This window comes from Paraburkholderia sediminicola, from assembly GCF_046030555.1.
GTDB classification, from domain to species: Bacteria; Pseudomonadota; Gammaproteobacteria; order Burkholderiales; family Burkholderiaceae; genus Paraburkholderia; species Paraburkholderia sediminicola_E.
Genome location: NZ_JAQQCH010000011.1, coordinates 114,323 through 171,522, shown reverse-complemented (window position 1 = coordinate 171,522; position 57,200 = coordinate 114,323). Strand labels below are relative to the sequence as shown.

At 62.8% G+C, this 57,200-nt stretch carries 47 protein-coding genes (2 of these 47 running past the window's edge); 25 read left to right on the top strand and 22 right to left on the bottom strand.

The genetic code is table 11. The annotated features are described in order from the left end of the window. The 4 genes from PQQ52_RS17730 to PQQ52_RS17715 all read left to right on the top strand — a co-directional run. A protein-coding gene (locus PQQ52_RS17730; protein WP_408213760.1) for a class I SAM-dependent methyltransferase crosses the window boundary here: on the top strand, positions 1–794 show its 3' portion. The gene continues 127 nt to the left of window position 1, outside the view; the window shows 794 of its 921 coding nt (coding positions 128–921); its start codon lies beyond the left edge, outside the window; its stop codon occupies positions 792–794. Positions 795–1,182: 388 nt separating this feature from the next. Next, a complete protein-coding gene (locus PQQ52_RS17725; protein ID WP_408213757.1) occupies positions 1,183–1,431 on the top strand; it encodes a DUF3311 domain-containing protein in 249 nt (82 codons plus the stop codon). Continuing rightward, entirely contained in the window at positions 1,431–2,981 is a 1,551-nt protein-coding gene (gene mctP / locus PQQ52_RS17720) for a monocarboxylate uptake permease MctP (RefSeq protein WP_408213754.1), read from the top strand. Before PQQ52_RS17725 ends, mctP begins: the two co-directional genes overlap by 1 nt. A gap of 124 nt (positions 2,982–3,105) precedes the next feature. Then, entirely contained in the window at positions 3,106–4,230 is a 1,125-nt protein-coding gene (locus tag PQQ52_RS17715) for an FUSC family protein (protein WP_408213751.1), read from the top strand. Positions 4,231–4,369: 139 nt separating this feature from the next. On the opposite strand, the gene PQQ52_RS17710 is transcribed toward PQQ52_RS17715, so the two are convergent. The 5 genes from PQQ52_RS17710 to PQQ52_RS17690 form a co-directional block, all read right to left on the bottom strand. Next, positions 4,370–4,789, bottom strand: a complete 420-nt coding sequence (locus tag PQQ52_RS17710) for a VOC family protein (protein WP_408213748.1) — start codon at positions 4,787–4,789, stop codon at positions 4,370–4,372. Positions 4,790–5,054: 265 nt separating this feature from the next. After that, positions 5,055–6,008, bottom strand: coding sequence for a transaldolase (gene tal / locus PQQ52_RS17705; RefSeq protein ID WP_408213746.1), 954 nt, complete (start codon positions 6,006–6,008; stop codon positions 5,055–5,057). Positions 6,009–6,338: 330 nt separating this feature from the next. Then, complete coding sequence (locus PQQ52_RS17700; protein ID WP_408213743.1) at positions 6,339–7,559, bottom strand: benzoate/H(+) symporter BenE family transporter; 1,221 nt, start codon at positions 7,557–7,559, stop codon at positions 6,339–6,341. Between the two features lie 44 nt (positions 7,560–7,603). Next, complete coding sequence (locus tag PQQ52_RS17695; protein ID WP_408213741.1) at positions 7,604–8,779, bottom strand: vWA domain-containing protein; 1,176 nt, start codon at positions 8,777–8,779, stop codon at positions 7,604–7,606. Between the two features lie 72 nt (positions 8,780–8,851). Continuing rightward, positions 8,852–9,694 carry an AAA family ATPase gene (locus PQQ52_RS17690; protein WP_370710504.1) on the bottom strand — a complete coding sequence of 281 codons (843 nt, stop codon included), beginning with the start codon at positions 9,692–9,694 and terminating at the stop codon, positions 8,852–8,854. A 428-nt stretch (positions 9,695–10,122) separates the two neighbouring features. Between PQQ52_RS17690 and PQQ52_RS17685 the strand changes: the two genes are divergently transcribed. Together PQQ52_RS17685 and PQQ52_RS17680 are read left to right on the top strand one after the other, a co-directional pair. Further along, the gene (locus tag PQQ52_RS17685; RefSeq protein ID WP_408213738.1) at positions 10,123–10,491 is read left to right on the top strand and encodes a c-type cytochrome; all 369 of its coding nucleotides are present in this window, start codon (positions 10,123–10,125) and stop codon (positions 10,489–10,491) included. 59 nt (positions 10,492–10,550) lie between these two features. Beyond that, positions 10,551–10,934, top strand: a complete 384-nt coding sequence (locus PQQ52_RS17680; protein ID WP_408213735.1) for a c-type cytochrome — start codon at positions 10,551–10,553, stop codon at positions 10,932–10,934. A 75-nt stretch (positions 10,935–11,009) separates the two neighbouring features. Here PQQ52_RS17680 and PQQ52_RS17675 read toward each other — a convergent pair whose 3' ends face one another. The 3 genes from PQQ52_RS17675 to rsxB all read right to left on the bottom strand — a co-directional run bounded on the left by PQQ52_RS17675 (position 11,010) and on the right by rsxB (position 13,127). Further along, a complete protein-coding gene (locus PQQ52_RS17675; protein ID WP_408213732.1) occupies positions 11,010–11,444 on the bottom strand; it encodes a DUF1841 family protein in 435 nt (144 codons plus the stop codon). 187 nt (positions 11,445–11,631) lie between these two features. Beyond that, entirely contained in the window at positions 11,632–12,276 is a 645-nt protein-coding gene (gene nth, locus PQQ52_RS17670) for an endonuclease III (protein ID WP_097391796.1), read from the bottom strand. Between the two features lie 20 nt (positions 12,277–12,296). Beyond that, complete coding sequence (rsxB, locus tag PQQ52_RS17665; RefSeq protein WP_408213730.1) at positions 12,297–13,127, bottom strand: electron transport complex subunit RsxB; 831 nt, start codon at positions 13,125–13,127, stop codon at positions 12,297–12,299. Positions 13,128–13,351: 224 nt separating this feature from the next. On the opposite strand from rsxB, the gene PQQ52_RS17660 reads away from it, so the two are divergent. After that, entirely contained in the window at positions 13,352–13,984 is a 633-nt protein-coding gene (locus tag PQQ52_RS17660) for a TetR/AcrR family transcriptional regulator (RefSeq protein WP_408213728.1), read from the top strand. 96 nt (positions 13,985–14,080) lie between these two features. Here the strand turns inward: PQQ52_RS17660 and PQQ52_RS17655 are convergent, their stop codons facing one another. Continuing rightward, positions 14,081–15,358, bottom strand: coding sequence for a polyhydroxyalkanoate depolymerase (locus tag PQQ52_RS17655; protein WP_408213727.1), 1,278 nt, complete (start codon positions 15,356–15,358; stop codon positions 14,081–14,083). A 179-nt stretch (positions 15,359–15,537) separates the two neighbouring features. Beyond that, complete coding sequence (locus PQQ52_RS17650; RefSeq protein WP_408213724.1) at positions 15,538–17,418, bottom strand: glycoside hydrolase family 15 protein; 1,881 nt, start codon at positions 17,416–17,418, stop codon at positions 15,538–15,540. 230 nt (positions 17,419–17,648) lie between these two features. On the opposite strand from PQQ52_RS17650, the gene PQQ52_RS17645 reads away from it, so the two are divergent. After that, positions 17,649–17,894 carry a hypothetical protein gene (locus PQQ52_RS17645; protein ID WP_408213721.1) on the top strand — a complete coding sequence of 82 codons (246 nt, stop codon included), beginning with the start codon at positions 17,649–17,651 and terminating at the stop codon, positions 17,892–17,894. A gap of 285 nt (positions 17,895–18,179) precedes the next feature. Here the strand turns inward: PQQ52_RS17645 and PQQ52_RS17640 are convergent, their stop codons facing one another. Beyond that, complete coding sequence (locus PQQ52_RS17640) at positions 18,180–18,332, bottom strand: DUF3096 domain-containing protein (protein ID WP_007175701.1); 153 nt, start codon at positions 18,330–18,332, stop codon at positions 18,180–18,182. A gap of 282 nt (positions 18,333–18,614) precedes the next feature. Here PQQ52_RS17640 and PQQ52_RS17635 point away from each other — a divergent pair, with 282 nt between their 5' ends. Continuing rightward, positions 18,615–19,910 (top strand): lactonase family protein, encoded by a 1,296-nt coding sequence (locus tag PQQ52_RS17635; protein ID WP_459252556.1) that lies wholly within the window; start codon positions 18,615–18,617, stop codon positions 19,908–19,910. Positions 19,911–20,017: 107 nt separating this feature from the next. On the opposite strand, the gene PQQ52_RS17630 is transcribed toward PQQ52_RS17635, so the two are convergent. Next, the gene (locus PQQ52_RS17630) at positions 20,018–23,746 is read right to left on the bottom strand and encodes a DNA translocase FtsK (protein WP_408213715.1); all 3,729 of its coding nucleotides are present in this window, start codon (positions 23,744–23,746) and stop codon (positions 20,018–20,020) included. A gap of 240 nt (positions 23,747–23,986) precedes the next feature. Then, positions 23,987–24,526 (bottom strand): META domain-containing protein, encoded by a 540-nt coding sequence (locus PQQ52_RS17625; protein ID WP_408213712.1) that lies wholly within the window; start codon positions 24,524–24,526, stop codon positions 23,987–23,989. A gap of 276 nt (positions 24,527–24,802) precedes the next feature. Here PQQ52_RS17625 and purT point away from each other — a divergent pair, with 276 nt between their 5' ends. The 6 genes from purT to PQQ52_RS17595 all read left to right on the top strand — a co-directional run bounded on the left by purT (position 24,803) and on the right by PQQ52_RS17595 (position 32,244). Continuing rightward, positions 24,803–26,017, top strand: a complete 1,215-nt coding sequence (purT, locus tag PQQ52_RS17620; protein ID WP_408213709.1) for a formate-dependent phosphoribosylglycinamide formyltransferase — start codon at positions 24,803–24,805, stop codon at positions 26,015–26,017. Between the two features lie 125 nt (positions 26,018–26,142). Further along, positions 26,143–26,355 (top strand): DUF6726 family protein, encoded by a 213-nt coding sequence (locus PQQ52_RS17615; RefSeq protein ID WP_325043618.1) that lies wholly within the window; start codon positions 26,143–26,145, stop codon positions 26,353–26,355. A gap of 136 nt (positions 26,356–26,491) precedes the next feature. Next, positions 26,492–26,860 (top strand): MliC family protein, encoded by a 369-nt coding sequence (locus PQQ52_RS17610; RefSeq protein ID WP_408213707.1) that lies wholly within the window; start codon positions 26,492–26,494, stop codon positions 26,858–26,860. A gap of 283 nt (positions 26,861–27,143) precedes the next feature. Then, positions 27,144–28,796 (top strand): acetolactate synthase large subunit, encoded by a 1,653-nt coding sequence (locus PQQ52_RS17605; RefSeq protein ID WP_408213704.1) that lies wholly within the window; start codon positions 27,144–27,146, stop codon positions 28,794–28,796. A gap of 179 nt (positions 28,797–28,975) precedes the next feature. Beyond that, positions 28,976–30,412 (top strand): aldehyde dehydrogenase family protein, encoded by a 1,437-nt coding sequence (locus PQQ52_RS17600; protein ID WP_408213702.1) that lies wholly within the window; start codon positions 28,976–28,978, stop codon positions 30,410–30,412. Positions 30,413–30,756: 344 nt separating this feature from the next. Further along, positions 30,757–32,244, top strand: coding sequence for a DEAD/DEAH box helicase (locus PQQ52_RS17595; RefSeq protein WP_408213700.1), 1,488 nt, complete (start codon positions 30,757–30,759; stop codon positions 32,242–32,244). 379 nt (positions 32,245–32,623) lie between these two features. On the opposite strand, the gene gluQRS is transcribed toward PQQ52_RS17595, so the two are convergent. Both gluQRS and PQQ52_RS17585 read right to left on the bottom strand, forming a co-directional pair. Beyond that, positions 32,624–33,517, bottom strand: a complete 894-nt coding sequence (gene gluQRS, locus PQQ52_RS17590; protein ID WP_408213698.1) for a tRNA glutamyl-Q(34) synthetase GluQRS — start codon at positions 33,515–33,517, stop codon at positions 32,624–32,626. Between the two features lie 239 nt (positions 33,518–33,756). Continuing rightward, positions 33,757–34,620: a sulfurtransferase gene (locus tag PQQ52_RS17585; RefSeq protein ID WP_408213696.1), complete on the bottom strand. Its 864-nt coding sequence runs from the start codon at positions 34,618–34,620 to the stop codon at positions 33,757–33,759. A 478-nt stretch (positions 34,621–35,098) separates the two neighbouring features. On the opposite strand from PQQ52_RS17585, the gene dnaE reads away from it, so the two are divergent. Continuing rightward, on the top strand, positions 35,099–38,677 hold the full coding sequence (gene dnaE, locus PQQ52_RS17580) for a DNA polymerase III subunit alpha (protein ID WP_408213693.1): 3,579 nt from the start codon (positions 35,099–35,101) through the stop codon (positions 38,675–38,677). Between the two features lie 36 nt (positions 38,678–38,713). Here the strand turns inward: dnaE and PQQ52_RS17575 are convergent, their stop codons facing one another. Continuing rightward, positions 38,714–39,475, bottom strand: a complete 762-nt coding sequence (locus PQQ52_RS17575; protein ID WP_408213690.1) for a glycosyltransferase family 2 protein — start codon at positions 39,473–39,475, stop codon at positions 38,714–38,716. Positions 39,476–39,661: 186 nt separating this feature from the next. On the opposite strand from PQQ52_RS17575, the gene msbA reads away from it, so the two are divergent. Continuing rightward, complete coding sequence (msbA, locus tag PQQ52_RS17570) at positions 39,662–41,455, top strand: lipid A export permease/ATP-binding protein MsbA (RefSeq protein WP_408213688.1); 1,794 nt, start codon at positions 39,662–39,664, stop codon at positions 41,453–41,455. Between the two features lie 152 nt (positions 41,456–41,607). After that, on the top strand, positions 41,608–41,829 hold the full coding sequence (locus PQQ52_RS17565) for a hypothetical protein (RefSeq protein ID WP_408213685.1): 222 nt from the start codon (positions 41,608–41,610) through the stop codon (positions 41,827–41,829). Between the two features lie 30 nt (positions 41,830–41,859). Here the strand turns inward: PQQ52_RS17565 and PQQ52_RS17560 are convergent, their stop codons facing one another. Beyond that, positions 41,860–42,885, bottom strand: coding sequence for a glycosyltransferase (locus PQQ52_RS17560; protein WP_408213683.1), 1,026 nt, complete (start codon positions 42,883–42,885; stop codon positions 41,860–41,862). Positions 42,886–43,288: 403 nt separating this feature from the next. Next, positions 43,289–44,134: a glycosyltransferase family 2 protein gene (locus PQQ52_RS17555; RefSeq protein ID WP_408213681.1), complete on the bottom strand. Its 846-nt coding sequence runs from the start codon at positions 44,132–44,134 to the stop codon at positions 43,289–43,291. A gap of 332 nt (positions 44,135–44,466) precedes the next feature. Here PQQ52_RS17555 and PQQ52_RS17550 point away from each other — a divergent pair, with 332 nt between their 5' ends. Next, the gene (locus tag PQQ52_RS17550) at positions 44,467–45,546 is read left to right on the top strand and encodes a glycosyltransferase family 4 protein (RefSeq protein WP_408213678.1); all 1,080 of its coding nucleotides are present in this window, start codon (positions 44,467–44,469) and stop codon (positions 45,544–45,546) included. 75 nt (positions 45,547–45,621) lie between these two features. On the opposite strand, the gene PQQ52_RS17545 is transcribed toward PQQ52_RS17550, so the two are convergent. Beyond that, positions 45,622–46,920 (bottom strand): O-antigen ligase family protein, encoded by a 1,299-nt coding sequence (locus PQQ52_RS17545; RefSeq protein ID WP_408213676.1) that lies wholly within the window; start codon positions 46,918–46,920, stop codon positions 45,622–45,624. A gap of 483 nt (positions 46,921–47,403) precedes the next feature. On the opposite strand from PQQ52_RS17545, the gene PQQ52_RS17540 reads away from it, so the two are divergent. Then, positions 47,404–48,249, top strand: a complete 846-nt coding sequence (locus tag PQQ52_RS17540; RefSeq protein WP_408213674.1) for a glycosyltransferase family 2 protein — start codon at positions 47,404–47,406, stop codon at positions 48,247–48,249. Between the two features lie 99 nt (positions 48,250–48,348). On the opposite strand, the gene PQQ52_RS17535 is transcribed toward PQQ52_RS17540, so the two are convergent. Beyond that, positions 48,349–48,669: a hypothetical protein gene (locus PQQ52_RS17535; protein WP_408213671.1), complete on the bottom strand. Its 321-nt coding sequence runs from the start codon at positions 48,667–48,669 to the stop codon at positions 48,349–48,351. Between the two features lie 201 nt (positions 48,670–48,870). Between PQQ52_RS17535 and PQQ52_RS17530 the strand changes: the two genes are divergently transcribed. The 5 genes from PQQ52_RS17530 to PQQ52_RS17510 all read left to right on the top strand — a co-directional run bounded on the left by PQQ52_RS17530 (position 48,871) and on the right by PQQ52_RS17510 (position 54,008). Beyond that, positions 48,871–49,794, top strand: coding sequence for a recombination-associated protein RdgC (locus tag PQQ52_RS17530; RefSeq protein WP_408213668.1), 924 nt, complete (start codon positions 48,871–48,873; stop codon positions 49,792–49,794). Positions 49,795–49,906: 112 nt separating this feature from the next. After that, on the top strand, positions 49,907–51,328 hold the full coding sequence (locus tag PQQ52_RS17525; RefSeq protein WP_408213665.1) for an HdeD family acid-resistance protein: 1,422 nt from the start codon (positions 49,907–49,909) through the stop codon (positions 51,326–51,328). Between the two features lie 451 nt (positions 51,329–51,779). Beyond that, positions 51,780–52,679: a transglutaminase family protein gene (locus tag PQQ52_RS17520; protein ID WP_408213662.1), complete on the top strand. Its 900-nt coding sequence runs from the start codon at positions 51,780–51,782 to the stop codon at positions 52,677–52,679. 116 nt (positions 52,680–52,795) lie between these two features. Next, a complete protein-coding gene (locus PQQ52_RS17515; protein ID WP_408213659.1) occupies positions 52,796–53,599 on the top strand; it encodes a transglutaminase-like domain-containing protein in 804 nt (267 codons plus the stop codon). A 91-nt stretch (positions 53,600–53,690) separates the two neighbouring features. Continuing rightward, positions 53,691–54,008, top strand: a complete 318-nt coding sequence (locus PQQ52_RS17510; RefSeq protein WP_408213656.1) for a hypothetical protein — start codon at positions 53,691–53,693, stop codon at positions 54,006–54,008. Between the two features lie 62 nt (positions 54,009–54,070). On the opposite strand, the gene PQQ52_RS17505 is transcribed toward PQQ52_RS17510, so the two are convergent. After that, entirely contained in the window at positions 54,071–55,027 is a 957-nt protein-coding gene (locus PQQ52_RS17505; RefSeq protein ID WP_408213653.1) for a Csu type fimbrial protein, read from the bottom strand. After that, on the bottom strand, positions 55,024–57,200 hold the 3' portion of the coding sequence (locus PQQ52_RS17500) for a fimbria/pilus outer membrane usher protein (protein ID WP_408213651.1). The gene runs 274 nt beyond the window's last position; the window shows 2,177 of its 2,451 coding nt (coding positions 275–2,451); its start codon lies off the right edge, out of view — the gene reads right to left on this strand; its stop codon occupies positions 55,024–55,026. The genes PQQ52_RS17505 and PQQ52_RS17500 overlap by 4 nt, the downstream gene beginning before the upstream one ends.

Here is a 57,200-nt window from a genome sequence, read left to right as displayed (position 1 = left end):
ACTTGCACGACGCGCCGCAAATCGAAGCGCCGCGCAAGCCGCGTTTCGCACCGGTCACGTTCTCGGAAGAGGGCGGCGTGCGCTTCCTGCACTTCGGCACGGAATGGGTGCAAGGTGCGATGCGTCTGCGCAAGCCAGACCACATCGAACTCGAATACGCGCAGCAGATGATGGCCTGGCTGCTGTTTATCGAAACGCCCAAGCGTGTCGTCCAGCTCGGTCTCGGCGCCGCCGCACTGACCAAGTTTGCATACCGTTTCCTGAAGCGCGCGAAAGTCGAAGCGGTCGAGCTGAATCCGGCGGTCGTGGTGGCTGCGCGCACGATGTTCGAACTGCCGCACGACGACGCACGTCTGACCGTGCACGAAATGGACGCATGGGACTTCGTCAACGACCGCGCCAACCACGGCACGATCGGCGCGTTGCAGATCGACGTCTACGATGCCACCGCGCGTGGCCCGGTGCTCGACAGCGTTGGCTTCTATCGTGCGGTGCGCGCGTGTCTGACCGACGCGGGCGTGGTGACGGTGAACCTGTTCGGGGACCATCCGAGCTTCGTGCGCAACATGAAGCGTCTGAACGAAGCCTTCGACGGTCGCGTAGTCGCGCTGCCGGAAGTGCATGACGGCAACCGCATCGCGATCGCGTTCTCGGGCCCCGCGCTCGACGTGCCGTTCACGACGCTGCAAGCGCGTGCGAAGCTGATCGAAGCGGAGCTTGGCTTGCCGGCGCGCAAGTGGATCAAGGGGCTGCAGGAGTCGACCGGGCAGAACGGCAGCGCGTTCTCGGTCTGATGTGAGAATGGGTCGGTCCGCTTGAGGTCACTTAAGGCTGGTCCGACCCAGGCTTCCCCGTTGCGCTCATGCGACGGTTTCCCCACCGCTTCCCTGGTGCATCGCACAGCTGGTTCGATGTCCCCGGATACCCAGCACGCATGTCGCCTATCGGCGGCCCAGCTCCCGCGTCCAGCCGCCTCGCGGCCACCCCTCATCTCTGCTAAACCGCCGCCCCGCGCGCCCCAGCAGCGCATTTGCGCCTCGGGTCGTCCCTGCTTGACCGGACGTTCTCGGCTCCTATACTCTTTCGAAGCTTTCGGGGTACCCGTGGCCTACCTGCGACGGGGCATTCACCACCCGTCCACACACGGGGCCAACATTTCAATAATAGGGAAGAGGAGACGTCATGGCTCACGACGCCGACGCGAACAAAGCCAGCAAGCACTGGCTCTGGTTGCTGCTGTTGCCCTGGATCGCAATGATCTGGGTGCCGTCATATAACAAGGTCGAACCTCAGTTGTTCGACTTCCCGTTCTTCTACTGGTATCAGCTCCTCTGGGTGCTGATCAGCGCGATCATCACGGCGCTCGTGTACTTCAAGACCAAGACCCGCTCAGTCGGCAAATCGGGCAGCTCGCAAGGGGGCGCAAAATAATGAACGCCACCGCAACTTTCGTCTTCGTCCTGTTTTTCATCGGCGTCACTATTCTTGGTTTTATCGCGGCCCACTGGCGCAAGGGCGATCTGGCCCACCTGGAAGAGTGGGGCCTCGGCGGCCGGCGCTTCGGTACCGTCGTCACGTGGTTCCTGCTGGGCGGCGACCTGTACACCGCCTACACGTTCATCGCCGTGCCGGCGCTGGTGTTCGGTGCGGGCGCAACGGGTTTCTTCGCGCTGCCCTACACGATCCTGATCTATCCGTTCGCGTTCGTCGTGTTCCCGAAACTGTGGAGCATCGCCAAACGTCAGGGCTACGTGACCTCGGCCGACTTCGTCTCGGCTCGCTATGGCAGCCGCATGCTGGCACTGGCGATCGCCGTGACCGGCATCGTTGCGACGATGCCGTACATCGCGCTGCAACTGGTCGGTATCGAAGTGGTGATCGGCGCGTTGGGTTTCGACACCAAGGGCTTCGTCGGCGATCTGCCGCTGATCATCGCGTTCGCGATTCTGGCGGCGTACACGTATACGTCGGGCCTGCGCGCGCCGGCGATGATCGCGGTCGTCAAGGACGTGCTGATCTATATCGTGATCTTTGCCGCGATCATCGTGATCCCGCCGCAACTGGGCGGCTTCGGCCATATCTTCAGCGTGGTGCCGCCTGCCAAGCTGTTGCTGAAGGCGCCGGACGTGTCGAGCCTGAACGGTTACAGCGCGTACGCGACGCTGGCGGTCGGCTCGGCGCTCGCGCTGTTCCTGTACCCGCACTCGATTACCGCGGTGCTGTCGTCGAAGTCGGGTAACACGATCCGCCGCAACATGGCGATGCTGCCGGCTTACTCGCTGGTGCTCGGCCTGCTCGCGCTGCTGGGCTTCATGGCGCTGGCGTCGGGCGTGAAGGACATGCCGGAATTCGCGCCGTACTTCAAGGCGTTCGGCCCGAACTTCGCGGTGCCGGCGCTGTTCCTGCACTTCTTCCCGTCGTGGTTCGTCGGCGTGGCGTTCGCGGCGATCGGCATCGGCGCGCTGGTGCCGGCGGCGATCATGTCGATTGCGGCCGCGAACCTGTACACGCGCAACATCCACAAGGAGTTCGTCAATCGCAACATGACGAACGAGCAGGAGACCAACGTCGCGAAGCTGGTGTCGCTGATCGTCAAGGTCGGCGCGGTCGCGTTCATTCTCGGTCTGCCGTTGACGTATGCGATCCAGCTGCAACTGCTGGGCGGCATCTGGATCATCCAGACGCTGCCGGCCATCGTGCTGGGTCTGTACACGCGTGTGCTCGACTACCGTGGCCTGCTGATCGGCTGGGCGGTCGGCATCGCCACCGGCACGTGGATGGCGATTTCGCTGAAGCTGGCGGGCTCGATCTTCACCATCCACCTGTTTGGCCTGGCCATTCCGGGCTATGCGGCAGTATGGTCGCTGATCGTCAACCTGGTGGTGTCGGTGGTAGTCAGCCTGCTGGTGCGGATGTTCGGCATGCAGCGCGCTGAGGACCGTACCCGTCCGGAAGACTATCTGGACGTGGTCGAAGGCTAAGCCAGCCGTTCCATCTCGCCTGAAAAAGCAACGCCCGCAGACAAAAGTTTGCGGGCGTTTGTGTTTCTGGGGTACTCCAGGGCACGATAGCGGAACCGTCCTTCGGAGCGTCCGTCGCGCAGCCATGGCACCCGCCGATTCCCATACTGTGATTGCCCGCCGCTCGGCCATTAGCCGCATGGTGCGCACGATCACGTCGCCGTACTACCGCTATCGCCACGCAAAGATGCTGCATAGCCTGCGCGTCGGCGTCGCGATGCTGGTGTCGATTCTCGCGACCACCGGTATCAACATTCCTCACGGCATCTGGTCGTCGGTGACCCTGCTGGTGGTGATCGGCGGCTTGCAGCATCACGGCAATATCCGCAAGAAGGCCGCGGACCGGGCGGCGGGAACGCTGCTCGGCGCGTCGATCGGGCTCCTCCTGATCCTGCAGCAGAATCTGCTTGGCTCGCTGCCGCTCACCTATGTGCTGATGTCAATCGTCGCCGCGATCTGTGCATGGTTCGCGATCGGTTCGTCGGGGTATATCGGTCTGCTGACGGCGATCACGATGTGCATCGTCGCGGGTCATGGCGACAATCTGATCGACGTCGGTCTATGGCGTACGCTGAACGTGCTGATCGGCATTGTGATCGCGCTGGCGTTTTCGTTCGCATTGCCGCTGCACGCGACTTACTCATGGCGTTACGGGCTCGCCGCCAATCTGCGCGCCTGCGCGCAGATCTACACCCGTTTGCTGGAAGGCGAAACGATCAGCGAGGACGAACAGGTCAAACGCTTCCTTGCGATCAACAAGCGGCTGGTTCAGTTGCGCTCGCTGATGCCATCGGTGGCGAAGGAGATCGATGTGCCGCAGGCCACGCTCGACGAGATCCAGCGGCTGCATCGCTCGGTGCTTAGTTCACTGGAGTTGCTGGCGACCGGCCCGCTGATGCGCGCCGATGCCGCGGCGCGCGCTGCGTATGCGCGGGAGTGCGGTGTCGAGGTGCACGCCGTGCGCGGCATGCTGCTGGCGATGGCGCGCGGCCTGCGCTTTGGCCGCGCGACGCACTTTGGCATTCCGGCCGCGTCGCCGCTCGCACCGGCGTGTAGCGACGCGGCGCTTAACTTGCCGCCCGATTTGCAAGGGCCGTATTGGCTCGGGCAGCGGCTTGCTGAACAGGTGGACCGGCTACGCACTTTGCTGCTGGAGACTGAGCCAAACTGGAATATCGAGCGGCATTCACGCGTTTTGCTGAAGGCTTAGTTCGACACGCCGGCCGGGACTGCAGGGTTGGCGGCCCGCGTGGCTACGAACTGCCGAGCGACCAGGTATACGGCTCCAGCTTCAGCTCCAGCGACCGCTTCGGCGAAGGTGAGCGCCGAAGCCGCCATGCGTAACGCGCTCAGGCGTCCGGCATGGTCACCATCCACGCGAGACCGAAGCGGTCCACCACCATCCCGAAGCCCTTGCTCCAGAAGGTGGCTTGCCACGGCATCGTCACCGAACCGCCGTCGGCCAGCGCGTTGAAATATTTCTCGCCCGACTCGGCGTCGTCAGCCGTCAGCGAGAGGCTGAAGCCGCTGAACGTGGCCTGGGGGTCGCAGTGCCCGTCGGAGGCCATCCAGTTGGTCGAGCCGAGCTTGATCGTGGCGTGCATGATCTTTTCTTCCAGACCGGGCCGCGGCTGGTTCTCCGGGTCGGGGCTGGGCGGCGCGTCCTTGTAGCGCATCAGTAGCAACACCTCGGCGCCGAGTTTCTCGGTGTAATACTTGAGCGCTTCTTCACAGCGGCCGTTGAAAAATACGTAAGGCTGAACGTACATGATCGTCTCCCGAGATAGGGTTAGCGGCGCCGCGTTCCTTCGGCAAATGGCAGGGAGGAGCGGGCGTGCAGACGATTGTAGTCGTCTGTTTGAGCGACGATTGTGACATTGTGTTGGCGGCGGGCGGCGGGCGGCGGGCGGCGGGCGGCGGGCGCTGCGGCGCCGGGCACTTCCAACTTTCCTGGGTAAACGCCATGCGGCCCTGAACCGGAAAGGCTCAGGGCCGCATGCTTGACCGTGTGCTTAAGCTATACGACAGCGGGCTTTAACGCAGTGCTTCGATCAGCTTTTCCAGCTTGACGGCGTCCGCGGCGAACGCGCGGATACCTTCAGCGAGCTTTTCGGTCGCCATGGCTTCGTCGTTGACGAGGAAACGGAACGACGATTCGTCGACCGGTACGCGTTCGATGTCCGCATCCTTGCCCAATTCAGGCGACAGTTTGCGCTCGACCTTCTCGGTGCTCTCCTGCAGCTTTTGCAGCAGATCCGGGCTGATGGTCAGCAGATCGCAGCCGGCCAGTTCCAGAACCTGACCCGGCGTGCGGAAGCTCGCGCCCATCACCTCGGTCTTGTAGCCGAACTTCTTGTAGTACGCGTAAATTCGGCGCACCGATTTGACGCCCGGATCGTTGGCGCCGCCGTCTTTCGCTTCGTCCCACGCGCTGCCGGCGTTCTTCTTGTACCAGTCGTAAATGCGGCCGACGAACGGCGAGATCAGTTGTGCGCCCGCTTCGGCGCAGGCGGCCGCCTGGGCGAGCGAAAACAGCAGCGTCATGTTGCAGTGGATGCCTTCCTTTTGCAGCACTTCAGCCGCGCGGACGCCTTCCCATGTGGAGGCCAGCTTGATCAGCACGCGTTCGCGGCCGATGCCGTGGTCTTTGTACAGGGCGATCAGCTCACGGCCCTTGGCGATCGATGCTTCGGTGTCGAAGGACAGGCGCGCATCCACTTCGGTCGACACACGACCCGGGATGATCTTGAGGATCTCGGTGCCGAACGCGATCAGCAACTGGTCGATGACCGCGCCGACCGGTTTCGACGCGTGCGCTTTCACGGTCTTTTCGAGCAGCGGCTTGTAGTCGTCTTTCTGGACGGCCTTCAGAATCAGCGACGGATTGGTGGTCGCGTCCTGCGGCTTGTACTGGGCAAGCTGCTGGAAGTCGCCGGTATCGGCCACGACGGTGGTGTATTGCTTGAGTTGGTCGAGTGCGGTTGTCATGTTCGAGCCTTCATGGCGCGCGTGCGCCGTGGTTCAGGAGAAATGAGATCGCTGCCGGACGGAACAGACAAAACCGTTCCGGCGGCCGCGGGTCACGCTGCAGCGTCTGCCCGCCATGTTGCCGGGGAATTTTGACGGAAAGCGCTGCCGGATGCTTCTATTCTATGGCGGATCGCCTGATGCAGTATTGACACTTGGCCCGGGCGATCCGTTCAAACGGATTTTGGGTGGCCAAATTCCGGTGTCGATTGCCGGCGCCGGCTTCTGGCCCCGACTTCCGGCACCGGTTTGCCGTCGACGAATTTTCGCCTCCCAATTTTCGCCGACGATTCAGGCGCGCCGGGCGTTCAGCACCAGTTGCGTGAGCACGCCAGCCACCAGTCCCCAGAACGCCGAGCCGATCGACAGCAGGGTGAGGCCCGAAGCCGTCACCATGAACGTCACCAGCGCCGCCTCGCGTTGCTTCACATCCTGCATCGCGTTGGCAAGGCCGCTCATGATCGAGCCGAACAGCGCCAGCGCCGCGACGGAGACCACCAGCGCCTTCGGCAACGCGGCGAACAGCGCGGCGATGGTTGCGCCGAAAACCCCGGCGATCAGATAGAAAACGCCGCACCAGACCGCGGCGGTGTAACGCTTGTCGCGGTTCTCGTGTGCTTCGGGGCCGGTGCAGATCGCTGCCGTAATCGCCGCAAGATTGATGCCGTGCGAGCCGAACGGCGCGAGCAGCAGCGAGGCGATGCCCGTCGTCGAAATCAGCGGCGCGGAGGGCGTGGTGTAGCCGTCCGCGCGCAGCACGGCGATACCCGGCACGTTTTGCGAGGCCATCGCCACGACGAACAGCGGAATGCCGATGCTGATGCTCGCCGCGACCGAAAACGCCGGCATCGTGAACACCGGGTGGGCGAGCGCGACGTGAAAGCGGCTGAAGTCGAGCAGCCCGAGGCTGCCGGCGGCGATCGTGCCGACGATCAGCGTCGTCACGATCGCGTAGCGCGGCGCGAAGCGTTTGACGATCAGGTAGGTGAAGAACATGGCCAGCACGAGCGCGGTCTGGAACTGCGCGGCGCGGAAAATCTCGATGCCGATCTCGAACAGAATACCCGCCAGCAAGGCCGAGGCGATGCCTGCCGGGATTTTCTTCATCAGCGTATCGAACCAGCCGGTCAGGCCGACCACCGTCAGCAAGACCGCGCAGACGATGAACGCGCCGATCGCCTCCGGGTAGGCCACATGCGGCAGCGAAGACACCAGCAACGCCGCGCCCGGCGTCGACCAGGCAATCACGATCGGCGCGCGAAAGCGCAGCGACAGGCCGATCGTGCAGACGGCCATGCCGATCGACAACGCCCAGATCCACGAGGAAATCTGCGCGTCGGTGAGATGCGCGGCCTGACCCGCCTGGAACATCAGCACCAGCGAACTGGTGTAGCCCGTCATCATCGCGACGAAACCGGCGACGAGGGTGGACAAGGACGTATCGGCAAACGGTTTGAGCGGGCCGGGGTGTACGTCGGCAGGGGACAAATCGGGCGATGAAGACGGGCTCATGCAGATGCTTTCTTATAGTTGGAGAAAAACGTGACCTGATCGGATTACTTGCTCAGCGTGCGCATCGCCGTTTCGAGTCCGGCGAGCGTGAGCGGATACATGCGGTGACCGAGCACTTCCCGGATCGCGCTGACCGATTGGCGGTATGCCCACAAACCTTCCGGCTCCGGATTCAGCCACGCATGATGCGGGAAATGATCGGCAAGCCGGCGCAGCCACACCGCGCCGGCTTCGCCATTGTTATATTCCACTGAGCCGCCCGGTTGCAGCACTTCGTACGGGCTCATGGTCGCATCGCCGACGAAGATCAGCTTGTAGTCGGGCGTGAACTTGTGCAGCACGTCCCACGTCGGCATGCGCTCGGCGTGACGGCGGCGATTGTTCTTCCACAGGAAGTCGTACACGCAGTTGTGGAAGTAATAGAACTCGAGATGCTTGAATTCGGCCTTGGCGGCGGAAAAGAGCTCTTCGGTGCGCTTGATGTGATCGTCCATCGAGCCGCCGACGTCGAGCAGCATCAGCACTTTCACCTTGTTGTGCCGCTCCGGCACCATCTTCAGGTCGAGCCAGCCGGCGTTCGCGGCGGTGCTACGGATCGTGTCCGGCAGATCGAGTTCTTCGGCGGCGCCTTCGCGCGCGAAACGGCGCAAGCGGCGCAGCGCGATCTTGATGTTGCGTGTGCCGATTTCGACCTGGTCGTCGTAGTCGCGATAGGCGCGCGCCTCCCACACCTTCACCGCCGTGCGATTGCCCGCCGCGTCGCCACCAATGCGCACACCCTCAGGGTTATAGCCACCGTTGCCGAACGGCGACGTGCCGCCCGTGCCGATCCATTTGTTGCCGCCTTCGTGGCGCTCTTTCTGTTCGTCGAACAGTTCCTTCAGGCGCTCCATCAGCTTGTCGAGACCGCCCATCGCTTCGATCTGCGCTTTTTCTTCGGGCGACAGATCGCGTTGCAGCTTCTTCTTCAGCCAGTCGAGCGGGACGTCGAAGGCGAGTTCCGAGGCTTGCGCGACGCCGTTGAAATACGCGCCGAACGCCTGGTCGAACTTATCGAAATACTGTTCGTCTTTGACCAGCGTGATGCGGGCGAGATAGTAGAACTCGTCGAGCGACGGCGCGATCACATTGGCTTTCAGCGCTTCGAGCAGCGTCAGGTATTCCTTCACCGACACCGGCAATCTGGCGGCGCGCAGCGAGTAGAAGAAGTCGATCAGCATGCTGTGTCCTTCGGGGCTGGGGTGCGGCGCGTGGCGCGCATCAGCCGGGTATCAACGCGTTTCAACAGTGTTTCAGCGATTATTGCGGTTCATGAAGATCAGCCGTTCGAACAGGCTCACGTCCTGTTCGTTCTTCAGGAGCGCGCCGTGCAGCGGCGGGATGATCTGCTTCTGATCGGACGAGCGCAGCGCTTCGGGCGGAATGTCCTCGGCGAGCAGCAGCTTCAGCCAGTCGAGCAGTTCCGACGTGGACGGTTTTTTCTTCAGACCCGCGACGTTGCGCAATTCGAAGAAGCTCTGCATCGCCGCGGCGAGCAGTTCCTTCTTGATGCCGGGGTAGTGCACCTCGACGATCTGCTGCATCGTCACCGGCTCGGGGAATTTGATGTAGTGGAAAAAGCAGCGGCGCAGGAACGCGTCCGGTAGTTCCTTCTCGTTGTTCGATGTGATGATCACGAGCGGGCGCTGCTTCGCGCGGATCAGCTCGTGGGTCTCGTACACATAGAACTCCATGCGGTCGAGTTCGCGCAGCAGGTCGTTCGGGAATTCGATGTCGGCCTTGTCGATCTCGTCGATCAGAAGCACCGTTTGCTCGTCCGACTCGAACGCCTGCCACAACACGCCCTTCACGATGTAGTTGCGGATGTCCTTGACGCGCTCGTCGCCGAGCTGCGAGTCGCGCAGGCGTGACACTGCGTCGTATTCGTACAGGCCTTGCTGGGCCTTGGTGGTGGACTTGATATGCCACTGCAGCAGCGGCATGCCGAGCGCGGCGGCAACCTCTTCGGCGAGCATGGTTTTGCCGGTGCCGGGTTCGCCCTTGATGAGCAGCGGGCGCTTTAGCGTCATTGCGGCGTTGACCGCGAGCTTGAGGTCGTCGGTGGCGACGTACTGCGATGAGCCTTCAAAACGCATGGCAAGATGCTCTTTTTTGGGAAAAAACCCAGTATAAGTCAGAAGGCCTGTTGCGCTGAAACGGGCTCGCGTAAGGTGTGACCCGCGGTGTCGGACGACGAGATGAGCGCGCATCCGGCGCCTGCGAGTGGCCCGTACGCTCGCCTGGCGTGCCCGGTGGGCGGGCGCGCCAGGCGTCGCGGGCAAGACGGGCGAAGCGCAACCGGCGGCACAAAGCCATGCGGAACAGGCGCGGCGGAGCAAAAACGGTGCTAGCCGTGGCTTTGCGGCGGCCGGATGCGCTGCCGCCCCGCGCTGTGGACGTTCGGCGCAGCGTCGCGGTACAATTAGCCCGATTTTTTTGGCCTGCGTGGCTACCCTATAAGAAGAACGGCGCGGGTCGTTGCCTTTTTTGGGCGCCCGTTTCCCCTCAAGCCAGGTTACATGCTATGAATAAATTCGTCGGCAAACACGTCGTGATCGCAGCGCTGTCGGTGCTCGCGGGCTATGCGGCCAGTGCGCAGGCAGCGGATGTCGTCGGCAACCCGAAGGTGGGTCAAGGCAAGGTCGCGATGTGTATTGGCTGCCACGGCATCCCTGAATACCGCACGGCTTACCCTGAGGTCTACCGCGTGCCCATGCTCGGCGGCCAGAATCAGGCGTACCTCGAGAACGCCATGCATGGCTACAAGAAGGGCGACCGCCACTTCGAAACGATGCACGCAATCACCGCGTCGCTGTCGGATCAGGACATCGCCGACATCGCTGCCTACTACGCAGCGCAAAATTCCTCTTCGAAGAGCAATCCCGACAAGTGATCGGCTGCGATCATCCATCCAGTCACTCGGTTATTTATATTCGCGGGATAGGAGAATTCATGAATAAGCCCCAACAGGCACTCCACACGGTGTTCAAGGCTGCATGCGCGTCGGCGGCACTGATCGGTCTGGTTGCAGCGAACGGCGCGTACGCCGCTGACGCTGGTAACGGCAAGGTGCTGGCAGACAGCCACAATTGCGCGGCTTGCCACGGCGTCAACCTGAACAAGCCGGTGAGCCCGGAATATCCGAAGCTTGCCGGTCAGCACGCCGACTACGTCTACTGGGCGCTGCGTCAGTACCAGATGGGCAACGGCAATCCACACCTCGGTCGCAACAATGCGATCATGCAGGCGCAGGTGCAGAGCCTGTCGCCGAGCGACATGAAGGACCTCGCGGCCTATGTCGAATCGCTGAACGGCGATCTGGTGCAGAAGAAGTAACGGCTTCGCGCTGGTTTTACGCTGTTTTCGGATTGAACGACACCCCGCTTCGGCGGGGTGTTGTGCTTTTAGGGGTCAGTCGCGCGTGGCGCGCCGCTCGATACGCTGCAAATAGGCGTCGGTGTCCGGCGGGGTGCCGGTGCGCTGCGCTTCCCAGATGGTTTCGCCGAGGCAGTCCATGATCGCGTGCTGTGCCTCGTGGGTCGAGCCGAGCCGCGCTGCGAGCCGTTCGTGCGCCGCGCGGATGCCCGGCGGCTGGTCGATCGACAACTGTTCGGTGATCGCCAGATGCATTGACAGGTGCAGGAACGGGTTGGTCTGGCCGCGTTCGGGCGAGTAGTCCTGCGTCTGGGCGGCTTCCGGATTGGTTAGATCGGCGTGATATTCCGGATGCTCAACGATCCAGTCGGCAGCGATCGCTTCGAGTGGCGTCAGAATCTCGCCTTGACGCTGCTTGCGCCAGGTGTCGGTGAAAAATTGGCGGACTTCGTCGCGGCTGGGATTGAACATCGTGGGACGGTGCGGTTAGTGTGGGGTGTGTGCAGGGTTGTATTTTACGCTGGGGTCCGGTGGAGTGCTGGCGGCGGCGCATGCAGGCCAGTCCGGCGGGGTCAGGCGACTCGGGTCAGCGAGGTCGCGGCCGCCACGTAGCAAGCAAACGTGGCCCGTGTGCGGCGCTCGCCGCGGCGCCTCTCGCTCAAAGATCCGGCGGCGGCGTCTTCGGCCGGAACTCGCACAATGGCTCGATCACGCAATGCCAGCATTCCGGCCGGCGCGCCTTGCACACATAGCGGCCGTGCAGAATCAACCAATGGTGGGCGTCCTGCTTGAACTCGGCGGGCGTGAATTTCTCCAGCGCCGCTTCGACCGCGCGTACGTCTTTGCCGGGCGCGAGCCCAGTTCGATTCGCAACCCGAAAGATGTGCGTATCGACCGCGATAGTCGGATGACCGAACGCCGTGTTCAGGATCACGTTCGCCGTTTTACGACCGACGCCTGGTAAGCTTTCGAGCGCTTCACGGTCCTCCGGCACTTCGCCGCCATACTGGTCGAGCAGAATGCGGCAGGTTGCGATCACATTCTTCGCCTTGGTCCGATACAGGCCAATCGTCCTGATGTAGCCGGCAACGCCTTCTTCGCCGAGATCGAAGACCTTCTGCGGCGTGTTCGCGACGGGGAACATCTTGCGCATCGCCTTGTTCACCGACACGTCGGTGGCCTGCGCCGACAGCAGCACGGCAATCAGCAGTTCGAACGGTGTGGTGTACTCGAGCTCGGTCGTGGGGTGCGGGTTGAGACTCTGAAGCGTCTCGTAGATGGCGCGGCGTTTGTTCGCGTTCATGCGCGGCGTAAGATCAAAGGTTAGCGCTTCGTTGGCGGAATTTCAGTGTTAGCCGCGGCGAGTCCGAGCCGGCGGCGGCGTGCTTCGGCGGCGTCGATCTGCGCTTGCACGTCGGCGCTGACGCGTTCGGTGTTCTGCGGGCCTTGGCCCTTCGCGGTCAACTCTTCTTTCTTCTGACGGGCACGCTCGAGCGCGGCTTGGATGATTGCGCGTTTTTTCGCTTCGGCGTCGTCTGCGGCGGGCGCGGCGGATGTTGCCTGGGCACTCGTCTCCACGGTTTGAGCGGGCGTGCTGCCGACCGCTCGCCGCGCTGCAGCACGCGCTTCGGCAGCTTCGCGTTCGCGTGCGAGACGGGCTTCGCGCCGATTGTGGCGCTCGCGCGCGGCGTCGGCCTGACTTTGGCTCCACGCGTCCCAGCCGGTTGCCTCACCCGTGACCGATGGCATGGCAATGCAATCGACCGGGCAGGGGGGCACACACAGGTCGCAACCGGTACAGAGCGCGGCAATCACTGTATGCATCTGTTTCGGTGCGCCAACTATTGCATCGACCGGACAGGCCTGCATGCACAGCGTGCAGCCGATGCAAACTTGTTCGTCGATAACCGCCAACGGGCGCGGTCTTTCGACGCCGTTGGCGGAATTGAGCGGAATCACCGGTTTGCCGAGCAGTGCGGCGAGGCGTGCGATGCCTTCGACGCCACCCGGCGGGCACTGGTTGTAGTCAGCTTCGCCACTGGCGACGGCTTCGGCATAGGGACGGCACGCCGGATAGCCGCACTTTGTGCATTGCGTTTGGGGCAGCAGATCCTCAATGCGGTCTGCGAGTGTTTTGGAGTCGATCACGGTCACAACGTTAGTGCTTGCCTTGCGGCCGCGTAGCTTGAACTAAATAGCACATTATCGCCGATTTCCCCAATTGCCATCCGCAATCCATGTGCCATAATCGAAGCGCTTTTTCGAAAGACCGCATAAGGGTGTTCCCCCAACCAGCCCGTTCAGTGCTGTCGGTGCAAGGCCCGAGGAGAGGCCGGCGGCGCGATCCGGATAACGCGGCTCACGAAGACGATGCCACCATGAATCAGCCGAAAATCAAAAGAGATCCTGAAGGCACGCGGCGCCGCATTCTGCTTGCGGCGGCCGAAGAGTTTGCAAATGGAGGGTTGTTCGGCGCGCGCGTCGATCAGATCGCCCGCCGCGCGGAAACTAATGAACGCATGCTCTATTACTACTTCGGTAGCAAGGAGCAGCTTTTCACTGCGGTACTCGAGCACGCATTCAGCGCGCTCAATGAAGCGGAACGCGCGCTCGAACTGAACGGGATTGCGCCGGTCGAGGCGGTGACACGTCTCGCGCATTTTGTTTGGGATTACTACCGCGATCATCCCGAGTTGCTGCGTCTCATTAACAACGAGAATCTGCATGAGGCACGCTACATGCAGAAGTCGACGCGCATCCGCGAAATGATCTCGCCGATCGTCGCCACGCTCGGCGGCATTCTCGAACGGGGCCAACGCGCGGGGCTGTTTCGCACCAACGTCGATCCGCTGCGTTTTTACGTGACGCTGTCCGGCATGGGCTATTACATCGTGTCGAACCGCTTCACGCTCGAAGCGACACTCGGTCGCGATTTCAGCAGTGCGAGCGAACGAAGTGAAGTTGTCCAGATGAACACCGAGTTGCTGCTTGCGTATCTGTTGCGGAAGTAAGCCGCTGCGCGGCTGCGCATAAACAGCAAAAGAAGCGTCAGAAACGACAACGGCCTCTGAAGAAGAGGCCGTTGTTTATGTTTACGCGCGCAGTGCTCAGGCTTCGACTTTTTCCTTCGCTACCTTGGGCGCTTTGTTGTGCTCGAGGATGAAGTCGCGCAGCTGCGGATAGATGATGGTGCGCCAGCGGCGGCCCGAGAAAATGCCATAGTGGCCGCATTTTTCCGCGGTGAAGTGACGCCTGTCCTTCTCCGGAATGCCGGTGCACAGATCATGTGCCGCGAACGTCTGACCGTCGCCGGAGATATCGTCCAGCTCGCCTTCGATCGTGAAGAGCGCGGTCTTCTTGATGTCCTGCGGACGCACCCGTTCGCCTGCGACGTCCCACGTGCCTTCGGCGAGACTGAATTCCTGGAACACCACGCGAATCGTGTCCAGGTAGTAGTCCGCGTCCATGTCGAGTACCGCGTTGTACTCGTCGTAGAAGCGGCGATGTGCTTCCGCGTCGTCTTCGTCGCCGCGCAGGAGGCTCTGGTAGAAGTCCCAGTGCGAAGCCGCGTGCCGCTCCGGGTTCATCGCAACGAAGCCGGTGTGTTGCAGAAAGCCCGGGTAAACCTTACGGCCCACACCCGGATAGTTCGGCGGCACCGTGAAGATCACGTTGTTTTCGAACCATTCATACGAGTGCTGGGTGGCCAGCGAGTTGACTGAGGTCGGGCTCTTACGCGCGTCGATCGGGCCACCCATCATCGTCATGGTGCGCGGCGTGTCTTCGCCGCGGCTCGCCATCAGTGAAATGGCGGCGAGCACCGGCACGGTGGGCTGACACACCGAGATCACATGCAGATTCTTCGCGCCGATGTGGCGGATGAATTCCTGAATGTAGGCGACGTAATCGTCGAGATGAAACTCGCCTTCTTCGAGCGGCACCATGCGTGCGTCGATCCAGTCGGTCAGGTAGACCTTGTGGTCTTGCAGCAACGTACGTACGGTATCGCGCAGTAGCGTGGCGTGGTGGCCCGACAACGGCGCGCACACCAGCACGATTGGCTCATCTTTCAATTGGGCAACAGCGTCGCTGTCGTCTGCAAAACGCTTGAAGCGCATCAGGCGGCAAAACGGCTTTTCGATAATCGTTTGCTCGATGATCGGAATGTTATGACCGTCTTTGACAATCTGATGAAGGTTGAACTCGGGCTTTTCGTAATCTTTGCCGAGCCGGTAGAGCAGTTCGTAACCGGCTGAAAGGCGTGTGGCGCCGGGCACGTAGGCCAATGGGCTGGCGGGATTCGCGAACGATTTCGACGCGGCCTGGGCCCAGGCGGTGAGAGGGCTCAACATCGCCCGCTGGAATTCGTGCAATTGGTAGAGCATGGGTGCTCCGTTTAAGCGGTTCGCATGGGGCTTGGCAAACACGCGTGTGGCGTTGCGGCAGGCCGTATTGGTTGTGGGCGCATTGATTTTCGGCCAACAATCTGATCGATGATACTGAACAAAGCGTACTTGTGCAATGCAGCAATTTGCGCGCGGGCTGCGCGCAAACTGTCATTGAATCATGGTACTGGCGATGCTGCCGAGCCGCTATCGGGGGTTGCCGCAGCCTCAAGTTCTTCTGCCATGGTGCCGTTATGTGGCGGCTGCCCGGTCGCCTGGGCCATCTCCTGTTCGTGCTTCATCAGGTTCAGGCCGGTGTGCACCAGCGCCACATGCGAAAACGCCTGCGGGAAGTTGCCGACCAGGCGCTTCGCGGCCGGATCGTATTCTTCCGCGAGCAGACCGACGTCGTTGCAGAGGCCGAGCAGCCGCTCGTACATGGCGATGGCTTCATCCATGCGGCCTTGCAACGCGAGGTTGTCCACCATCCAGAACGAGCAGGCGAGGAAGGTGCCTTCGCCGGGCGGCAGGCCGTCGTCGAATTCAGTGGTGCGGTAGCGCATCACGAAGCCGTCGTGCATCAAGTCCTTTTCGATCGCCGCCACCGTGCCTTTGACGCGCGGATCGTCCGGCGGCAGGAAGCCGACCAGCGGCAGCAGCAGCACGCTCGCGTCGAGCTGATCGCTGCCGTAGCACTGGGAGAACGCGTTGAGCGCCGGATTCCATGCCCGCGCGCAGACTTCCGCATGGATTTTCGCGCGGGTTGCGCGCCATTCATCGAGTAGGCCCTCGAGCTTGAACTTTTCGGCTGACTGAATGGCACGGTCGTAGGCGACCCACGCCATCACTTTCGAGAAAGTGAAGTGCTGGCGGCCACCACGCGTTTCCCAGATGCCTTCGTCCGGCTCTTCCCAGATCGTGTCGAGGTGGCCGAGCAACGCGCGCTGCACATTCCACGCGGTGTCGTCCGCCTGCAGGCCGCCGACGCGCGCGAGATGGAGCGCGTTCATCACTTCGCCGTAGACGTCGAGCTGGCGCTGTCCGACCGCGTTGTTGCCGATCCGCACGGGTTTAGCGTCCTGATAGCCCGGCAGCCAGTCAAGTTCGAACTCGGGCAGCCGCCGCTCGCCGGCGATCCCGTACATGATCTGCAACTGGTCCGGCGCGCCGGCCATGACCCGGCCGAGCCAGGTGCGCCACGCGCGCGCTTCGTCGTAATAGCCGCCGCGCATCATTGCGAGCAGCGTGATGGTGGCGTCGCGCAGCCAGCAGTAGCGGTAGTCCCAGTTGCGTGTGCCGCCCAGTTGTTCCGGCAATGACGTGGTGGGCGCGGCGACGATGCCGCCGGTCGGCTCGTAGGCGAGTGCCTTCAGCGTAATCAGCGAGCGGCGGATCTGCGCGGCCCATTTGCCTTCGACGGTGCTCCGGGCGGACCATTCGAGCCAATGGTTCTCGGTGCGCGCGAGCGACGTATGCGGATCGCGTCCCGGCGGAATACGCAGATGCGAGGCCGCATACGCCAACGAAAACGGCACACGCTCGCCTTCGCTCACGGTGAATTCCGCGACGGTTTTCATGTTCTCGCCATGCAAGTCGACCGGCGTGCGCAGCACCGCGGTATCCGGACCGACGATCGCCTTGATGCCGCTGTCGTGCTTCAGGCGATCGACCCACGGAATTGAAAAACCGTAGTCGAAGCGCAGCACCAGCTCCATCTGCATGCGCACGGTGCCGCGTTTGCCGACCACGATCCGCACCATCTCCGACCAGCCGTTGCCAGGCGGCATGAAATCGATCAGCGTGACCGCACCTTCCGATGTTTCGAAATCGGTTTCCAGGATCAGCGTCTCACCGCGATAACGGCGCGTAATTTTGGGTGGCGTATCCGAGACCGGCGAAATCAGCCAGCGGCCGTTGTCGGGCGTGCCGAGCAGGGCGGCGAAGCAGGCCCCGGAGTCGAAGCGCGGCCAGCAGAGCCAGTCGACAGAACCGTCCCGGGAGATGAGCGCGGCCGTGTGGCCGTCGCCGATGAGTGCATAGTCTTCGATGAGTGCGGGCATGGAGGAGCGTGTCAGGTTTACGCAAGGCGAAGGCCGCCGCGCGTCGTGTCGTTGTTATTACCGGACTCGTGCGATGCGCTTTGGTTCAGCACGCAATGCGGCAAAACACGAGTTGGTAATTGTCAAATCACTGCCTACAATCGGTTTTCATGCCGATGCGCTGAGCCCTCCGAATCATGCCCCGGCCTGGCCCATGGCGTATGCACACACCGCTTTCGAGGATCCAAGCTATGCTGAACCCGTCGAAATCCGATTGCATCACGATTCTCTCGGCCGCCAGCGAACTGGCCGACGATTCAATGTTGCCGCTCGATCATGGCCGGCTGGGCCTGAGCCGCAACGGCATGCAGACCGCGCTGGCCTTTCTGATCGAACGGGCCTGCTTCCGGCGTCATCAGGGAGGTGACGGCCATTATGCCGTCGGCGGATTGTCGTTGCAGGGGCGCTTGCGGCTGGAGCAGCTTTCGAACGGCTGACCGTCTGTTGTGCGGGTTTATTTCGCAAGCGTCGGCTGCTCAGCTGACTTGCGTCTGACGCGGCTTGTTGCGTGCACACCGCTTTGCTGCGCTGCTCCGCTTTGCGTTGCCTTGCTATTCGGTTTCGCTGCTTCGCTGTGTTACCTGTTGCACCGCCACAGCCGTGGTCGATGCTCCTCCCGTTGCTCGCAACGTCCGTCCGCGTTCATGCGGGACGGCACCGGGCCTGTAGTGCACCCGGTCGTTCGTCCCTTGCTGCTTGCTATGGCTGACTGCCGTCGCCGCTCAGAAATGCGACGACCCCACGCCGAAGATCCCAATGATGCCGATGATGATCAGATAGAGCGCGACGATATAGTTCAACAGGCGCGGCATGACGAGAATCAGAATGCCGGCGATTAGCGAAACAAGCGGGCCCAGGCTGAGTGTGACGTTCATGAAGACTCCGTAGTGTGAGATGGATGAGATGCGGTTGAAAAAACACCCCGCCAGGCGGGACAATTACTGCACATGCAACCGAACGCGGCTTGGCCTGACAGGGTCCAGCCGATCGCGGCCCGGCCTAACGCGGAACGGCTGAATCCCTGTAGCCGGATTCGCTGCATGATCCGACGCAACGCTTCTATACTTGCCTCGATAAAACAATTCGACCGATTGCGCGGCAGACCAGAGACACCATTACAACCGAATCAACCGAATAACCGATGTCCAGGAGGTCATATGCTTCGTAGTCACCGGGCTGCAATGCACGCCGTTTCAAACTCTCCTTCGCCTTCTACTGCTCAATCCACCTCATGGCGCGGCGCGCGGGCAACGCCTCTGCGCTCCGCTCGCTCGATAATAAAAGGTTTCGTGCTCATGGTCTCGATTGTTGCTTCGCATGCGTTTGCGCAAGATTCCGGCCCGGTTCCCGCCGACGGCGTCTATGACATGCTGGTCGGCACTTACACCGGCGGCAAGAGCGAGGGCGTGTATGTCTACCGCTTCGACACGAAGACGGGCGAAGCGACCCGCGTGTCGGTTGCACAGACGGTCAACCCGTCGTACCTGGTGGTGAGCCGTGACCGGCGCTTCGTGTATGCGGTCAACGAATTGCCTGGCGACAACGGTCCGGCGACGCAGCGCGGCGGTATCAGCGCGTTTCGCTTCGACGCCGCGAGCGGCCAACTGACCTTTCTCAACAAGGTCTCGTCGGATGGTAACGACCCGTGCTATCTGAGCCTGTCGCCGGACGGCAAATATCTGCTGACGGCCAACTACTCGGTGGCCGCCGATCCGGGCGGCAGCTTTGCGGTGTTCCCGTTGCAGGCTGATGGTCAGGTGGGCGCGTCGGTGCTCACGGTGCATCATGAAGGCGGTGGTCCGGTGAAGGGGCGTCAGGACAACTCGCATGTTCACTCCACCGTGTTCTCGCCGGACGGCCACTATCTGTTCGCGCAAGACCTGGGTGCCGACAAGCTGTATTCGTACCGCTATACCCCGGACGGCAGCCGCGGCCTGTTCGGCCCGACCGACTGGCGTTACACCCAGGAGAAAGCAGGCACGGGCCCGCGTCACCTGGTGTTCGGTGCGGACGGCAAGCATGCGTATCTGACGAGTGAGCTGGCAGGCACGGTCACTACCTTCAATTACGCCGACGGCAAGCTCACGCAGGTGCAGACGCTTTCGTTGACGGAGCCTGGCTTCAAGGGCGCCGTGGGCGGCTCGGCGATCCATCTGTCGCCGGACGGGCGCTTCGTCTACGCGTCGAATCGTGGCGACGCGAACGATATCGTGATCTTCTCGGTCGACCCCACCAATGGTCATCTGAAGAAGATCGGGCACCAGTCGAGCCTTGGCAAATCGCCGCGCGAATTCGCGATCGACCCGACCGGCAACTGGCTGATCGTCGGCAATCAGAACAGCGGCTCGGTGTATGTGTTCAAGCGCGATCAGCAGAGCGGATTGCTCGAAGCGAACCCGAAGCGTATCGACATCGATTCGCCGGTGGACTTCAAGCTGGTGTCGCCGTCGTGAGGTGGGGTTGCTGGTGATCTGAATCCGCGAGTTGAATAGGAAACGGGTCGCTTCGAGCGACCCGTTTTTTTGTCTGGCTTTTGTTGGCGGCTACCGGCCCGTCATGCTTATTCCGCCGGTCCCGGCGCGAGCACTTCACGGCTGCCATTGATGCCCATTGCAGACACCAGTCCCGCCGTCTCCATCTGCTCGACGAGGCGTGCCGCGCGGTTGTATCCGATGCGCAACTGCCGTTGTACCGACGAGATCGACGCGCGCCGCGTGCGCACCACGAAGGCAACGGCTTCGTCGTAAAGCGGATCGGCTTCTGCATCCGGCGTGTCGCCGAACAGGTCGGGCGATGCGCCTTCGGTGGCCGGGCCGTCGAGAATGCCTTCTTCGTACTGCGGTTCGCCGAACTGCTTCAGATACTCGACGATCCGATGCACTTCCTCGTCGGCGACAAACGCGCCGTGCACACGCTGCGGGTAGCCCGTGCCCGGCGGCAGGAACAGCATGTCGCCCTGACCGAGCAGCGATTCGGCGCCCATCTGATCGAGAATCGTGCGCGAGTCGATTTTCGACGACACCTGGAATGCCACGCGCGTCGGAATGTTCGCCTTGATGAGGCCGGTGATCACGTCCACCGACGGACGCTGCGTCGCCAGAATCAGGTGAATACCGGCGGCGCGCGCCTTCTGCGCGAGACGCGCGATCAGCTCTTCGATCTTCTTGCCCGCGACCATCATCAGGTCGGCCAGCTCGTCGATCACCACCACGATCAGCGGCAGCGGCGCGAGCGGCTCGGGTGCTTCCGGCGTCAGCGAGAACGGGTTGCCGAGCTTCTTGCCCTTGGCTTCCGTATCGCGAATCTTCTGGTTGAAGCCGGCCAGGTTGCGCACGCCGACCGCGGACATGAGCCGATAGCGCTTTTCCATTTCGCCGACGCACCAGTTCAGCGCGTTGGCGGCCAGCTTCATATCGGTGACGACCGGCGCGAGCAGATGCGGAATGCCTTCGTACACCGACAGTTCCAGCATCTTCGGGTCGATCATGATGAGCCGCACTTCTTCAGGCGTCGCCTTGAAGAGCAGCGAACAGATCATGGCGTTGATCGCCACCGACTTGCCCGACCCCGTCGTGCCTGCCACAAGCATGTGCGGCGCTTTCGCCAGGTCAGCGACCACCGGATGTCCGGTGATGTCCTTACCCATCGCCAGCGTCAACTGCGAATGCGAGTTTTGATAGACGCTTGCTTCGATAATTTCGGACAGGCGGATCGTTTGCCGCTTGGCGTTCGGCAACTCGAGACCCATGCAGGTCTTGCCGGGAATCGTCTCGACCACGCGAATCGACGTAAGACCGAGGCCGCGCGACAGGTCCTTCATCAGGCCGACGATCTGACTGCCGCGCACGCCGAGTGCCGGCTCGACTTCGAAGCGTGTGATGACCGGGCCGGCCGAATGACCAACCACAGTAACCGGCACCTTGAATTCCTGCAGACGCTGTTCGATCAGCAGACCGGTTTCGATAAGTGCTTCTTCTGAAACGGGTTCGACGTCGGTGTCGGCGAGCGCGAGCAGGTCGAGGGTTGGCAATTCGACCCTCGATGCCGCGGGCGCGCGGAACTCGAAGCCGTTGGCGGGGCTGTGGCCGCGCAGCGGCGCGCGCTGAACGATGGGTTCGGCGGGCTCCGTGGATTCCGCGGGCTCGGTCGGTTCCGGCGGCTCGGTCGGCTCCGACAGCTCGATTGCGAAGTGGGCTGCGGGTGGTACGGCTTGGGTCGTAGGGATGCCAAGCGCGGCAGTTGCGCCGGGCGCGGGTGGTGTGTTCGGTGTGTACGCCAGCGCGTCGGCGGGTTCGTTGACGACGGTAGCGGAGGCCACGGGGGCGGCCTGAACTGCGAAGCTAGGGAAGCGAACCACATTCGTCGCGTGCGATGCGGCGTTTTGCGGCGGTACTGCGGCGACGACGGTCGAAGCGTCCGGGGCGTCCGACGAGTTCAAATCGTCGGATACGTTCGATACATCCGATAGGGCAGGGGTGTCCGTCGTTGCCGCTTCGACTGGCGCAACTGCTTCGCTCGCGCGCTCGACGTGCCATGGCGGCGCGGCGTGATGTATCGGCGCCGCCTCGCCGATCGGCTGCACGCGTTCAACTGGTGCGTTTGCGTTGCTATGGCTGCTCTGATTCGCGAGTTGCGTCGGTTCGTCTTCGACGGACGGTGGCAAGTTCGTTTCCGCGTCGCTCGACTGCAACTGGGCCGCGAAAATTTGAAACGGCGTGGGGGTGGGCACGGGTGCCGCATGCTGCGTGGCTGGTGCTGGTGCAGACGTCTTCTCTGGCGCTTCCGCTTGTGCCCCAGGTTGTGCCAACGTCTCCGTCGGTGCATCCGCGTGTGTCAATGCCGATGCGAGCGTCGATGCCGGTGCCGTGACCAACGTGTTTTCCGCGCCGCTGCTGCGCGCGAGGCTGACACCGGCGATGTCGGTCCAGCGTGCGGCATTTTCCGCGATGCTGCGGAGCGTCTCCTGGACGCTGGCCGGCGGCGTGACTTTCTGCGCTGTGGCCATGGGCCGGGTATAGCTGGGTGCCGGCGCGTTAAACGAAGTCGGACGCCGCGTTGGCTGCGTCGGCGCGACGTTGGCGTTCGCACGCGAAGCGGAGGAGAACGGTTGCTGGGCCGTCGTAGAACGACTTCCCTGAAAACCTCCGGCGGCTGAATTTTGGGTCGTCGACGGGCGGCCCGTATCAGCCGAGGCGTTCGCCGCCGGACCGGCGGCCAAACCTGACAACGTCCGCGCTGCTGCTGCTGCTGCCGCGGCGGGCGCTGCTTGTCCCGCAGCCATCGATGCGGCGACCGCACCGGCGACACCCGCCACACCTGTCATGCCCGAGCCGGACGTCGGCGATCCCACTGGACGTTGCTCGCCAGCAGAGCGCCGGCCAACCTGTGACGCACCATCGCGAGCCGAAGTCGCGGCCGTTCCTGATCCCGCCGTCGAACCGGGTGCGGAGACTGGGGCGCGCGACGCCGTTGCCGGCTCACGCAACCATCCAGCCGGCGCAACCGGTTCGGCCGGCATCCATGCCGCCTTGTCAGTGTTCAGCGAGTGTGTCGGTGTCTGCGCCTGCGTTGGCACTTGCCGCGGCGTCTGGCGCGGCAGCGTCCCGGCGGACGTGCGCAGCACCGGCTCCGCCTGCGCGGCCTGGCTGCGCGCTTTTACTGCGCCTGCGCGCCAGTTCGCCCCGGCACCACGCGCCGCCGCGTCCCTGGCCGCAGCGGCGCCCGCGGTGCTGCCAGCGCCGGCCACGCCGCCAGCCGCAGACGCGCCGCGACCGCTCGCCGGCGGTCGCCAGACGGCTGGACGCGCGTAACGTCCATTGCTTTTAGGCGCCATCGTATTGGTGGACGGCGAGACGTGCGACGGCAAACCGTCGTCGACGCTCCGGTGGCGGCGCGCTTCCTCATCGCGTTTGGCGAGGCCGCGTGACAGGCCGAGGCCGAATGCGCCATCGGCCCACACGGCGACTTCGCTCCAGCGGAAGTCGATCAGCCAGGGCAGGCTGATTACAAGCAGGGCGAGCGCCGCGAGCGGCGTGCCGATATGACCGAGCAGATGACCGAAGGCCGCCGCCAGCGCATGGCCGACGCCATTCACGCCGGCCGCGCCGATCAGCGACGCCTCCAGCGTGCAGCTCGCCACCACCACGCAGACGAAGCCGAGCCAAAGGCGGATCGTGCCGGGGCCGCGCAGACCTGCGCCGCCTGGCAGCACCGACTTCACGAGGCGCCACAAAAGAGGAATGAACCAGACGGCTGACCCGCCGAACCAGCCGAAAACTACCGTGTGCATGCTAGACATCAACGAATGACGAACGCGCAAAAAACGCAATCCGTCGAGTTTAACCGGGGAAGCCCGACGCTTCGAAGGCAGACGCAAGTATGCTTGCGTCCAAATGGGAAAGCAGGCCGGTGCGCGGCCTGCCGTCGGTGAAAAACAACGGCGGCTGCGATAGCCTGCGCGCGCCATGCGGGCAGCGTCGGCTGCAGCCGGCCACCCGCTTGTCTGCCCGCGGATCGGTCCGCCTATGTGTCACTTGGTGCTGCTGTCGAACGTCAGCGTATCGCCGTTGTCGAGCACCAGCTGCATCTGTTGCGGCGCGCGCATCTGCACGCCGGTGCGGTCGATGTGCGTCAGCGCGTTGAGATACGCACCTTCGATCTGTCCGCCCGGCGTCATGCACGCCATGCGCGTGCCGCCCAGCGTGCCGAAGCTCAGCTTCCCATCTTTCAACGCATACGAGCCCATGTAGCGATTACAGCCGGAAAAACCGCTGGCGTGGCGCTGGCCTTTGTCGGTGGAGAGCACGAGCGTGATCGGCGCGCCCTGATCCGAGGACGGAATCGCTCGCACCGTGCCGTCGGCCTGTTTCCAGCCGGTGAGTACCCAACTGGTGTCGTCGAGCAACTGGGTGGCGGCCGGGTTGAACGGATCGGGCGGTGCGGCTTCCGAGTCGGGATGCTTCGGCATGGCGCACGCGCTGCAAAGCGCGGCGACGCTCAACGCGGCGATGGCCGTGCGCGCATAAGGGATGAAGCGCGCAACACGTCGCGCGGAGGAGCTTTGGAGCATGGCGTCGTTCCTCTTCAAACTGGCGAAGGCGTAAGGGTAACGCACTAAGCTCGCCGCACGCGAGCGCAACGGCGTGAGAGCGGACTTAAACACGTGCGTCGCAGAGGGCGCCGTAGCGCCCTCTGCGCGCCTTACGCACAGATAGCAACGCGAACCCGGTGAGCAAGGTGCGGCGAGCGGCCGCGACATCGGCGCATCGGGTGCGTATCGGGGTGCGCATGTTAACATCGTGTTCTCCCCAATCCCACCCTCATCCGACTTTTATCTGGAGACCTCATGCAGATCGGCCAACGGATCGGCACGCCTCTTTCTGAATCCGCCACGCGCGTCATGCTGCTCGGCGCCGGCGAACTCGGCAAGGAGGTGATCATCGCGCTGCAACGGCTGGGCGTCGAAGTGATTGCCGTCGACCGTTATCCGAACGCGCCGGGCCATCAGGTCGCGCATCGCTCGCACGTGATCGACATGACCGACCGCGCCGCATTGCGCGCGCTGGTCGAACAGGAACGCCCGCATCTGATCGTCCCCGAGATCGAAGCGATCGCAACCGAGGCGCTCGCCGCGATCGAAACCGACGGCCTCGCCGAAGTGATCCCGACCGCGCGCGCCACGCAACTCACGATGAACCGCGAAGGCATCCGCCGGCTGGCCGCGGAAGAGCTCGGCCTGCCGACCTCGCCATACGCATTCGCCGATTCACTCGACGAACTGCGCGCGGGCATCGCCAAGGTCGGCTATCCGTGCGTGGTGAAACCGGTGATGTCGTCATCGGGCAAGGGGCAGTCGGTGCTGAAGAGCGACGCGGATGTCGAACCCGCCTGGCAATACGCGATGGCGGGCGGCCGCGTGAATCACGGCCGCGTGATCGTCGAAGGTTTTATCGACTTCGAGTACGAAATCACCCAGCTGACGGTGCGCGCAATCGATCCGGCGAGCGGCGAAGTCAGCACGTATTTCTGCGACCCGATCGGCCACGTGCAGGTGGCGGGCGACTACGTCGAATCGTGGCAGCCGCAGCCGATGAGCCCGCTCGCGCTCGAGCGGTCGCGCGACGTGGCGCATAAGGTCACTGCGGCATTGGGTGGCAGGGGCCTGTTCGGTGTGGAACTTTTCGTGCGCGGCGATGACGTATGGTTCTCGGAAGTGAGTCCGCGTCCGCACGATACCGGTCTCGTCACGCTGTGCTCGCAACGCTTCTCGGAGTTCGAATTGCATGCGCGCGCGATTCTCGGTTTGCCGGTGGATACGTCGCTGCGGGCGCCGGGTGCGTCGGCGGTGATTTACGGCGGTCTGGACGAAGCGGGCATTGCTTTCGAAGGTGTTCCGGCGGCGTTGGCCGTGCCCAATGCGGATCTGCGGCTCTTCGGCAAGCCGGAGAGTTTCGTCAAACGCCGCATGGGCGTGGCGCTCGCCACCGGCGAGAATATCGACGAAGCCCGCTCGCGCGCGAAGCAGGCCGCGGCGGCGGTGCGCCCGGTTTCCACGAAGTAACGCGTGTTGAAGACGCGTCTGGCCGTACTACAGCGCGTCGAAGATGCAATGAAATAGTCGCTTGCCTCGCAAGCTCGCCGGGCGCGAAACCCGGCTCATTGAAGTTCGCTGAAGTAGAGGTGCGTATGACCCTGGGATCCCGCAAGAACATGCGGCTTGGAAGGCTGGGCCGGTTCGGCGCACTTGGCGTGCTGCTCGCGCTGTGCGCCGGGATGACAGGATGCGGCCTCGCCGCCGCGCCTTGCCGGGTCGCTTCGGCTGGCTTGAAGATCGTGCCGCTGGTCGGGCACGTGGCCGCCGCGCCGACTGACGCGTGCGCCAACGTGATTGATCCATAAAGCAATTCACGACCGATTCACGAAGGGTCCGTGAGCGTTCCGGACATGCAACCCCGCCGCAACCACTGCGGTAACCACTGCCGCAGCGCACGGCGCACTGCCCGTGCTTGATGTGCAACAACGATCGAGGCATCTCATGAAGAAATGGCTTGTTGCAGTCACTGTGGCTGCGGGTCTTGCGGCGCTGTACGGTAATGCATGGGCCGCGCCATTGAACCTCGCCGAGATCCAGGCGAAGAATCGCCAGACGCACAAATACACCTGCGCGACCGGCAAGATTCTGCAAGTGACCTACTGGAACACGGCAAACGGCCAGAGCTTCGCGCTCGTGCCTGTAAAGGGCCAGCAACTGCTGTTCGTCAACACGATATCGGCCTCCGGCGCGAAGTATCAGGCCGGCAGCTACACCTGGTGGACCAAAGGCCCACGTGCCGACCTGTACGACGCGACGGATGGCGAAAACGCCCCGCCCATGCTGTCCGACTGCGTCACCATCAATCGCTGAGCATGATGCGGCGGCTTTCTTCAAATACCCCGCCGCCTGTCTCACCTTACCGCTGCCTCTGCTTCCGCCTCGCACCGCTGCCCGCCTGCGCACATCCTTTCCGTTCGAGTAGTAAGCTGTCCGGCATGGCATCCGCTGTGTCCGCTGTTACTGCTGTCCCCGCTGTGACCGTTATGCCGGCCCGCGCACGGTTCGCGTGGCTGTCGTCGTCTTCGATCGTACGTTTTCGGACCTCAACGGGCGGGCTAGTCGCCCGCGTCCATTTCATCAAGCGAGACCCTCCATGAAAGCATCGGACCTGTTCGTCAAATCGCTGGAAGCCGAAGGTGTCGAGTACGTGTTTGGCATCCCCGGTGAAGAAAATCTCGATCTGCTCGAGTCGTTGCGCCGCTCGAAAATTCGCCTGATTCTTACGCGTCACGAACAGGCAGCCGGGTTCATGGCCGCCACGTATGGGCGCCTCACCGGACGCACCGGCGTGTGTCTGGCCACCCTCGGGCCGGGCGCGACCAACTTCGTGACCGCTGCCGCCTACGCGCAGTTGGGCGGCATGCCGATGCTGATGGTGACCGGGCAAAAGCCGATCAAATCGAGCAAGCAGGGCCATTTCCAGATCGTCGACGTGGTGCGGATGATGGAGCCGCTTACCAAGTACACGCGGCAGATCGTGTCGATCGCCAACATTCCGGCCGCGGTGCGCGAGGCGGTTCGTCAGGCGGAAGAAGAGCGGCCCGGCGCCGTGCACCTCGAACTGCCAGAAGACGTTGCGGACGAAGAGGGCGACGGCAAGCCGATTCCGAAGAGCTACAGCCGCCGTCCTGTCGCCGAGGAAAAAGCTGTGGCGCGCGCGGTCGAGGCGATCACGAAAGCGAAGCATCCCTTGCTGATGATCGGCGCGGGCGGCAACCGCAAGACCACCACCAAGATGTTGCGCGAATTCGTCGACCAGATCGGCATTCCGTTCTTTACGACGCAAATGGGCAAGGGCGTGATCGACGAATCGCACCCGATGTGGCTAGGCAACGCCACCTTGTCCGACGGCGACTTCGTGCACCGCGCGATCGACCACGCGGATTGCATCATCAATGTCGGCCACGACGTGATCGAGAAGCCGCCATTCTTCATGCGCAGTGGCGACACCGGCGAGAAGACGGTGATTCACGTCAACTTTCTTGGCGCGGAAGTCGATACGGTGTATTTCCCGCAAATCGAAGTGGTGGGCGATATCGCCAACGCGGTGTGGCAGCTCAAGGAAAGTCTCAAGGAGCGGAAGGAGCATTGGGACTTCACGCGCTTCAAGGAGATCAAGCAGCACTTCGAAGCGCATCTGGTCAAAGGCCAGCACGACGACCGTTTCCCGATGTACCCGGTACGGATCGTCAACGACGTCTACGAGACCACGCCGGTGGACGGTATCGTGTGTCTGGACAACGGCATGTACAAGATATGGTTCGCGCGCTATTACCGCGCGCACGAACCGAATTCGCTGCTGCTCGATAACGCGTTGGCGTCGATGGGCGCCGGCTTGCCGTCAGCCATCGCGACCAAGATCGTGCACCCGGACCGCAAGGTTATGGCCGTGTGCGGCGACGGCGGTTTCATGATGAATTCTCAGGAGCTGGAGACGGCGGTGCGTCTGAAGCTCGATCTGGTGATCCCGATTTTGCGCGACGACGCGTTCGGCATGATCCGCTGGAAGCAGGAGAACATGAACTTCCCGGACTACGGCATGACGCTGAGCAATCCGGATTTCGTCGCCTATGCAGAGAGTTACGGTGCGAAGGGCCATCGCATTGAATCGGCCGCGGAGTTCGCGCCGTTGCTGCGCGAATGTTTTGTGACGCCCGGCGTGCACGTGATCGATCTGCCGATCGACTACTCGGACAACGAGCGCGTGCTGAATCGCGAAATCAAGCGCTTGAGCGCACAACTTTGAACGGCGGCTCTGGCGCCAACGGGAAGCAGCCGGGCAGGACGCTGGCCGCATTCGCGCCGGCAAGGCGTGGATGTCGCGCTGAAAGCGAGCGGCGGCGAAACCGCCGAGGCGGTGCGCCGGGGCATAGCCCTTGCTAGTTGCATGCTGCTGATGAAGCATCGGATCAAGGAGAACGCGTCATGTTGAACAAGACTTACCCGTACTACCTCGCGAACGTTGCGGTGGCTGCCAACACCGATCTTGAAGTCACCGACAAGTTCAGCGGCGAAGTGGCGACCCGTGTAGCGATGGCGGACGCGGCGGCAATCGACAAAGCGATCGGCTATGCCGTCGACGCCATGCCCGCGTTGCGCGCCTTCCCGCCGTTCAAGCGCCAGGCCGTGCTCGAACATTGCGTGAAGCGCTTTCGCGAGCGTTACGATGAGTTGGCGCTCGCGCTGTGTATCGAAGCCGGCAAGCCGATCAACGACTCGAAAGGCGAGGTCACGCGTCTGATCGATACCTTCAAGGTGGCGGCTGAAGAGTCCGTGCGTATCGACGGCGAGATCATCAATCTGGAGATTTCGCCGCGGGCGAAGGGCTATCACGGCTATGTGAAGCGCGTGCCGCTCGGTCCGTGCTCGTTTATCTCGCCGTTCAATTTTCCGCTGAACCTCACCGCGCACAAGGTCGCGCCGGCGATCGCGGCGGGCGTGCCGTTTGTGTTGAAACCGGCCAGCCGCACGCCGGTCGGCGCTTTGATCATGGGCGAGATTCTGGCGGAAACCGACTTGCCGAAAGGCGCATTCTCGATCCTTCCCGCGCATCGCGACGGGGCCGATCTGTTCACCACCGACGAGCGTTTCAAGCTGCTTTCCTTCACCGGCTCGCCCGCGGTGGGCTGGGAACTGAAGAAAAAGGCCGGCAAGAAGAAGGTGATTCTGGAGCTGGGCGGCAACGCGGCGGCGATTGTCGACGGCGATCAGGGCGAGAAGCTCGATTACGTGGTCGACCGGCTGGCGTTCGGCGCGTTCTATCAGTCGGGGCAAAGTTGCATCGGCGTGCAGCGGATTCTGGTGCATGCAAAGGTCTACGACGCCCTGCGCGAGAAGCTGATCGCCAAGACGAAGTCGCTGATCATGGGCGACCCGAAAGACGAAAAGACCTTTGTCGGGCCGATGATCTCCGAATCCGAGTCCAAACGCCTCGCTGGCTGGATGGACAGCGCGGTGCAGGCGGGCGCGAAGATCGTCGCGGGTGGCAAGGTGGAAGGCGCGATGTTCGAGGCCACGCTGCTCGAAGGCGTCAAGCGCGGCACCGATCTGTATCGCAAGGAGGCCTTCGGCCCGGTGGCGATTCTGGAGCGTTTCGACGATTTCGACGCCGCGCTGGCGACCGTCAACGACAGTGACTTCGGCCTGCAAGCCGGCGTGTTCACCGATTCGCTCGCCCATGCGCACCGTGCGTGGGATGTACTCGAAGTGGGCGGCGTGGTGATCAACGACGTGCCGTCGTTCCGGGTCGACAACATGCCGTATGGCGGCGTGAAAGACTCCGGACTTGGGCGCGAGGGCGTGCGCTATGCCATCGAGGACATGACCGAAATGCGCTTGATGGTGATGCGCGAGACGTGGTGAGGCACAGCCTGTCACGCAACTGTCGTGTGAACGAACTACGCTCGCCAGCGAGGCGGCGGGCGGCTTCTGGGCAATTTGCCGAAGCTTTGCGACGCCCGCGCCGGCCGCCTTTCGCCCACGTAAGCAGAAAGCCGGCCGATGCGCCATGAGTGTTTTTGCTGAAGTGCTACAATACCGGCCTTTCCGGCGGGTGTTTTCCGCCGGCCGGAGCCGGCCGCATTTTTCCCGTAATACTGACGGGTCCCGTGCGGAACGCCGTGGCTCCGCCTTCATCCTGATGCCCTCTGCGGTTCCGACCGCTGCCGCGCGCACCCGCGCCAAGCGCATTTTTAGCGAAAGCCACCATGTCCGACACAGCCGTCACGCCCAGTACTGCGACTTTTGATCAATTCGGCCTCGCGCCCGACATCCTGAAAGCCGTCAAAGAATCGGGCTACACCATCCCTACGCCGATCCAGGAGCAGGCGATTCCTGTCGTGCTGGCGGGCCGCGACATGATGGGGGCCGCGCAAACCGGGACGGGCAAGACCGCGAGCTTTTCGCTGCCGATCATCCAGCGCTTGCTGCCGCAGGCCAGCACGAGCGCATCGCCCGCCCGCCATCCGGTGCGCGCGCTGATCCTCACGCCGACCCGCGAACTGGCCGACCAGGTGGCCGCGAACGTGCAGTCGTACGCGAAGCACACGGCGCTGCGTAGCGCCGTGGTGTTTGGCGGCGTCGACATGAATCCGCAGTCCGAGCAACTGCGCCGCGGCGTCGAAATTCTGATCGCCACGCCGGGCCGTCTGCTCGATCACGTGCAACAGAAAACCGCTAATCTCGGCCAGGTGCAGATCCTCGTGCTCGACGAAGCCGACCGGATGCTCGACATGGGCTTCCTGCCGGATTTGCAGCGCATCCTGAACCTGCTGCCGAAGGAACGTCAGACGCTGCTGTTTTCTGCCACGTTCTCGGGCGAAATCAAGAAACTTGCGGCCACGTATCTGCGTGATCCGCAGACGATCGAAGTCGCGCGCAGCAATTCGACTGCGACCAATGTGACGCAGATCGTTTATGAAGTCGCCGAGGGTGACAAGACCGGCGCCGTCGTTAAGCTGATTCGTGACCGCGGCCTCAAGCAGGTCATCGTGTTCTGTAACAGCAAGATCGGCGCAAGCCGTCTGGCGCGGAGCCTGGAGCGTGACGGCGTGATCGCAACCGCGATTCACGGCGACCGGACGCAGAATGAGCGGATGCAGGCTCTGGATGCATTCAAGCGTGGCGAGATCGAGGCTTTGGTGGCGACTGACGTCGCTGCACGTGGTCTGGATATCGCCGAACTGCCCGCCGTGATCAACTTCGATCTCCCGTTCAGTGCGGAAGACTATGTGCACCGGATCGGGCGTACCGGGCGCGCTGGCGCGTCGGGTGATGCTTTGTCGTTGTGCAGCCCGAATGAGCGTAAGCAGCTTGCGGATATCGAGAAGCTGATCAAGCGGCCTTTGGAAGTGCAACACTTGACCGTGGATACGCCGGTGCGGCATCACCATGAAGAGCGTGCGCCGCGGCGTGAGCGCGTTGACGGGCGTGCAGAGGGCCGTGAAGAGCGGGGCGGTCGCCGGCGTCCGGGGGCTTCGTCTTCGGGTTCGTTCGATCGGCCGCATCATCATCGCGCGCAGCCTGTGGATGATTTCTTCCTCAAGCCTTATGAGCCGTCGGCGGCTTCTGTTCGGAAGGGGGAGGAGGCGGCTGCCTCGTCTGCTGCTGCTCCGCAGAAGTCGGCTTCCAAGCAGCCGCTGGCAGCGTTGCTGGGTGGGTTTGGGATGCCCAGGAAGGCGCCTTCGTCTTCTTGATTTTTTGGTTTTTCGTTCTTTTGGTTTTTGGTTGTGTGCCTGTGGGGTTGGCCTTTTCTTTTCTTAGTGGTCTATTAGCGTTTGCCCCTGTGCGGGGCGGCACTTACTTTCTTTGCCGCCGCAAAGAAAGATAAGCAAAGAAAGCGGCTTCACACCGCTAATTCGAAAGCGGGTCCCTCGCGCAGTTGCGGTAGTGGTGCATCTGGAATCGGTGCTCTCGCACATTTCGCCTCGGTGACAAAGCTGTCATTCTTCCGGCGGCGCTGCGCGCGCCGTAACGGTGCTTCTCCAAACCCATCGCACTCTCTCCGCTCGCTCTGCTTTTCGCTGGCGCCCTGCGGGTGTCGACTTGTTTCGGTTGTTTTCTGCGCTTTGGGCGCTAGTTGGGTTGAACTCGCACACTCATGCGCTTTGCCCACGCCGCTGTTGCAGCAGCATAGAAGCCCTCTAGCGTCGCGTGTTCGTTGTTGCCCATCTCAAGTTCCAGGTGCCGTGCCGCGGCGTTTAGCGCTTCCAGCGGCTTGTCATTGTCGAGCGCAGTCGCGCCGTTCTGCTTGCTGAGCTTTTCGCCCTGATCGTTCGTGACCACCGGTACGTGCAAATACGCCGGCGTCGGTACGCCCAGGCAACGTTGCAGGTAGATCTGCCTGGCCGTTGAATCCATCAAGTCCGCGCCTCGCACGATGTGCGTGATGTCCGCGTCCGCATCGTCGATTACCACCGCCAGTTGGTACGCCCACTGGTCGTCGGCGCGTCTCAGGACGAAGTCGCCGACCTCGGTGGCCAGGTTCTGCGTCTGTTTGCCCTGCCAGCGGTCTTCGAATGTAATTACCGCCGCATCGCCGTCGGGTACGCGCAGGCGCCATGCGCGCGCTGGTTTGCCGTGCAACCCGTTACGGCAGGTGCCGGGGTAGGCGAGCGTGGTGTTGCGCGCGTGCGCATACAGCAGCGAGTCGGCAATCTCCTTGCGCGTGCAGCCGCAGGGATAGACCAGGCCGGCAGCCTTCAATTGCTCAAGCGCTTCCTGATAGCGCGCAATACGATGGCTTTGCCAGAGGGGCGGTTCGTCAGCGTGCATGCCAAAACGCTCGAGAGTCGACCGAATCTCCTCGGCCGCGCCAGGGACGGTGCGTGGTCCGTCGATGTCTTCGATGCGCACAAGCCATGCGCCACCATGCGCGCGCGCGTCCAGCCAGCTCGCGAGCGCGCTTACCAGCGAGCCGAAATGCAGGGGCCCGGTCGGCGACGGCGCGAAGCGTCCGCGATAGGTCATGGGTCGGATGGATTAGTGCGGGAAAAACTGGGGGTTTTGTCTGCCTGCGCGGTGCATGCGAGCGACCTCGTATGGCGCGGTCTCGCTCGACGCCCATGTCGCCGCTAAATACGGCGCTGCGGCGCGGGCGGTCGCCGCGCACCCGGCCGCGTTCTTCGCGTTTGCGATAGCCGGGGCGTGTGACGCGCCGAGTGCGCCCAGCGTGCCTCGCCGCGATCGCGCGAAGGCGCTTGCGTCTATCACGCCGCGTGTGCCGCCTTGCTGTCCGGATGACATTCCGGACACGTCTTGCCTGCCACGTACATCGGCGATTGCTGCGCTTCCGGCGGCACCACCGCTCGGCAGCCGAAGCATTGCACGGTCGCGGTCGGCTCCAGTTGCGGATTGAGCGCGGTACGGTAGTCGAACACGAAGCAGTCGCCGTGATAGTGCGCGCCGCCGACTTCCTCGAAATACTTCAGGATACCGCCTTCGAGCTGGTACACGTTCTCGATGCCGACTTCCTTCATATGGATTGCCGCCTTCTCGCAGCGAATCCCACCCGTGCAGAACGACACCACGGTCTTGCCTTCCAGATCGGCGCGGTTCTGCTCGATCACTTCCGGAAATTCGCTGAATTTCGTAATGCGGTAGTCGAGCGCCTCGTCAAAGGTGCCGACGTCCACTTCGAACGCGTTGCGTGTGTCGAGCATCACGACGGGGCGGCCTTCGTCGTCATGGCCGCGGTCGAGCCAGCTTTTCAGTGTCGGGGCGTCGACGAATGGCGCGCGGCCTAGCTCCGGCCGGATCGCCGGCTTTTTCATCGTAATGATTTCGCGCTTGAGCTTGACCAGCATCCGGGTGAACGGCTGCTTGTCCGACAGGCTTTCCTTGAATTGCAGATTGGCGAACTTGCCCTCGAACAGCGCGTCGTGACGGATGTAGTCGATGAACGCGTCCGTGGCTTCGCGCGTGCCCGCGACGAACAGGTTGATGCCTTCCGGCGCCAGCAGGACAGTCCCGCGTAAGCCGAGCGTACTGCAGCGCTCGGTGACGAGCGGGCGCCATGCGGCGGTGTCTTCGATAGTCGCGAAATGGTACGCGGCGAGATTGACGATACTCATGTGTGTCCAGCGGTAAGAAATGCCCGGCGGCGCGGAAAACGGGGGCGCATTGACACGCCCGCATTCAGACTCCATGCGGCGCGGCCACGTCGAATAGGCGAAACCCGTATTATCCCTCAAGCTGGCGCTTTGGCCGACTCGGCCGAATGGCCGGCCTATTGCGGCAGCGCAAATCGCTCTCAAACTTGCAAGCGCTTGACCGCGCGCTTGACCGCGCGCTTGACCGCGCGCTTGACCGCGCGCTTGACCGCGCGCTTGTCTGTGCACTTGCGCCGGGCCGCACCTTCCTGCGCGTGAAATGCGGCCGAAATTGTCCCAGCTGGCCCGTTCGAACGCGCATGGCGCATCGCCCATGCGCTGTCGCCGGAACCGTCCGCTGCCCGCACAACGCCGGTGTATGGCGCTCTCCCGTCTGCGCCCTAAGCCGAACGGCTAATGCGCCGTTTTGGCCTGAAAACTCCGGAAGGGTGGAGTTACAATGTCGCCCATGTCAGATCCCCGCTTTGTTCATCTCCGCGTTCACTCCGAATTCTCGATTGCCGATGGCATCGTGCGTCTTGACGACGTCGTCAAGGCCGCTGCCAAAGACGGTCAAGGTGCGCTCGCCCTTACCGATCTCGGCAACGCGTTCGGCCTCGTCCGTTTCTACAAGGAAGCCCGCGGCAAAGGGGTCAAACCCATTGCCGGCTGCGACGTCTGGATCACCAATCCGGACGACCGCGAGAAGCCCTCGCGTTTGCTGTTGCTGGTCAAAAATCGGCGCGGCTATCTGAATCTGTGCGAGCTGCTCAGCAAGGCATCGCTCACCAACCAGTATCGCGGTCGCGCCGAAGTCGAAGCCGGGTGGCTCGAATCCGGTCTGGGTGAAGGCCTGCTCGCGTTGTCGGGTGCGCAGCACGGCGATATTGGCCTCGCGCTCGCGGCCGGCAACGAAGAAGCGGCCAAACGCAATGCATTGCATTGGGCAAAGGTTTTCCCCGGTGGCTTCTATGTCGAACTGCAACGGTGTGGTCAGCCGGGCGGTGAGCAGTACGTGCAGCAGGCGGTTGCGCTCGCGGCGTCGCTGAAATTGCCGGTGGTGGCCACCCATCCCATGCAGTTCATGACGCCGGACGATTTCACCGCGCACGAAGCGCGCGTGTGTATTTCCGAAGGCGACATCCTGGCGAACCCGCGCCGCTCCAAGCGCTTTACGTCGGAGCAGTATTTCCGCACGCAGGAAGAGATGGTCGGGCTGTTCGCGGATATTCCGTCGGCGCTCGCCAATAGTGTCGAAATCGCCAAGCGTTGCAATCTGACGCTCGAACTCGGCAAGCCGAAGCTGCCGCTCTTCCCGACGCCCGACGGCATGTCGCTCGACGACTACCTCGTGCAATTGTCGAAAGAGGGCCTCGAAAAGCGGCTCGAACAGCTGTATCCGGTTGAGACCGAGCGCGAGGCGCAGCGCGAAACGTATTACCAGCGCCTCGAATTCGAGTGCGGCACGATCATCAAGATGGGCTTCCCCGGTTACTTCCTGATCGTTGCGGACTTTATCAACTGGGCCAAGAACAACGGTGTGCCAGTCGGTCCAGGCCGGGGTTCGGGTGCAGGTTCGCTGGTGGCGTATGCGCTCGGCGTGACCGACCTCGATCCGCTGCGCTACAACCTGCTGTTCGAACGTTTCCTGAATCCGGAACGCGTGTCGATGCCCGACTTCGACATCGACTTCTGCCAGCACGGCCGCGACCGTGTGATTCAGTACGTGAAGGAGAAGTACGGCGCGGACGCCGTGTCGCAGATCGCCACCTTCGGCACGATGGCGGCGAAAGCAGCGGTGCGCGACATTGGCCGCGTGCTCGATCTCGGCTACATGTTCACTGATGGCATCGCCAAGCTGATTCCGTTCAAGCCAGGCAAGCACGTCACCATCGCCGACGCGATGAAGGAAGAGCCACTCCTGCAGGAGCGCTTCGACAACGAAGACGAAGTGCACCAGTTGATCGAACTCGCGCAGCGGGTCGAGGGCCTGACGCGTAACGTCGGTATGCACGCCGGTGGCGTGCTCATCGCGCCCGGCAAGCTGACCGATTTCTGCCCGCTCTATACGCAGGGCGACGAAAGCGGCGTGGTGAGCCAGTACGACAAAGACGACGTCGAAGCCGTCGGCCTCGTGAAGTTCGACTTTTTGGGCCTCACCACGCTGACGATTCTGGATTGGGCCGAGCGCTATATTCGCCGTCTCGATCCGTCGAAGAAAGACTGGTCGCTCACGCAGGTGCCGCTCGACGACGCGGCGTCGTTCTCGATCCTGAAGAAAGCGAACACGGTTGCTGTGTTCCAGCTGGAAAGCCGCGGCATGCAAGGCATGCTGAAAGACGCGCAGCCTGACCGCTTCGAGGACATCATCGCGCTGGTCGCGTTGTACCGTCCGGGCCCGATGGACCTGATCCCCAGCTTCTGTGCACGTAAGCACGGCCGCGAAGTGGTGGAGTATCCGGATCCGCGCGTCGAATCTGTTCTGAAAGAGACCTACGGCATCATGGTCTACCAGGAGCAGGTGATGCAGATGGCGCAGATCATCGGCGGCTACTCGCTCGGCGGCGCCGACTTGCTGCGCCGCGCGATGGGTAAGAAGAAGGCCGAGGAAATGGCCGAGCACCGCGAATTGTTCCGCCAGGGCGCCGCGAAGAACGGGCTGACCGGCGACAAAGCAGACGAAATCTTCGACTTGATGGAGAAGTTCGCGGGCTACGGCTTCAACAAGTCGCACGCGGCGGCGTATGCACTGCTTGCGTACTACACCGCATGGCTGAAGGCACATCATCCAGCCGAATTCATGGCGGCGAATATGTCGCTCGCCATGGACGACACGGACAAGGTCAAAATCCTGTTCGAGGACTGTCTCACGAACAAGATGGCCGTGTTGCCGCCGGACGTCAATCTGTCGGCGTACCGTTTCGAGCCGGTCGCGGAGGCGGACGGCAAGCGTTCCAAGACGATTCGCTACGGCCTTGGTGCGATCAAGGGCAGCGGTCAGAACGCGATCGAAGAAATCCTGCGCGCACGCGAAGAAGGTCCGTTCATCGACATCTTCGACTTCTGCAACCGGGTCGATCGCCGGATCGTCAATCGCCGCACGGTGGAAGCGTTGATCCGTGCCGGTGCGTTCGACACATTGCACGCGAATCGGGCGCAGTTGATTGCCTCGGTCTCGCTGGCGATGGAAGCCGCCGAGCAGGCAAGCGCTAATGCGATGCAGGCGGGACTGTTCGACATGGGCGACGCGCCGTCGCAAGGTCACGAACTGGTCGACGAGCCGGAATGGCCGGAAAAGAAGAAGCTGCAGGAAGAGAAAGCCGCGCTTGGTTTCTACCTGTCGGGCCATCTGTTCGACGCCTATAAGAACGAAGTGCGCCGCTTCGTGCGCCAGAAGATCGGCGAACTGAAGGAAGGGCGCGACAAGCTGGTCGCGGGCGTGATCGCGTCGCTGCGCACGCAGATGACCCAGCGCGGCAAGATGCTGATCGCGCTGCTCGACGACGGCACCGGCCAATGCGAAGTGACCGTCTTCAACGAGACCTTTGAAGCGCACAAGCAACTGTTCAAGGAAGACGAACTGCTGGTGGTGCAGGGTCAGGCGCGTAACGATGCGTTCACGGGCGGCATCCGCTTCACGGTGGATACGGTGATGGATCTCGGCCGCGCGCGCTGTCGTTATGCGGAAGCCGTGAAGGTGCAGATGAACGGCAATGCGGACCCCTTGGCGTTGCGGCGCGTGCTCGAAGCGCATAGCGCGGGGAAGGACGAGCCGCAAGCTGCGCCGGCGCCGGTGGCGTCATCCCGTGGTGGCAATGGAGGCGGCGGTGGTGGCCGCAACGGCGGCGGTTATGGCGGCGGGGGCCAGCGTCAGCCGGTGCAGATTCCGAACGGCCTCGCGGTGCAGGTGGTTTATCGCAGCGAAAACGCGCAAGGTGAAATGCGTCTGGGCGACGCGTGGCGCGTGAAGCCGACTGACGAACTGCTCGCGGCATTGCGCGGCGAGTTTGCCGGAAGCTCGATCGAAATCGTCTATTGAGGTCTGGTTTGCCCGCGCGTTGCGTGGGCAAACCCGCTACCGCCGCGTGTTCTCTCCCAGCCGTGCCAGCTTCAAAAACCGGTAGTACACCGTTTCCGCGTTGAATACCGCGATCATGAAGCCCGCGCGGCCATCGAGAAATCCACGCCGCAGCACGTAGGTCCGCACGAAGGCCCAGGCGCCACGCCCGAACGCCTTGCCGAAGCTGCCGCGCTTGCCAGCCGCATGACGTTGCTGCGCACCCGCTGTTGAATACGCGTCGAGCTTGCGCAATACGCCTTCGAAGTCCTCGTAGGAGTAGTGCATCAGCTTGCCGGTCAGGCGCTGCGACGGCGCGTCGAACACCAGGCGCTCGTGCACGAGGTCGTCGGAGAAACGCGCGGCACCACGTTTGAACAGGCGCGGAATCCAGTCCGGGTACCAGCCGCTGTGATGAATCCAGTGACCGCAGAAGCTCGATAGTCTGTCCACCGCGTATACATCCGCGGTGGGAGCGGCCAGTGCTGCGCGGATCGCCGCGGCCAGTTCCGGCGAGACGATCTCGTCGGCGTCGATCGAGAGAATCCAGCTTGTGCTGAGCGCGTCCACGGCACGGTTTTTTTGCGGGCCGAAGCCCGGCCAGTCGGTTTGCTCGAGCACGCGCGCGCCGTGTGCCCGGGCAATATCAGCGGTGCCGTCGGTGCTGCCGCCGTCGATCACGACGATCTGATCGGCGAAGGCCACGGCCTGCAGGCATTCGGCCAGACGCTCCGCCGCGTTTTTGGTGATGATGGCGACGCCGAGGGTGGTTTCTTGCATACCTGAATTGCGTGGAGGGGCCGGATGACGGAATGGGTCGCGCAAGTATACACAGCGCCGTCCGATCCGCCCGATCCATAACCGGCGGCCACCATCCTCAACCGTTTACAATGCTGTTTTTTGATATTCCGCGCGTCGGGCATTCCGCCCCTGCGCGGATGCTGTCCCGCATTCTCAGAGGATTCCTTGAGCGCGAAGCCAACGTTAAGCAAACCCATGGGTTCAGGTGAGGCGTCGTCGCCTACCGTCGTCTTTCGACGCTTGTGGCCATATATCAAGCCGCTGCTGTGGGTGGTGATTGGCGCGATCGTCGCAATGGCGGTGAGCGCCGGCACCGACGCGGCGATCCCCGCGTTGCTCAAACCGTTGCTGGACAAGGGTTTCGGCGCGCATGCCAGCGACAACGCCAAGTGGTTCGTGCCGATCGCGGTTATTGGCCTTGCGCTGGTGCGCGGCGTGTCGCAATACGCGTCCGGCTACCTGCTCGCGTACGTGTCGAACAAGATTTTGCTCGAACTGCGCCTGAAGATGTTCGATCGCATGATCCACACGAGCGTGGCGTTCTTCCAGCGCGAAACCGCGAGCACGGTGATCAATGCGATCGTCTTCGAGGTGAACCAGATTCTCAACGTGCTGTTGAGCGTGATGGTCACGCTGGTTCGTGATTCGCTGACAGTCGTCTTCCTGCTCGGCTATCTGTTCTATCTGAACTGGCGTCTGACGCTGATCGTCGCGGTGCTGCTGCCGGGGATCGGCTGGCTGGTGGGCAAGATCAATCGCCGTTTGCGGCGCCTGAACCGCGAGCATCAACTGCTGACCAACGAACTGTCGTACATCGTCGAAGAGACGGTGGGCGGCTACAAGGTCGTCAAGGTACACAACGGCGAGCAGTACGAGACGGACCGCTTCACGGCGATGAGCAAGCGTCTGCGCGGCTACGCCATGCGTATGACGGTTTCCGGCGGCCTCGCGCAACCGTTGACGCAGTTCCTCGCGTCGATCGCGCTCGCCGTGGTGATTACGATCGCGGTCATGCAGTCGTCGTCGGATCAAACCACCGTCGGCGGCTTTGTGGCGTTCGTCACGTCGATGCTGCTGATCATCTCGCCGCTGAAGCATCTCATGGACGTGAACCAGCCGCTGCAGCGCGGCATGACGGCGTGCGAGTTGATTTTTGGTCTGATCGACGAGCCGTCTGAACCGGAGGGCGGCGGCAAGCCGCTCGATCGCGCCCAGGGCGAAGTGGAGTTCCGCGACGTGTCGTTCATGTACGGCAGCAACGTTACGCATAACCGCCACACACTCGACCGCGTGTCGTTCAAGGTGGCGCCGGGCGAAATGGTCGCGCTCGCAGGCCCATCGGGCAGCGGCAAGACCACGCTGGTGAATCTGTTGCCGCGCTTTTTCGATCCGACCGGCGGCGCGATTCTGGTGGACGGCGTTGCACTGCCGGAATATGACTTGCACGCCCTGCGCAGCCAGATCGCGATGGTGAGCCAGGACGTGGTGCTGTTCAACGATACAGTGGCCAACAACGTCGCCTATGGCCAGGTGGCCGATCCGGCCAAGGTCACGGCGGCGCTGCGCGCGGCCAACCTGTGGGACACCGTCGAGGCGATGCCCAATGGCATCGAGACGCTGGTCGGCGACAACGGCATGATGCTCTCAGGCGGTCAACGGCAGCGCCTGGCGATCGCGCGCGCGATCTACAAGGACGCGCCGATCCTGATCCTCGACGAAGCCACTTCGGCGCTGGACTCCGAATCCGAACGCCATGTGCAGGCGGCGCTGGAAACGTTGATGAAGGGGCGTACCACCCTTGTGATCGCGCACCGTTTGTCGACCATTGAACGCGCCGACCGGATTCTGGTGATGGAAGGGGGGCGTATCGTCGAGCGCGGCAGCCATCGCGAGTTGTTGACGCAAGACGGGCTATACGCGCATCTGCACCGCATCCAGTTCCAGCAGGACGCAGCCTGATCAGGCCTGATTCGGGCTGACTCGCCTTGATTTGCCAGAATCCGGTTTGATCCAGCCCTGATTCGGGCTGATCGGGCCGGATTTGGACACATTGAGCCAAAGCCGGCCCGATTTGGCCAAATTCCACACACATCGACGCGGCCGGCCGGGCAGTGTCCCGACAGGCGCCTGCCGGCAGACAATCCCAGCATGTTTCGCGCGCCATCGAAAACTGGCGCGGCGCGCTCGAATTCGTGATGTTCAGCCACGCCGGTGAGACCTTCCTGCGCGCGATGAAGATGATGCGGCGCTTGCGCAAGAGTCTGCTGAGCTTCGGCGTCGAGGCGCAGCAACCATTCGGCCGTCGGCTGCGCCGGCGTCGTAGTGTGTCGTAGTGGGTCAAGCGCGGCGGGTGGCCAGGCGTTTCATCGCCCGTTTTTCCGCACGATTCGCTTGAGCCAGATTCCGGGCGCGTAGACGGCCGGACATGTCGCGTACAGAAACATGCGGATGCGCAGCCCGAGCTTCACTTCGGGACTGCGTGTGAGCAGCCCGATACGCTCTCCGAGCCCACCGGCTTCGAACATCGCGTGAATGAATTGTTCGCGCGCGAGCTTGGGCGCCATCGCCGCGCGCATACGTTCGCTCACACCCCCGATCTCAGCGTCGCGCTGCAATTGCGCGAGTTCTGCGAGCCCATAGCGATTACTTTGGCGCATTCGCGCAATCAACTCATCCACCGATCCGTAACGGCGTTTGCGCGACAGTCCGCCGCGCCGGTAGCGCACCAGCGGCTCGCGCAGACTCGCGGCCCCGCCGGACAGGATCGCGCGCAGCACCATGATCTGATCTTCCGCGGCGGCGCCAGGCAGCATGGGTCCGAAGCGCTCGAACAGCCGTCGCGACCATGTGTGCGCGGCGCCGATGAGCCAGGGGCGGCCGGCGAGCCAGTCGTCGAAACTGCGATAGGTGTCGAGCTCGGTCGGTGTCATCCGTTCGTGGACGTTGCCGGCTTCATCCATGTCCGCGAGATCGGTTGCGATCAGGTCGGGACGGCGATCGCGTGCGAGCCAGAAGTCGACCACCCGCTCACAGCGGTTTGGCGCAGACATGTCGTCGCCTGCGGCAACGAAAAGCAGTTCCCCCTGAGCCATTTGCGCGAGTTGCGACAGATGCGCGCTAATGCCCTGGTTGGCCGCGTTGCGGCGCCGGATCACTTTGTGCGGTCCGCTGTAGCCGGCGATCGCGGCTTCGATTGCGGCGAAGGTGGCGTCACTGGAGGCGTCGTCCGAGATGATGATTTCGAGCGGCGTATAGGTTTGTGCGAGCGCGCTGCGCACGGCGTCGGCGATCTGCTTTTCCTGGTTGTAGGCGATCAGCAGGACCGATACCAGCGGGCGGTCAGTGTCCGACGCTACGGAGGCAAGGTTTGTCGACGGGCTATCGGTCATGTCGCATGCCATAAGTCTTGAAAAAAGGTGGTTGATCTAAAGGGATTTTTTCACCAACACTGTTACCGTCGCCCGGCCAGCGTGACGCGAAAAGTGAAAAGGCTCGCCAGTCATGCCGTGGAACGCGAAAATTCGTGGGGGGTGAGGGCGCCGTCGACGAGGGTAAATCGATGCAGCGAGCCCGCAATACGCTGCCCGCGATGGCTCGCTCGCCGTTTTCATTCGTCCGGGATTGCGCAGTAAGAGGCGTTCGACATCGCCACCAAGATCGCGGACAAACTAAATTGTTCAGCTGCGTCGAACCCAATATCCCACTGCAGGTAACACTACCAGCGGCGCGACGAAGCAAGCCGTCGCAGCAGCAGCCATCGCACCCGTGCCCGTGTAGGTCAAGCTATTCTGACTACCGCACGAGCAGAATGCCGAGCCCAAGCAGACTCACAATCACGACCCAGTACGCCGCGTGAACATAGCGGGCCTGTCGCTTGTAACGCGCCGTGTAAGACGGCGCGAAGTCTTTCATGCGTTGCCCGAAAACACTGATCGGATTCGCGGCGTACTGCTCATAGATCGGACGGTTGCGCTCGTAGATGAGGCGATGCGACTCCTCGACCTTGCCCAACTGAACCAGTTCGGTTGATCGTGAGCTGTTCTTGATGCGGTAGAGGTACAGCGGGGCATCGATATAGCGAACCTTGGATTGCGGGCTCAAGAGGCGCACGTAAAATTCCCAGTCCTCAAAGCCATAGACCATTTCCGGCGAATAGCCGCCCGCGCGCAGAAACGCTTCGCGCCGGTACATGGCTGTATTGACAATCATGTTTTGCCAAAGCAGCTTTTCATAGCTGTATTCAGGCAAACGCCACACCTTGCGGCTTTCGCCAAAGCGCTTCGTCTTGGTGTGGACAAGATCGGTATCCGGATGCGCCGTGAAACACCCAACGGCGCGCCGCAGAAAATCAGGGTGCAGCTTGTCGTCGCCATCGAGCGGCACGAAAAGCGCGCCGCTTGCCTGCGCGAAGCCGAAGTTTCGTGCTGCCGCGACTCCGCCGTTTTCCTTGGTGAAGGCGCGGAACCTGCGCTCCTTCTTTGCGTACCGCTCGATGATGGCCTCCGAGCCGTCGGTAGACCCGTCATTCACGACGATGCATTCCCAGTCGCTATAGGATTGGCGCAAGACAGATTCGAGGGCTTCTGCGATGAATTCTTCCTGGTTGAAGCAAGGCACAACGATGGAGACTTTCGACATGGCCGGTTTTTAATGGATATTTGCCGCTTTCCAACAGCTTCCTAACGACTGAGAAATTCTAGCCCATTCCTGTCAGGCGTCTGTTTTTTAGGAGCGGCCGGACCTTTTCACTATCTGTGGCAGCAATTTTTAACTTGCCTGGCACGGTTTTCACTTTCTGTGGCAACCGACAGGTCATGGAATAGGGTGGGATGCGGTTCGGCTAGATTCTAATCGGTGACGGGGGGCCGCGATATGTAGTGCCCCCTAGGCCATCCTTTACAATTGCCGCTGTCCCGAAAACCAGACCGCCCGGTCCCCCGCCGCGCGGGCGCTTCGCAGAGAACCGATCCTTGTCCGACCCGACCCGGCGTCCTGTCACCGACATCGCCCTGACCGCCCAGGCGCTGAAAAACAGCGGCGGCGCCGAACGCTACACGCGTGATGTGATTGCCGGTTTGCATCGACTGGGTCTGCGTCCGACGCTGTTTGCCCGCGAGATCGACCGCGCGCTGCCTGAGGCGGCATGGATCGACGCGCAACCGCTCAATGTCCGTTGGGCGCCGCGCAAGCTTCGCAATCTCGCATTCGACTGGCGTCTCAAGCAACGGCTGAAGCGGCACCGTCCGGCGTGTGTCTTCTCGATCAATCACTCCACGCATGCCGATGTCGCGTTGTGCGGCGGCACGCACCCGGGTTCGCTCGAGGCCGCCGGCCGCGCCGCGCGCCGCAGCGACGAATGGCAGATCGACATGGAGCGGCGCGTCTATTCGCAGGCGCGTTCGATCGTCGCGCATTCGCAATTGATGAGCCGCGAGTTGCAACGCTTTTACGGCGTGCCGGCCGACCGTATCGACGTGCTCTATCCGCCGGTGGACACAGCGCGCTTCCAGCCACTGAACGATGCAGAGCGTGCGGCGGTGCGCCGGCAGTTCGATCTGCCCGAAGACCGGGTGATCTTCGTGTTTTCGTCGACCAGTCACGAACGCAAAGGTTATCCCTTGCTGGAAGCGTTTTTTGCACAGACCACGCTGCCGGTTTGCCTGGTGGTGGCCGGCCGGCCGGTGCCGACAACCAGTGACACGATTCGCTATGTGGGGTACTGCAAAGAAATCGAAAAATTGTTTGCCGCAGCCGATTTCACCGTGGTGGCGTCGGCGTACGAGCCGTTCGGTCTGGTGGGAGTCGAGTCGGTGATGTGCGGCACGCCGCTTGTGATCGCCGACAACGTCGGATCGGCGGAGACTGTCACCGGTGCAGCGAAGATCGAGTTTTCGCGGCAGTCGCCGGGGAGTTTCGAGTGCGCTATTCAAGCCGCGGTGGAGCGTGTGCAGGGCGGCGACGCCCGCATCGCCGAGCCGCTGCGCAGCCTGATCTACGACCCGAGCGTTGATGCTCACGTCGCCGCGCTCTACGAACTCTTCACGCGCTGAACTTGTCGCGTCGCGCGGCGGATGCCGGCGCGGCTGTTGAAGCGGCGCGAAGTCAGCCCTTCGCCGTGCTCGAATTCAAGCCTTGATGCCGGTAGCGTTTTGCTGGGCGTCGCGTGACCCTGCCGGCTGCGCCGCGGCCAATTCGCGTTTGCGCGCATCGATCACCGCCAAAAACGTAGCGACTAGCAGCGCGAGCAGCACCGTAACCATGATTGGCACGAGGACGTCGATAGTCAGTCCGAAGATCACCGTGCTGGTGGCGACCGCCAGACCCGCATACGACGCCGCGCGGATCGCCGGATCGCTCGACAGCCTGTGACGCCAGAAGTACACCGAGATGCCAAAGTAGAACAGCAACAGGCACATCACGCCGACTGCGCCCATCTCGGCAAGCGTCGAGAAAAAGTCGCTATGGGCGCGCTCGTTGACGATCTCGGTCTTCACTTCGCCACGCTTGGCGAGGAGCCCCAGCTCGTCTACCAGACGCCCCTTGCCGACGCCGTACACCGGATGATGCATAAAGATCAGGCGCGACGCACTCCACAACTGAAAGCGCAGGCCAACCGACGTGTAGTCTTCGCCCTGATGCATCATCGAAACGTCGGTCGTCACTTCGCTAAGGCGCTTCTGAACCCGCTCGGTCGACAGTAGCGCACCCGCGCCGATCACGATTGCCAGCGTCGCTATCAGGAGACGCTTCCTATGCGCGTACCAGTGATACTGCATGCCGAGCAGCACGACGAATACGGGTACGGCCAGCCAGCCGCCGCGGCTGCCCGATAGATACGACGCGTAGCCGCCGCCCAACAGCGCCAGCAGTCGAAGCCCTAGCACGCGCCAGTCACGCGGCTTGTCCCAGCCTAAAGTGAAGACCGAGAGAAAACCGAGCAGCAACGCGGTGTCGCCGAACGGAATCGCATTCGTATAGGAATTGTTTAGACGATTCGCATCCGTCCAGCCGCCGGCGGGTTGATCGACGAGCGCCCAGATGCCTACCGCCAGCGCACCGGCGGCACAACCCCATCCAATCACGCGCAGATGCCTGGATGGCAATTGCCTTAGCAGCAGAAAGACCGGCAGGGCAAGCACGAAGCGCGACAACGCGTCGAACTGGCGCGGCAACCAGTAACCGAACAGGGCTTGCTGGACGGCGATTGCTACGACGAAAGCCAGCATGCCGACGGTGAACCACCGGTAGGTGCGCAGGCCAGAGAAATAGCCGGGCGTGCGCCGGTTGGCCGCGGCGGCGCCGAGCGCCAAGGCAAGAATCGCGAAGAAGCAATAGCCCGTGCCGCCGCGCCACACGAGATTGACCGCGGGCGCGAAAAACAACAGGGCTGTGCTGAGCCAGACCAGACTGGGAGCAAAAATCATAGGGCAACAATATGTAAGAACACTACCGTTCCGGTGGTGGAGTTGCTATGGCCGGACCCTTGGGTGCATTTTTTAAGACGGTAGAGCGATGGCGATTATAACCGCGCGCTCCCTTGCAGAATGCTTGCTGAAGCACACGGTAAGGCACCCTTCGGCGCGGTGCGGCAATCGGTGTCGCCTTGCACGAAAAGCCGGGCGCAAAGACGGCCGCCGTGGCTTTCGAACCGTGCTATTTGTCGTAGGAGCAGTCGGCGGCGGTACAATCCCCGGCGAAACTTATGGGCGAGGCTGTTTGGGCTGCGCGTGCGGTGTCAGGTTCCCGCGGCGTCCGCGGGCACCCAAGCTGCCTGCGATTCTCCGACGCCCCCGGATGATGTCGCCTGGGCGGCGGCCATTTAAATTGCATTGCACTGCAGCACGCCGGATTGCCAATGCGGAGTTGAACCGCGCTCGCGCCGACGGCAAGCTCAACGGACCGAATCGATGTTCTCAATCATCATCCCGACCTGGAACAACCTGCCTTATCTGCAGCTCGTGATCGAGAGCCTGCGGCGTCATTCCACGCATGCGCATCAGATCATCGTGCACGTGAACGACGGCTCGGACGGCACTCTGGCCTGGGTGCGCGACGAGGGTATCGAACACACCGCGTCGCCCGGCAACATCGGCATCTGTCACGCGGTCAATATCGCGGCGGCGCGCGCCACGCAGGCTTACATCGTCTACATGAACGACGACATGTACTGTTGTCCCGGCTGGGACGACGCGCTCGTCAAGCGCCTCGCCCAGATGCCGGCCGACAATCTGTTCATGCTGTCCGGCACGATGATCGAACCGGTCGACTCCGGCAATCCATGCGTCGTCGTGCAGAATTTCGGACGCGACGTGGAAAATTTCCGCGCCGAGGAATTGGTGGCCGCCACGCCGAAACTGGTGCGCGCCGACTGGCGCGGCGCCACGTGGCCGCCGACGCTCGTGCATCGCGACTGGTGGTACAAGGTCGGCGGCTATAGCAGCGAGTTGAGCCCCGGCATGAGCAGCGACAACGACTTCTCGATGAAACTGTGGGACGCCGGTTGCCGGGTGTTTCTCGGCGTCGGCGACAGTCTCGTCTATCACTTCCAGCAGAAGAGCACCGGCAAGGTCGTCAAGAACGATGGACGCCGCCAGTTCCTGAACAAATGGGGCATGACGCAAGCCACCTTCGACCGTTATTTTCTGCGGCGCGGCACGGCGGTAGATGGCGGCCAGGCGGTCAGCGAACCCGAGCGGACCGGCCGCCTGCGGCGCGCGCTGCTCAAGTCGCGCATCAAGCGGGCGTTCAGCTGAATTAAGCGTGGCTGTTCACCCCGGGCGCACGTGCACGGTGTGCCGCAACGCGTAGAGACGGAAACCTGACGGAGGGCTTCGCACGCGCCGGAGCGCCCGTTACACGCCGCCCGTCACCAGCGGCAGCACCGTCAGATCCGGGTGCGTGCCTTCGACGATGCTGCGTCCCACATGCACCCCTTCGTAGAGCGCCTCATCCTTGCCGACGAAGCTTTCTTCGCCGTCCGCATGGAACGGCACCGCATGCCCCGGGATGGCCGGATCGGCGCCCGGGTGGCACACGTAACCGACATACGTGTAGCGGTTATCCGGTACGGCTGACGGCTTCGTTTCGTCGGGCGGGGTTTTCGGGAAGGGCGCCACGTGAATTTCGAAACCCTCGTATTCCACCATCTGCCAGGGTGCGGTTTCTTCGGCCATGGCCGCCTCCGTCTTTGTCGTGCGCTTCTAGAAAAGTCTAGGTGATTTAAGCGTCAAGTGCGCTCAAAGACTCGGGTTTTACCTGAAAATGACCATGGCGATGGCATCGCTTCGGTGCCAGGCGTGCGAGTATGCGCCAGGCCGCGCCATCTTCGTCATGTCATATAGAATGACGCGCTTTGCCCGTACAAGACCCCGCCCATGTGGTTCAAAAACCTTCAGTTGCACCGTCTTCCCGCTCCGTGGTCCGTCACCCCCGAACAAATGGAGAAATGGCTCGCGCCGCACGCGTTCGCGCCCGGCAACAGCGTCGAAATGCAAAGCCACGGTTGGGCGTCGCCACGCGATAACGACTCGCTGGTGTATTCGCTCAACGGCCAGATGCTGCTGGTGTTTCGCGCCGAAAAGAAACTGCTGCCGCCTTCGGTCGTCACGCAAGTAACCAAGGCTCGCGCGCTCGAACTCGAAGAGCAGCAGGGCTTCAAACCCGGCCGCAAACAGATGCGCGAACTCAAGGAGCAGGTGACCGACGAACTGCTGCCGCGTGCCTTCAGCATCCGCCGCGACACGCGCGTGTGGATCGATACCAAAAACGGCTGGCTCGTGATCGATGCGGGCTCGCAAGCGGTCGCCGACGAAGTGCGCGGGCTGCTGGTGAAGTCGATCGATCAATTGCCGCTCGGCACCGTGCGCGTCACGCAATCGCCGGTTGCGGCGATGACCGAATGGCTGCTTTCCGGTGAAGGTCCCGCCGGCTTCACGCTCGACCAGGATACCGAGTTGCGCTCGCCGGCGGAAGGCAACGCGACGGTGCGCTACGTCGGACATACTTTGGATGCCGAAGATATGCGCCGTCATATCGAAGCGGGCAAGCAATGCATGCGTCTCGCGATGACGTGGAACGATCGCGTGTCGTTCGTGCTGACGCCCTCGCTGACGATCAAGCGCATCGCGCCGCTCGATGTCCTCAAGGAAGCGAGCGACCCCACCGCGCAGAACGACGACGAGCGCTTCGACTCCGACGTCGTGCTGATGACCGCCGAACTCGACCGCATGTTGTGCGATCTGCTCGACGTGTTGGGCGGCGAGCACGGCGAGGCGATGACGCAGGCCGCTGCGGCCTGATTCTCGTCTTATCCGCTGCAGGCCACCCCGCCATATCAACCACTCCGCCCTCGCGCCGTGAATATGGTTAAGATTACGACCAGAAAGGTGCATCAATCACGGAGGACTTGCGATGGTTCGACTGGTCATGATCCTGCTGGGTGTCGATTACCTGCGCACGCGCTGGCGCTCGTTGCAATTGATCGGCTGGGTGAGCCTGATTCTGGGCGTGGTGGTCTTCATCGACGCACTCGATAGCGCGCTCTATTTTCCGATCACGCCGTTTGCGTCATTGCTGCTGCTCGAAGGGCTCGCCACACTGGCCGTCGCCTGGACCGGCATGGGCGGGCAACGCACACTGCGCTATGTGAAGGGCCTCGCATTCTGCTTTGCCGCCGCACTGATTCTCGTCGGCCATCATCACGGTAACTTCATTCTGTCGATGATCTTTGGCACGCTTTTTCTGGCCGACGGTCTGCTGCAGATCGTCTCCGCGAAGGTCGTTCGCTATCGCACCTGGCGGCTCGCGATGATCGGCGGGAGCATCGAAATCGCGCTGGCGGTTTTCTTCTATCAGCCTTACCCGACACACTATGTGGGCACCGTGCCGTACTGTCTCGGCCTCGGCCTGATGTTCGGCGGCTGGAACATGATTTTGCTGAGTACACGCGTGCGGCGTCTCGCGTCGAATCCCGCGGTTGCTTCGGACGATGCAGCCGCTGACGCAGCCAACGCTGCCGCGAGTGCCGTCGCTCCCGGCCGGTTGGGTGCGGTTGAATGGGATGGCCCGCCCACTGCCGATGAAGACGCGTTGACCGTCCACGTATGGACGCCGGTCGGTTCGGCCAAGGGCGAGGCGCGGCGGCAATTGATCGTCGATCGCTACATCGCGGCGGTGGATCGTAACGGCGTGATATCAACCGGACATGCCGCGCTCGAATCACCTGAGGGCATCTATATCAGCCTCTATCCGGGCGTCGAGATCGATCGCTCGCCCGACGATTTCGCACGACTCCTGCGCGCGACGCGCGAGAACGACGTGCCCGGTGTGTTCCAGCCCGATTACCCGACCGAATCGAAAGCGTGGTGTCCGTCGACAGTTCAGGTGCGCATACGCAATTACGATCCGGCGCGCCTGCGCCGCTTCTGGGACACCTATCGTCAGGAGACGACCTACAACCTGACACACCGCAATTGTTCGAGCAGCGTATCGCACGCCCTGGAGGCTGCGATCGAGGGCGCATCGGCGCGCGTGTGGGGCAGCCTCGGCGGCTGGCGGCCGTTTTTGCGGGTGATTACGACGCCGGAGTTGTGGGTGGCCGCACAGCTTCGCAAACGCGCCGCGACGATGGCGTGGACGCCGGGTCTCACGCTCGACTATGCGCGCGCGCTCAGCATGCTCGCCGACCCGCGGCCGTCGGGCTGGGTCAAGATGGCGCGCTTCGCCGTGCGCAGAATGGTGCGTTCGCGGCAGCAATGGCGCGCGGAAGAGCGCGGCGCGTCGGCCGCCCACGAGGCCGGGCAAGGGCAGGCTACGGGCGCCGTGCGCGAATGATGGGTACGCGACGCGCGACTGAAGCCTGCGGCGGGCGTGAGAGATTCGCGCCCCGCCCGCAACGGAGCAGTAACTGACGTACAACTCAGGTAAGCCAGGCTAGGCACAACCGCCTGGCGCGCTCTGCCCAACTTCGACCTGGCGGTAAAAACAGCAGACGTATCAAGCGCTTGCAGATTTTGCCGGATAGTTATGCACAGCCTTGCGAACAGATTCTGTTGATAACTTCCGCGTGCGGGGCGCCTCGGCCAAATGAGTAATTTCAACCAATATGGCGGGTGTATGCTCAAACAAAAGCTTGTCGCTGACAGCCCCCCACCATGCCGAACGTCGGCCGTGGCTCATTCAGGATCAAACCGTGCCGGGCGCCAAGCGCCTGTTGCGGCAGCGGGTTTTACCAGCGTGAACGTGATGCTCAGGACGAACCCAGTTGCATCCATCGGCCTGTCAGATGAATGAGCCACAGCGTTTCACAGTACGTCACATCAGCGTCTACCGCTACTCGGAACCCGTGCGGTTCGGCGAACACCGCATGATGTTCCGCCCGCGCGCCAGCCACGATTTGCGTCTCGTCACGAACCAGTTGGTGATAACGCCGACGCCGTCGCGGCTGCACTGGCTGCACGACGTGTTCGACAACTCGGTGGCGGTCGCGAGTTTCGCGGGCAAGGCGAGCGAATTGCGCTTCGATAGCGAAGCGACGCTCGAACACGTCGAAACACCGCTGCCCGACTACGCGCTCGAACCGTACGCGGTGAACTGGCCGTTCGCGTACACCAACGAGGAAGCATCCGATCTCGTGAACGCGCGCAGCCGCCAGTATCCGGATAGCGAGGTGGACGAATGGGCGCGCCGCTTCGTTCCTGGGCAGGGTAGCGGCGGCGCGAGCGGCAAGAGCGGCACCGGCGGCACGATGGCGCTGCTGCGCGCGATGACGCTCGAAATCAAAAGCACGTTTTTTTATGTACGCCGCACGGAGAAGGGCGTGCACCGTCCCGGCGACACCTTGCGCAACCGCAGCGGCAGTTGCCGCGATTTCGCGGTACTGATGATGGACGCGGTGCGCTCGCTCGGCCTCGCGGCGCGTTTTGTGAGCGGTTATCTGTTCGTGCCCGAGCACGACGCGGCGCAAGGCGGCGGCGCGACGCATGCGTGGCTGCAGATCTATTTGCCAGGCGCCGGCTGGGTCGATTTCGATCCGACCAATAGCATCGTCGGCAATCGCCATCTGATTCGGGTGGCAGTGGCATGGAACTACTACCAGGCGTTGCCGTTATGGGGCACATGGCATGGCGCGCCACATTCGTTTCGCGGTTTGCAGGTCGATGTGAGCGTGACCGAAGGTAAGTGAGGACACGGGCCGGGCGGGTTGGACCTGTACAAATCGAACGTGTTAGCCGGGAGCGTGAACGCTGGTTGCTCACCGGGCGCGTCAACTGAATGTTTTAACTGGAAGAGGGCGCCGCGATGAAATTACGCGTTGGCTACGAGCTGGTCTATGAGTGCGTGCAACCGACGCCGATGATGCTGATGTTGAACACGCATTTTTCGCACGCGAAGGAAGTGCTGAGTGCGGATTTGCTGGCGGTCGATCCACCGGTGCCGATCAGCCAGTATCGCGACGTCTTCGGCAATCTGTGCAGCCGGATTGTGGCGCCGCAGGGACTGATCGCGCTGTCGACGAGCGCCGTGCTCGAGGTGTCGTCGGAGCCGGAGAGCCGGCCGCCGTTTACCGAGCAGCATCCGGTGGAGGCGTTACCCGACGATACGCTGGTGTTTCTGCTGGGCAGCCGTTATTGCGAAACGGATTTGCTATCCGAATTTGCGTGGCAGACCTTCGACAAGATGCCGCTCGGGCGCGGGCGCGTGGACGCGATTTGCAACTATGTGCACGACCACATCGTGTTTGGCTACGATTTTGCGCGGCCGACCAAGACCGCGTGGCAGGCCTGGCAGGAGCGAAAGGGGGTGTGCCGCGATTTTGCGCATCTGGCCGTGACGCTATGCCGGGCGATGAATATTCCGGCGCGGTATTGCACGGGCTATATCAGCGATGTCGGCACACGGCCGCCCTACGCGACAATGGATTTTGCCGCGTGGTTCGAAGCGTATGTGGGAGGCTGTTGGCAGACCTTCGATCCACGGAATAATGTGCCCCGCACGGGCCGGATTTTGATGGCGCGTGGCAGAGATGCCGCGGATGTGGCGATCAGCAATGCGTTTGGGGCGACGCAGTTAATGAAATTCGATGTTGTCTGCAAGGCGATCTAGGTTTTCTGCCGATAAAAACCTAAAGTTTCCTGCGTGAAATGCCGAAAAGATCGGAATCCATACTCGTGTCGCGAGCCGATTCCGAACCATCATGATGTCGCGCAACGTAGCCGCCACGGTAGTGGCAATCCTGCTGGCAGCGCCAGCCTCAAAAGCATTGCCGACGGGGCTTGCCTCGATTCCGGTAAGCCTGATTGTGCAGGAAACCTGCGTCATCCAGTCGGTGGACGCGGCGATTACCGTTGCTAATCAACCGGCGATTGCCTGCCTGCACGGGGCGCCGTTCCAGGTTTCCCAGGCCGCATTCGATCCCACCGCGCCAGGCGAAACAGGCCGGAATCAGGCACAGCCGGTGGAATTCATCACCGCCCACGACGCCCAGCAAACGGTCTGGATTGTCAATTTCTAGAAGTCTTCCTTTATCCGTGCGATACCGCGGCCGTCAGATGCGTCAGATGCAAAGCCAGACAGTCAAAAACTGATCGTCGCGGTAATCGTGTCGCTGTAGCTGCCGGGCATGGGCGTCGTCTGCGCGGGTACCCGACCATACACCGTGATCGCCACCGCATTGCCGCTGCCTGTGCCGGTGGCCATTGTCGTGCCCGCCGTTCCGTCACCCCATGCGCTCGTGCGGGCGGCATCGGTGTAAAGCTGATAATTCACCGCGCCACCGCCGCCCGAGCGCTGCATCTGGCGTGCCGCGACATTGCCGCTCGCCCCGCTGCTGAGCGCGATCTCGAACGCGTCGCCGTTCGTGCAGCGGGCCGTGATCGCACCGGTCGCGTTCAATGCCGAACTCAGCACGCCTGTCGACGTGAACGCCATGTTCGTCGCGCTGATCAGGCAGTTGTTCACCACCGTCGCACTGGCCGTGAAGCCGAAGCTGCCGGCGCTCGTCGTCAGTGCGGCGCAGCCCGGCGCGAGCAGCAGAAAAAAACCGTAGTTGAGCGAAGTCTGGCCCAAAGTCTGCGAATACACGGTGTTGGCGTTGCCGGAAGTCGGCACGGTCGGCTGGCTGGCCGTGATCTGGCCGTAGAAATTCACCGACGTCGTCGCGGTATTGCCAGTCAATGGCTTGTTGAGCGTCACCGAAATCGGCGTGGTGCCGAGCGCGGTCGAACCCCACGCGAGCGAATGTGCGGCGTCCTGATACAGGTTGTACTGCAACTGGTTGGAGCCGATCGCCAGATAGCGCGGCGTCGTGCCGCCCATGTTCAGGCACACCTGCACGCTCGGCGTCAGCGTAACTGTGGGCCACGTGCACGAAATGCTGATGGTGCCGGTCGCGGCCACGGCGCTCAAGCCGATCGGGCTGACGTTGCCGAAGCTCAACGCCGACGGGCTCGCCGAACAGGTCTGCGCACTGGCGCGCTGCGGCAACACGCCGAGCAACGTGCATAGCAGCAGGAGCAGAAGGAGGCGCTTCATCGCGTGGGTCCTGCTGCCGGGGACGCTGGGGCCACCGCGTTGCCGCCGCAGGTCAACGGTCCGAACGTCGGCAACGAGCCGTCGGCCGGTCGCTGGTACGTGAATTCGACGCTGCAATGCACGGCGCCGTTGTCGATCTCGAGATGGTTGTCGCGCTGCAGGTTCTCGACGAAGGTCAGGCCGTCATAGCCGACGATCGTATTGCCCCCGCCTTCGACGTGATGCACGCGCGTGCCCGGCGGCAGCAGCTTGCCGTCGGTGCCGCGCAGAATCACCGAAGCGGCGCTGTAACGCGACACGCGGAAGTTCGCCAGCACGCCCGCGTGCGACTCCGGCACGAGGTCCATCGAGGTCGTGGCGATACGCGCGTCGGCGGGCAGGTTCAAGCTGTCGATCGCGACCTGGTTGTGCTGGTACGCGTTCAGATCGGGTATCAGCAAATGGCCGTTGCGGTCGGTCGTGCCGATTACGCGGTTTTCGTGCAGGACCGGCACGCCCGCGACGCCGTCGGTGGATACCAGCGCGAAGCCGTCGTCGATACGCCGCGCCGGCTGGATGCTGTTGTCCATCAGCACGATCGCGCCGGTCATGTCGAGCGAGGCGTTCGCATGCCGGTCGATGTCCTGCGCGACTGCCGTCACCTCGCCGTAATTGCCGAGATACTGCGCCTGCGCCTGGCGGTACGGTACCGCGCCCGAGCCGCCCGCCTGCACGCCCCAGCCCCAGCCGCCGGCATAGTCGGGCGGCCGCTGCGCATTGAGGTTGTAGGTGGACTGGCCGTTCTGCCGGCCGACACTCGCGTTGATCGAGGTGTTGTTGCCGAGGCCGAAGCTCGCGGTCAGAAACACCCCTTGCGAGTTGTGCTGCAGAAAGTCCTTGTACGTGCTGAGCGTGAGCGAGGCCAGATTGCCGAAGTTCAACGTGTACGACAGCGAACCGATCCGCGAGGCGGGAATGCCGGGAAAGCGATAGCCGATGTAGCTGAGCGACACGGTCTGGCGGCTGAAAAAGGGCAGCGCCAGCGTTACGCGGTCGGTGGCGGTGGGCACCGGCGTGCCGTCGCGCGCGGCGAGGTCGCCGTAGTTGCCGTAGGCGCGCAGCGTCTGCGCGTCGATTGAGAAGTGCGGTTCGATCAACTGATAGCCGAGACCGACCTGAGTGCCGTTCAGCTTGCCCGCGCTCGCGGACAATGAGCCGTTGATCACGCCCGCCATGCCCATGCGCACCAGCGCACCCGCACCCGCATTGACGAGGCCACCGGTGGCTTCTGCATGTCCTTCGAGTGTCAGCGTGTCGCTCACGCCGCGCCGCGCAGTGGCGCTGACCGCGGGGCGCGGATCGTAGGAAAACGAATCGATGCCATACGCGCGGCGCAGAAAACCCGCTTCGAACGAATAGCTCGACAGGCCCGCCGCCAGCATGCGCGTATCGACGTAGAGCGGCAGCGTAGTCGAGATGGTGCGGCCGAGCGCGTCATGTGTGATCACGGTCGCTTCGCCCGCGCCGGTGATGCCTGGCACGTTGTTGACGATGAACGGCCCGCTCGGCACGCTGCCGCTGAATTGGCGCACGTTGTTGATATAGAGATCCACCGCCGAAGGCACCACTGCGGAGCCCGCGAATGCCTGCACGGGGAACGTCACAAGGTCGGGCCGCAACGCGAAGTTGCTGCGCCACTGGAAGCCGCCGATCCGGATCGAGCGGCTCCAGTCGAGTGAAGATGAAATGGTGTCGCCGAACTGCGTGGTACTGAGCGTGGCCGGGTTCGAGGTGCTCCACGAGGTGTCGTAGCGCACATAGCGATGCAGGTCGCGGTAGAGATACGCAATGCCGGTATTGCTCAGCACGCCGGTCGGGTCGAAGTAGCGCTCCTCGCTCCACAATGCGAACTGCGCGTTGGTGTCGGTTTGCGCGAACGCGTCGTAGTTGATCAGAAAGCCGCGCGACGCGGCGGCATTCGGGGTTCGCGTCAGTTCTCGGGTGTCGAACGTGTACGGCTTGCGGATCGCGTTGGGCACCTGCAGGTCGATGGTCTGGCGCGAGGCGTCGTATTGGTAGTGCAGGCCCGGGATCTGGTCGAGTTCGATCGAAGCGGTGTCGGCGACGCCGAGTTTGTCAGTAGCGATGCCGACTTCGCTCAGGTCCTTCCCCGTGGCGCTGAGCTGACCGTCGA

Excerpts from the sequence above, each read along its gene's own strand:
- PQQ52_RS17510 (WP_408213656.1), top strand. The coding sequence starts at position 53,691 with ATGATGTCGCGCAACGTAGCCGCCACGGTAGTGGCAATCCTGCTGGCA.
- mctP (WP_408213754.1), top strand. The coding sequence starts at position 1,431 with ATGAACGCCACCGCAACTTTCGTCTTCGTCCTGTTTTTCATCGGCGTC.
- PQQ52_RS17515 (WP_408213659.1), top strand. The coding sequence starts at position 52,796 with ATGAAATTACGCGTTGGCTACGAGCTGGTCTATGAGTGCGTGCAACCG.
- PQQ52_RS17630 (WP_408213715.1), bottom strand. The coding sequence starts at position 23,746 with ATGCACACGGTAGTTTTCGGCTGGTTCGGCGGGTCAGCCGTCTGGTTC.
- tal (WP_408213746.1), bottom strand. The coding sequence starts at position 6,008 with ATGACAACCGCACTCGACCAACTCAAGCAATACACCACCGTCGTGGCC.
- PQQ52_RS17575 (WP_408213690.1), bottom strand. The coding sequence starts at position 39,475 with ATGCAAGAAACCACCCTCGGCGTCGCCATCATCACCAAAAACGCGGCG.
- purT (WP_408213709.1), top strand. The coding sequence starts at position 24,803 with ATGCAGATCGGCCAACGGATCGGCACGCCTCTTTCTGAATCCGCCACG.
- PQQ52_RS17635 (WP_459252556.1), top strand. The coding sequence starts at position 18,615 with ATGCTTCGTAGTCACCGGGCTGCAATGCACGCCGTTTCAAACTCTCCT.
- PQQ52_RS17615 (WP_325043618.1), top strand. The coding sequence starts at position 26,143 with ATGACCCTGGGATCCCGCAAGAACATGCGGCTTGGAAGGCTGGGCCGG.
- PQQ52_RS17530 (WP_408213668.1), top strand. The coding sequence starts at position 48,871 with ATGTGGTTCAAAAACCTTCAGTTGCACCGTCTTCCCGCTCCGTGGTCC.
- PQQ52_RS17685 (WP_408213738.1), top strand. The coding sequence starts at position 10,123 with ATGAATAAATTCGTCGGCAAACACGTCGTGATCGCAGCGCTGTCGGTG.
- gluQRS (WP_408213698.1), bottom strand. The coding sequence starts at position 33,517 with ATGACCTATCGCGGACGCTTCGCGCCGTCGCCGACCGGGCCCCTGCAT.
- PQQ52_RS17650 (WP_408213724.1), bottom strand. The coding sequence starts at position 17,418 with ATGCCCGCACTCATCGAAGACTATGCACTCATCGGCGACGGCCACACG.
- PQQ52_RS17585 (WP_408213696.1), bottom strand. The coding sequence starts at position 34,620 with ATGAGTATCGTCAATCTCGCCGCGTACCATTTCGCGACTATCGAAGAC.
- PQQ52_RS17610 (WP_408213707.1), top strand. The coding sequence starts at position 26,492 with ATGAAGAAATGGCTTGTTGCAGTCACTGTGGCTGCGGGTCTTGCGGCG.
- PQQ52_RS17540 (WP_408213674.1), top strand. The coding sequence starts at position 47,404 with ATGTTCTCAATCATCATCCCGACCTGGAACAACCTGCCTTATCTGCAG.
- PQQ52_RS17675 (WP_408213732.1), bottom strand. The coding sequence starts at position 11,444 with ATGTTCAATCCCAGCCGCGACGAAGTCCGCCAATTTTTCACCGACACC.
- PQQ52_RS17680 (WP_408213735.1), top strand. The coding sequence starts at position 10,551 with ATGAATAAGCCCCAACAGGCACTCCACACGGTGTTCAAGGCTGCATGC.
- PQQ52_RS17505 (WP_408213653.1), bottom strand. The coding sequence starts at position 55,027 with ATGAAGCGCCTCCTTCTGCTCCTGCTGCTATGCACGTTGCTCGGCGTG.
- PQQ52_RS17525 (WP_408213665.1), top strand. The coding sequence starts at position 49,907 with ATGGTTCGACTGGTCATGATCCTGCTGGGTGTCGATTACCTGCGCACG.
- PQQ52_RS17595 (WP_408213700.1), top strand. The coding sequence starts at position 30,757 with ATGTCCGACACAGCCGTCACGCCCAGTACTGCGACTTTTGATCAATTC.
- PQQ52_RS17600 (WP_408213702.1), top strand. The coding sequence starts at position 28,976 with ATGTTGAACAAGACTTACCCGTACTACCTCGCGAACGTTGCGGTGGCT.
- nth (WP_097391796.1), bottom strand. The coding sequence starts at position 12,276 with ATGAACGCGAACAAACGCCGCGCCATCTACGAGACGCTTCAGAGTCTC.
- PQQ52_RS17640 (WP_007175701.1), bottom strand. The coding sequence starts at position 18,332 with ATGAACGTCACACTCAGCCTGGGCCCGCTTGTTTCGCTAATCGCCGGC.
- dnaE (WP_408213693.1), top strand. The coding sequence starts at position 35,099 with ATGTCGCCCATGTCAGATCCCCGCTTTGTTCATCTCCGCGTTCACTCC.
- PQQ52_RS17655 (WP_408213727.1), bottom strand. The coding sequence starts at position 15,358 with ATGCTCTACCAATTGCACGAATTCCAGCGGGCGATGTTGAGCCCTCTC.
- PQQ52_RS17695 (WP_408213741.1), bottom strand. The coding sequence starts at position 8,779 with ATGCTGATCGACTTCTTCTACTCGCTGCGCGCCGCCAGATTGCCGGTG.
- PQQ52_RS17560 (WP_408213683.1), bottom strand. The coding sequence starts at position 42,885 with ATGACCGATAGCCCGTCGACAAACCTTGCCTCCGTAGCGTCGGACACT.
- PQQ52_RS17645 (WP_408213721.1), top strand. The coding sequence starts at position 17,649 with ATGCTGAACCCGTCGAAATCCGATTGCATCACGATTCTCTCGGCCGCC.
- PQQ52_RS17690 (WP_370710504.1), bottom strand. The coding sequence starts at position 9,694 with ATGCGTTTTGAAGGCTCATCGCAGTACGTCGCCACCGACGACCTCAAG.
- PQQ52_RS17625 (WP_408213712.1), bottom strand. The coding sequence starts at position 24,526 with ATGCTCCAAAGCTCCTCCGCGCGACGTGTTGCGCGCTTCATCCCTTAT.
- PQQ52_RS17700 (WP_408213743.1), bottom strand. The coding sequence starts at position 7,559 with ATGAGCCCGTCTTCATCGCCCGATTTGTCCCCTGCCGACGTACACCCC.
- PQQ52_RS17605 (WP_408213704.1), top strand. The coding sequence starts at position 27,144 with ATGAAAGCATCGGACCTGTTCGTCAAATCGCTGGAAGCCGAAGGTGTC.
- PQQ52_RS17545 (WP_408213676.1), bottom strand. The coding sequence starts at position 46,920 with ATGATTTTTGCTCCCAGTCTGGTCTGGCTCAGCACAGCCCTGTTGTTT.
- PQQ52_RS17710 (WP_408213748.1), bottom strand. The coding sequence starts at position 4,789 with ATGTACGTTCAGCCTTACGTATTTTTCAACGGCCGCTGTGAAGAAGCG.
- PQQ52_RS17715 (WP_408213751.1), top strand. The coding sequence starts at position 3,106 with ATGGCACCCGCCGATTCCCATACTGTGATTGCCCGCCGCTCGGCCATT.
- PQQ52_RS17660 (WP_408213728.1), top strand. The coding sequence starts at position 13,352 with ATGAATCAGCCGAAAATCAAAAGAGATCCTGAAGGCACGCGGCGCCGC.
- PQQ52_RS17555 (WP_408213681.1), bottom strand. The coding sequence starts at position 44,134 with ATGTCGAAAGTCTCCATCGTTGTGCCTTGCTTCAACCAGGAAGAATTC.
- PQQ52_RS17725 (WP_408213757.1), top strand. The coding sequence starts at position 1,183 with ATGGCTCACGACGCCGACGCGAACAAAGCCAGCAAGCACTGGCTCTGG.
- PQQ52_RS17535 (WP_408213671.1), bottom strand. The coding sequence starts at position 48,669 with ATGGCCGAAGAAACCGCACCCTGGCAGATGGTGGAATACGAGGGTTTC.
- PQQ52_RS17520 (WP_408213662.1), top strand. The coding sequence starts at position 51,780 with ATGAATGAGCCACAGCGTTTCACAGTACGTCACATCAGCGTCTACCGC.